55 protein-coding genes (2 of these 55 cut by a window edge) are annotated in these 56,398 nt (G+C 60.7%); 35 read left to right on the forward strand and 20 right to left on the reverse strand.

The window, feature by feature from the left end; genetic code table 11:
• Nucleotides 1-53, forward strand: the end of a protein-coding gene (locus tag CFB10_RS11455; RefSeq protein ID WP_026363679.1) for a LysR substrate-binding domain-containing protein. The gene continues 865 nt to the left of window position 1, outside the view; the window shows 53 of its 918 coding nt (coding positions 866-918); its start codon lies beyond the left edge, outside the window; its stop codon occupies nt 51-53.
• A gap of 210 nt (nt 54-263) precedes the next feature.
• On the opposite strand, the gene CFB10_RS11460 is transcribed toward CFB10_RS11455, so the two are convergent.
• From CFB10_RS11460 to CFB10_RS11480, 5 genes are read right to left on the reverse strand one after another with little or no spacing between them, the layout of a single operon-like run.
• On the reverse strand, nt 264-638 hold the full coding sequence (locus tag CFB10_RS11460; RefSeq protein ID WP_020010523.1) for a DUF305 domain-containing protein: 375 nt from the start codon (nt 636-638) through the stop codon (nt 264-266).
• A gap of 57 nt (nt 639-695) precedes the next feature.
• Nucleotides 696-1,088, reverse strand: coding sequence for a hypothetical protein (locus tag CFB10_RS11465; protein ID WP_141097712.1), 393 nt, complete (start codon nt 1,086-1,088; stop codon nt 696-698).
• A 41-nt stretch (nt 1,089-1,129) separates the two neighbouring features.
• Nucleotides 1,130-1,894, reverse strand: a complete 765-nt coding sequence (locus CFB10_RS11470; RefSeq protein ID WP_020010525.1) for a hypothetical protein — start codon at nt 1,892-1,894, stop codon at nt 1,130-1,132.
• A gap of 6 nt (nt 1,895-1,900) precedes the next feature.
• Nucleotides 1,901-2,170, reverse strand: coding sequence for a type II toxin-antitoxin system RelE/ParE family toxin (locus CFB10_RS11475; RefSeq protein ID WP_003503189.1), 270 nt, complete (start codon nt 2,168-2,170; stop codon nt 1,901-1,903).
• Entirely contained in the window at nt 2,154-2,387 is a 234-nt protein-coding gene (locus CFB10_RS11480) for a DUF6290 family protein (RefSeq protein ID WP_003503188.1), read from the reverse strand. Before CFB10_RS11480 ends, CFB10_RS11475 begins: the two co-directional genes overlap by 17 nt.
• Before the next feature lie 157 nt (nt 2,388-2,544).
• Here CFB10_RS11480 and hisS point away from each other — a divergent pair, with 157 nt between their 5' ends.
• The 4 genes from hisS to hisG are packed head-to-tail and all read left to right on the forward strand — an operon-like array spanning nt 2,545 to nt 6,274.
• Nucleotides 2,545-4,068 carry a histidine--tRNA ligase gene (hisS, locus tag CFB10_RS11485; protein ID WP_026363680.1) on the forward strand — a complete coding sequence of 508 codons (1,524 nt, stop codon included), beginning with the start codon at nt 2,545-2,547 and terminating at the stop codon, nt 4,066-4,068.
• Between the two features lie 4 nt (nt 4,069-4,072).
• Entirely contained in the window at nt 4,073-4,441 is a 369-nt protein-coding gene (locus CFB10_RS11490; RefSeq protein WP_020010527.1) for a VOC family protein, read from the forward strand.
• A gap of 16 nt (nt 4,442-4,457) precedes the next feature.
• On the forward strand, nt 4,458-5,585 hold the full coding sequence (locus CFB10_RS11495) for an ATP phosphoribosyltransferase regulatory subunit (RefSeq protein ID WP_020010528.1): 1,128 nt from the start codon (nt 4,458-4,460) through the stop codon (nt 5,583-5,585).
• A complete protein-coding gene (gene hisG / locus CFB10_RS11500) occupies nt 5,582-6,274 on the forward strand; it encodes an ATP phosphoribosyltransferase (RefSeq protein WP_020010529.1) in 693 nt (230 codons plus the stop codon). Before CFB10_RS11495 ends, hisG begins: the two co-directional genes overlap by 4 nt.
• A 65-nt stretch (nt 6,275-6,339) precedes the next feature.
• Here hisG and CFB10_RS11505 read toward each other — a convergent pair whose 3' ends face one another.
• From CFB10_RS11505 to groES, 4 genes are all read right to left on the reverse strand, one after another.
• Complete coding sequence (locus CFB10_RS11505; protein WP_020010530.1) at nt 6,340-6,786, reverse strand: DoxX family protein; 447 nt, start codon at nt 6,784-6,786, stop codon at nt 6,340-6,342.
• Nucleotides 6,787-6,942: 156 nt separating this feature from the next.
• A complete protein-coding gene (locus CFB10_RS11510; protein ID WP_020010531.1) occupies nt 6,943-7,377 on the reverse strand; it encodes a hypothetical protein in 435 nt (144 codons plus the stop codon).
• An 849-nt stretch (nt 7,378-8,226) separates the two neighbouring features.
• Nucleotides 8,227-9,861 carry a chaperonin GroEL gene (gene groL / locus CFB10_RS11515; protein WP_020010532.1) on the reverse strand — a complete coding sequence of 545 codons (1,635 nt, stop codon included), beginning with the start codon at nt 9,859-9,861 and terminating at the stop codon, nt 8,227-8,229.
• A gap of 74 nt (nt 9,862-9,935) precedes the next feature.
• Complete coding sequence (gene groES, locus CFB10_RS11520) at nt 9,936-10,232, reverse strand: co-chaperone GroES (RefSeq protein WP_003494080.1); 297 nt, start codon at nt 10,230-10,232, stop codon at nt 9,936-9,938.
• A gap of 369 nt (nt 10,233-10,601) precedes the next feature.
• Here groES and CFB10_RS11525 point away from each other — a divergent pair, with 369 nt between their 5' ends.
• The 4 genes from CFB10_RS11525 (at nt 10,602) to CFB10_RS11540 (ending at nt 16,444) form a co-directional block, all read left to right on the forward strand.
• Complete coding sequence (locus tag CFB10_RS11525) at nt 10,602-11,450, forward strand: TIGR01459 family HAD-type hydrolase (RefSeq protein ID WP_020010534.1); 849 nt, start codon at nt 10,602-10,604, stop codon at nt 11,448-11,450.
• 47 nt (nt 11,451-11,497) lie between these two features.
• Nucleotides 11,498-12,478: a bifunctional riboflavin kinase/FAD synthetase gene (locus tag CFB10_RS11530; protein ID WP_020010535.1), complete on the forward strand. Its 981-nt coding sequence runs from the start codon at nt 11,498-11,500 to the stop codon at nt 12,476-12,478.
• A gap of 281 nt (nt 12,479-12,759) precedes the next feature.
• Complete coding sequence (gene ileS, locus CFB10_RS11535; RefSeq protein ID WP_020010536.1) at nt 12,760-15,663, forward strand: isoleucine--tRNA ligase; 2,904 nt, start codon at nt 12,760-12,762, stop codon at nt 15,661-15,663.
• A 142-nt stretch (nt 15,664-15,805) separates the two neighbouring features.
• A complete protein-coding gene (locus tag CFB10_RS11540) occupies nt 15,806-16,444 on the forward strand; it encodes a hypothetical protein (protein WP_003494085.1) in 639 nt (212 codons plus the stop codon).
• Between the two features lie 52 nt (nt 16,445-16,496).
• Here the strand turns inward: CFB10_RS11540 and CFB10_RS11545 are convergent, their stop codons facing one another.
• A complete protein-coding gene (locus tag CFB10_RS11545; protein ID WP_020010537.1) occupies nt 16,497-16,955 on the reverse strand; it encodes a nucleoside deaminase in 459 nt (152 codons plus the stop codon).
• A 71-nt stretch (nt 16,956-17,026) separates the two neighbouring features.
• Here CFB10_RS11545 and CFB10_RS11550 point away from each other — a divergent pair, with 71 nt between their 5' ends.
• The 3 genes from CFB10_RS11550 (at nt 17,027) to CFB10_RS11560 (ending at nt 20,637) form a co-directional block, all read left to right on the forward strand.
• Nucleotides 17,027-18,985 (forward strand): pseudouridine synthase, encoded by a 1,959-nt coding sequence (locus CFB10_RS11550; RefSeq protein WP_020010538.1) that lies wholly within the window; start codon nt 17,027-17,029, stop codon nt 18,983-18,985.
• Entirely contained in the window at nt 18,966-19,523 is a 558-nt protein-coding gene (gene rsmD, locus CFB10_RS11555; protein WP_003503166.1) for a 16S rRNA (guanine(966)-N(2))-methyltransferase RsmD, read from the forward strand. The genes CFB10_RS11550 and rsmD overlap by 20 nt, the downstream gene beginning before the upstream one ends.
• Before the next feature lie 187 nt (nt 19,524-19,710).
• Nucleotides 19,711-20,637: a patatin-like phospholipase family protein gene (locus tag CFB10_RS11560; RefSeq protein WP_020010539.1), complete on the forward strand. Its 927-nt coding sequence runs from the start codon at nt 19,711-19,713 to the stop codon at nt 20,635-20,637.
• Between the two features lie 202 nt (nt 20,638-20,839).
• On the opposite strand, the gene CFB10_RS11565 is transcribed toward CFB10_RS11560, so the two are convergent.
• Complete coding sequence (locus CFB10_RS11565; protein ID WP_020010540.1) at nt 20,840-22,669, reverse strand: monovalent cation:proton antiporter-2 (CPA2) family protein; 1,830 nt, start codon at nt 22,667-22,669, stop codon at nt 20,840-20,842.
• 116 nt (nt 22,670-22,785) lie between these two features.
• Between CFB10_RS11565 and CFB10_RS11570 the strand changes: the two genes are divergently transcribed.
• The 6 genes from CFB10_RS11570 (at nt 22,786) to lpxK (ending at nt 28,797) form a co-directional block, all read left to right on the forward strand.
• Nucleotides 22,786-24,132, forward strand: a complete 1,347-nt coding sequence (locus CFB10_RS11570) for a TldD/PmbA family protein (RefSeq protein WP_026363681.1) — start codon at nt 22,786-22,788, stop codon at nt 24,130-24,132.
• A 93-nt stretch (nt 24,133-24,225) separates the two neighbouring features.
• Nucleotides 24,226-25,032 (forward strand): 3'(2'),5'-bisphosphate nucleotidase CysQ, encoded by an 807-nt coding sequence (locus CFB10_RS11575; RefSeq protein WP_020010542.1) that lies wholly within the window; start codon nt 24,226-24,228, stop codon nt 25,030-25,032.
• Between the two features lie 61 nt (nt 25,033-25,093).
• Nucleotides 25,094-25,333: a DUF4170 domain-containing protein gene (locus tag CFB10_RS11580; RefSeq protein WP_003503155.1), complete on the forward strand. Its 240-nt coding sequence runs from the start codon at nt 25,094-25,096 to the stop codon at nt 25,331-25,333.
• Nucleotides 25,334-25,548: 215 nt separating this feature from the next.
• A complete protein-coding gene (gene waaA, locus CFB10_RS11585; RefSeq protein WP_020010543.1) occupies nt 25,549-26,871 on the forward strand; it encodes a lipid IV(A) 3-deoxy-D-manno-octulosonic acid transferase in 1,323 nt (440 codons plus the stop codon).
• Nucleotides 26,865-27,602, forward strand: coding sequence for an HAD family hydrolase (locus CFB10_RS11590; protein WP_020010544.1), 738 nt, complete (start codon nt 26,865-26,867; stop codon nt 27,600-27,602). The genes waaA and CFB10_RS11590 overlap by 7 nt, the downstream gene beginning before the upstream one ends.
• A 148-nt stretch (nt 27,603-27,750) precedes the next feature.
• On the forward strand, nt 27,751-28,797 hold the full coding sequence (lpxK, locus tag CFB10_RS11595) for a tetraacyldisaccharide 4'-kinase (RefSeq protein WP_020010545.1): 1,047 nt from the start codon (nt 27,751-27,753) through the stop codon (nt 28,795-28,797).
• Between the two features lie 230 nt (nt 28,798-29,027).
• On the opposite strand, the gene CFB10_RS11605 is transcribed toward lpxK, so the two are convergent.
• Nucleotides 29,028-29,249 (reverse strand): DUF2093 domain-containing protein, encoded by a 222-nt coding sequence (locus CFB10_RS11605; protein WP_020010546.1) that lies wholly within the window; start codon nt 29,247-29,249, stop codon nt 29,028-29,030.
• 151 nt (nt 29,250-29,400) lie between these two features.
• The gene (mutL, locus tag CFB10_RS11610) at nt 29,401-31,233 is read right to left on the reverse strand and encodes a DNA mismatch repair endonuclease MutL (protein WP_026363682.1); all 1,833 of its coding nucleotides are present in this window, start codon (nt 31,231-31,233) and stop codon (nt 29,401-29,403) included.
• Between the two features lie 410 nt (nt 31,234-31,643).
• On the opposite strand from mutL, the gene CFB10_RS11615 reads away from it, so the two are divergent.
• Both CFB10_RS11615 and CFB10_RS11620 read left to right on the forward strand, forming a co-directional pair.
• A complete protein-coding gene (locus tag CFB10_RS11615) occupies nt 31,644-33,263 on the forward strand; it encodes a response regulator (RefSeq protein ID WP_020010548.1) in 1,620 nt (539 codons plus the stop codon).
• An 86-nt stretch (nt 33,264-33,349) separates the two neighbouring features.
• A complete protein-coding gene (locus CFB10_RS11620; protein WP_003503140.1) occupies nt 33,350-34,702 on the forward strand; it encodes a bifunctional diguanylate cyclase/phosphodiesterase in 1,353 nt (450 codons plus the stop codon).
• Between the two features lie 105 nt (nt 34,703-34,807).
• Here the strand turns inward: CFB10_RS11620 and CFB10_RS11625 are convergent, their stop codons facing one another.
• Genes CFB10_RS11625 through CFB10_RS11640 form a run of 4 tightly spaced genes read right to left on the reverse strand, consistent with a single transcriptional unit; the run spans nt 34,808 to nt 38,040 of the window.
• On the reverse strand, nt 34,808-35,695 hold the full coding sequence (locus CFB10_RS11625; RefSeq protein WP_020010549.1) for an SMP-30/gluconolactonase/LRE family protein: 888 nt from the start codon (nt 35,693-35,695) through the stop codon (nt 34,808-34,810).
• Nucleotides 35,696-35,699: 4 nt separating this feature from the next.
• Nucleotides 35,700-36,329 (reverse strand): 2-dehydro-3-deoxy-6-phosphogalactonate aldolase, encoded by a 630-nt coding sequence (locus CFB10_RS11630; protein ID WP_020010550.1) that lies wholly within the window; start codon nt 36,327-36,329, stop codon nt 35,700-35,702.
• Between the two features lie 14 nt (nt 36,330-36,343).
• Complete coding sequence (locus CFB10_RS11635) at nt 36,344-37,258, reverse strand: 2-dehydro-3-deoxygalactonokinase (RefSeq protein WP_020010551.1); 915 nt, start codon at nt 37,256-37,258, stop codon at nt 36,344-36,346.
• Complete coding sequence (locus tag CFB10_RS11640) at nt 37,258-38,040, reverse strand: SDR family NAD(P)-dependent oxidoreductase (RefSeq protein WP_020010552.1); 783 nt, start codon at nt 38,038-38,040, stop codon at nt 37,258-37,260. Before CFB10_RS11640 ends, CFB10_RS11635 begins: the two co-directional genes overlap by 1 nt.
• A gap of 72 nt (nt 38,041-38,112) precedes the next feature.
• Here CFB10_RS11640 and CFB10_RS11645 point away from each other — a divergent pair, with 72 nt between their 5' ends.
• The 14 genes from CFB10_RS11645 to chrA all read left to right on the forward strand — a co-directional run bounded on the left by CFB10_RS11645 (nt 38,113) and on the right by chrA (nt 52,746).
• Nucleotides 38,113-38,982 carry an IclR family transcriptional regulator gene (locus tag CFB10_RS11645; RefSeq protein WP_020010553.1) on the forward strand — a complete coding sequence of 290 codons (870 nt, stop codon included), beginning with the start codon at nt 38,113-38,115 and terminating at the stop codon, nt 38,980-38,982.
• A 213-nt stretch (nt 38,983-39,195) separates the two neighbouring features.
• Nucleotides 39,196-39,936: an autoinducer binding domain-containing protein gene (locus tag CFB10_RS11650; protein WP_020010554.1), complete on the forward strand. Its 741-nt coding sequence runs from the start codon at nt 39,196-39,198 to the stop codon at nt 39,934-39,936.
• 78 nt (nt 39,937-40,014) lie between these two features.
• Complete coding sequence (locus tag CFB10_RS11655; protein ID WP_026363685.1) at nt 40,015-41,238, forward strand: CmpA/NrtA family ABC transporter substrate-binding protein; 1,224 nt, start codon at nt 40,015-40,017, stop codon at nt 41,236-41,238.
• A gap of 120 nt (nt 41,239-41,358) precedes the next feature.
• A complete protein-coding gene (locus tag CFB10_RS11660; RefSeq protein WP_020010556.1) occupies nt 41,359-42,489 on the forward strand; it encodes an Mrp/NBP35 family ATP-binding protein in 1,131 nt (376 codons plus the stop codon).
• A 336-nt stretch (nt 42,490-42,825) separates the two neighbouring features.
• Complete coding sequence (locus tag CFB10_RS11665; protein WP_003503125.1) at nt 42,826-43,803, forward strand: magnesium transporter CorA family protein; 978 nt, start codon at nt 42,826-42,828, stop codon at nt 43,801-43,803.
• Nucleotides 43,804-43,818: 15 nt separating this feature from the next.
• Complete coding sequence (locus CFB10_RS11670; protein ID WP_020010557.1) at nt 43,819-45,738, forward strand: potassium transporter Kup; 1,920 nt, start codon at nt 43,819-43,821, stop codon at nt 45,736-45,738.
• A 281-nt stretch (nt 45,739-46,019) separates the two neighbouring features.
• On the forward strand, nt 46,020-47,183 hold the full coding sequence (locus tag CFB10_RS11675) for a cell wall hydrolase (RefSeq protein WP_020010558.1): 1,164 nt from the start codon (nt 46,020-46,022) through the stop codon (nt 47,181-47,183).
• 270 nt (nt 47,184-47,453) lie between these two features.
• Entirely contained in the window at nt 47,454-47,819 is a 366-nt protein-coding gene (locus CFB10_RS11680) for an AtpZ/AtpI family protein (protein ID WP_020010559.1), read from the forward strand.
• 60 nt (nt 47,820-47,879) lie between these two features.
• The gene (locus CFB10_RS11685) at nt 47,880-48,629 is read left to right on the forward strand and encodes a F0F1 ATP synthase subunit A (protein ID WP_026363686.1); all 750 of its coding nucleotides are present in this window, start codon (nt 47,880-47,882) and stop codon (nt 48,627-48,629) included.
• Nucleotides 48,630-48,701: 72 nt separating this feature from the next.
• Nucleotides 48,702-48,929, forward strand: a complete 228-nt coding sequence (locus CFB10_RS11690) for a F0F1 ATP synthase subunit C (protein WP_003494147.1) — start codon at nt 48,702-48,704, stop codon at nt 48,927-48,929.
• 81 nt (nt 48,930-49,010) lie between these two features.
• On the forward strand, nt 49,011-49,652 hold the full coding sequence (locus tag CFB10_RS11695; RefSeq protein WP_020010561.1) for a F0F1 ATP synthase subunit B: 642 nt from the start codon (nt 49,011-49,013) through the stop codon (nt 49,650-49,652).
• A 1-nt stretch (nt 49,653) separates the two neighbouring features.
• Nucleotides 49,654-50,139 carry a F0F1 ATP synthase subunit B gene (locus CFB10_RS11700; RefSeq protein WP_020010562.1) on the forward strand — a complete coding sequence of 162 codons (486 nt, stop codon included), beginning with the start codon at nt 49,654-49,656 and terminating at the stop codon, nt 50,137-50,139.
• A 392-nt stretch (nt 50,140-50,531) separates the two neighbouring features.
• Nucleotides 50,532-51,344, forward strand: a complete 813-nt coding sequence (locus CFB10_RS11705) for a sulfurtransferase/chromate resistance protein (protein WP_020010563.1) — start codon at nt 50,532-50,534, stop codon at nt 51,342-51,344.
• 4 nt (nt 51,345-51,348) lie between these two features.
• On the forward strand, nt 51,349-52,746 hold the full coding sequence (gene chrA, locus CFB10_RS11710) for a chromate efflux transporter (RefSeq protein ID WP_020010564.1): 1,398 nt from the start codon (nt 51,349-51,351) through the stop codon (nt 52,744-52,746).
• Between the two features lie 56 nt (nt 52,747-52,802).
• Here chrA and CFB10_RS11715 read toward each other — a convergent pair whose 3' ends face one another.
• Nucleotides 52,803-53,456 carry a ribonuclease HII gene (locus tag CFB10_RS11715; protein ID WP_020010565.1) on the reverse strand — a complete coding sequence of 218 codons (654 nt, stop codon included), beginning with the start codon at nt 53,454-53,456 and terminating at the stop codon, nt 52,803-52,805.
• A gap of 450 nt (nt 53,457-53,906) precedes the next feature.
• Complete coding sequence (locus CFB10_RS11720) at nt 53,907-55,064, reverse strand: PA0069 family radical SAM protein (protein WP_026363688.1); 1,158 nt, start codon at nt 55,062-55,064, stop codon at nt 53,907-53,909.
• Nucleotides 55,065-55,353: 289 nt separating this feature from the next.
• Here CFB10_RS11720 and CFB10_RS11725 point away from each other — a divergent pair, with 289 nt between their 5' ends.
• Nucleotides 55,354-55,872 (forward strand): glycosyl transferase, encoded by a 519-nt coding sequence (locus CFB10_RS11725; protein ID WP_026363689.1) that lies wholly within the window; start codon nt 55,354-55,356, stop codon nt 55,870-55,872.
• 10 nt (nt 55,873-55,882) lie between these two features.
• On the opposite strand, the gene CFB10_RS11730 is transcribed toward CFB10_RS11725, so the two are convergent.
• A protein-coding gene (locus tag CFB10_RS11730) for an FAD-binding oxidoreductase (RefSeq protein WP_026363690.1) crosses the window boundary here: on the reverse strand, nt 55,883-56,398 show its 3' end. It continues 918 nt past the right edge of the window; only the last 516 of its 1,434 coding nucleotides appear in the window; the start codon falls outside the window, past its right edge; it ends in the stop codon at nt 55,883-55,885.

Raw genomic sequence — 56,398 nt, forward strand, 5'->3', positions numbered from 1 at the left:
GCCTCAGCCGGGCGGCGTCGGAGGATTACAAGGCCGGCCTTGCGGGATTGTAGCAGAGTGGCGAGTGGGACCGTTGGCATGGGAAGGCCGCCGCCTGCTTCTTCTCCCCGCGGGGGAGAAGTCCGCGGCAGCGGGATGAGGGGGCGACGGTCGAAATATTCGGAGAGCTTGCCCCCTCATCCGGCCCTTCGGGCCACCTTCTCCCCGGCGGGGAGAAGAAAAGGGGAACACCGCAACCGGCGTTCCCCATTCGTCAGCATCAATCACTTGCCTTTGGACTCCAGCCAGGCCTTCATCATGGCGATCTCGCCTTCCTGCGCCTTGATCACCTCTTCGGCCAGCTTGCGGATTTCCGGGTCCTTGCCGTATTCCAGCTGGACCTTGGCCATATCGATCGCGCCCTGATGATGCGGGATCATGCCGCGCACGAAATCGACATCGGCATCACCGCTATAATCGATGGCCATATCGCCATGCATTTTCTTGCTGGCTTCCATGAAGGCCTTGGTGGAAGCGCTGTCGCTCATCGTGCCTTTTGACATGTCATGTCCGGCATGGCCGCCCGCATCCTGTGCAAAAACGGGCATGGCGAGAGAGGCTGCGAAAGCGATGGCGAGCGTCATGGTCTTGATAGACATGGATTATCCTTCCTGTGTCTGACGGATTTTTCGATGGTGGTCTGAAAAAATCTGCGGTCAGGCGCGGGGAGGCGGCAGCGGCGGGGCGAAAGCCTTGCCGTCGAAGGCAATGCCGCGTTGCGGCTTCGGATAGGCAAACGTCATGCGTCCGCTATCGGCGAAGATGGTTCGTGGAACCACGATCAGGCAGGCGGCGCAGGAACCGGGATGGGCGGCATTGTCACCATGCGGACAGCAAACGCCCGTTTTCGCTTTATGGGCCGCATTCTCCGCGTGTTTTTGAGAGCCGTGGTCCCGATCATCTGCATGATGCGAATGGGCATCGTCGTGTTTCATCGGCGATTGTGAGGAAGCCGCCATGCCCGTCGGCATGCTCATCGCCATCTGCGCCGGCATTGCGCCGTAAAGCAGGCAGGCAAGGAACATCAATGTGCGGACCACCTGGGACATGGTGTGAATTTACCGCTGGAATTATGGAATAAGCATGACGATCAGGTCAGTTCACGCGCGATGACGTGATGCACGATGCGGTAATCCCTGCTTTCCTCGCCAAACGGGGCAAGCGGCCATTCCCATGCGGCGGCGGGGGCAGGAGGAACGATGCCATGCAGCAGGTCTTCGTGCTGGTGCAGGTTGCCGTCTTTGCCGATGACGTCGAAGGAGGTGTCGGTTATCAGGCAGGCCTTGCAGGGCAGGCCAGCCAGCGCTTCCAGATGGGTGTGAATGAGCTTCGGCAGAAGATCGTCCGGGGCATCTGCGATCTTTTCCCGCTCCAGCCGGTGGCGTGCGCCGGTGCCGATCTGTGACAAGAGATTGGCCGATATCACGAGATCGAGATAGGGCACCCGCCGCAGGAAATCGAGCGGTTCCGCCTGCCGGCCGGCGAGAACATCGTCAAAACCGGAAAGATCGCGGTTGGCGATGCGGACATTCTTTTTGGCATTGAGGCGCAGCTTCGCCTGCACGCTGGCGAGATGCACCAGATCGACCAGAACGACCGTATCGAACATCGCCACCAGCGCATCATAGGGCACATCGCGCAACAGGCCCGAGCCCAGCACGACCGCCGTTCGCCGCTGCTTCAGCTTTCTGGCCGATTGCAGCACGAATTGCCGGCTGTTGTTTTCATGCTCCGCCCAGGCTTTGGCGCAGCGGTTGGCGCGCGCCCAGAGGTTGACGGAATAGCGTATATGCGGCCGGAATTCTTTCGGCGTGACCGCGCGTGTGGCGGCATATTGCAGGGCTTCGAGGATCATGAATGCCTATCGGTAAATTTCACGGCGATGGCCGATTTCGACCACCAGCACGACGAGCTTGTGATCCTGTATATCGCAGATGATGCGGTAATCGCCCACCCGGTAGCGCCAGAAATTTCCGAGTTCGGAGCCTTGCAGGGCGGCGCCGGTCCTTCGAGGGTTGCCATCTCTGGCAATGCGGTCCGTCAGAAAAGAAACGATGCGATTGGCATCGCTTTTCGTCAAAGCGCCCAGTTGCTTGACGGCAGCGCGCTGAAACTCAATTTTCCAGATCAAGATCACGCATCACTTCTTCCAGAGTATAGGTGCGTTCTTTATTGGCGATGCGCTGCCGCGTCGCTTCCTCCGCAAGATAGAGATCTTCCATATCCTCGATATGTTTCTCGATCGCCTCGCGGATGTAATAGGCGGATGTGCGGCCGGTGCGCTCGGACAGCGCTTTCAGCCGCTCATAGGTCTCATCAGGCAGGCGTATGGCCGTTTGTTTGCTCATGGGTCGCGTCCTTCTCGATCCGGATTGGGATACATGTATCCCATATAGCACCGCTTGGCTGCAACGGCCAGCAAAACCGGAGCCTTTGCGGCTTGCCGCACCGGGCTTCATCCTCTAATACACCGGCTTGATTTCAGGAAAATATCGGATCGGCATCATGAGCGAAAAAGCAAAAAAGCCTCAGAAACTGAAAGCCCGCCTGCCGCGCGGCTTCGTGGATCGAACGGCTGCCGATATTCATGCCGTGAATGAGATGATCGAGAAGATCCGTAAGGTCTATGAGCTCTACGGCTTCGATCCGGTGGAAACCCCGCTGTTCGAATATACCGATGCGCTCGGCAAATTCCTGCCCGATAGCGACCGTCCGAACGAAGGCGTGTTTTCGCTGCAGGATGACGACGATCAGTGGATGAGCCTGCGCTACGATCTGACCGCGCCGCTCGCCCGTCATGTCGCGGAAAACTTCAACGAAATCCAGCTGCCATACCGCACCTATCGCGCTGGCTACGTGTTCCGCAATGAAAAGCCCGGCCCCGGCCGCTTCCGGCAGTTCATGCAGTTCGATGCCGATACGGTGGGCGCCGCCGGCGTGCAGGCCGATGCCGAAATGTGCATGATGATGGCCGATACGCTGGAAGCGCTCGGCATCAAGCGCGGCGATTACGTCATTCGCGTCAACAACCGCAAGGTGCTTGATGGCGTCATGGAAGCCATCGGCCTCGGCGGCGAGGAAAATGCCGGCCGTCGTCTGAACGTGCTGCGCGCCATAGACAAGCTCGACAAGTTCGGCCCTGAAGGCGTGAAGCTGTTGCTCGGTCCCGGTCGCAAGGACGAGTCCGGTGATTTCACCAAGGGCGCGGGCCTTGGCGAGGAGCAGATTGAAAAGGTCCTGTTTTTCGTCGGTATCAAGGACTATGCGGCAAGCGCCGATGATCTCGCAAAACTGGTTGCGGGCACGTCGAAAGGCGCGGAAGGCGTTGATGAACTGAACATCATCGGCGCTCTGGTCTCCGGTGCCGGTTACGATGCGACGCGCATCAAGATCGACCCCTCCGTCGTTCGCGGCCTCGAATATTATACCGGCCCGGTCTATGAGGCCGAGCTGTCCTTCGATGTCACCAATGAAAAGGGCGAAAAGGTCGTGTTCGGCTCCGTCGGCGGCGGCGGCCGTTATGATGGTCTCGTTTCGCGCTTCATGGGCCAGCCGGTGCCGGCGACGGGTTTCTCCATCGGCGTTTCGCGCCTGATGACCGCGTTGAAGAACCTCGGCAAGCTCGGTCAGGTCAAGCCGCTCGCTCCCGTTCTCATCACCGTCATGGATGGCGATGTGGAGAGCATGGGCCGTTACCAGCGCTTCACGCAGGCGCTGCGCGCCGAAGGCATCCGCGCTGAAATGTATCAGGGCAACTGGAAGAAATTCGGCAACCAGCTGAAATATGCCGACCGTCTCGGCTCCCCCATCGCCATCATCCAGGGCGGTGACGAGCGCGCCGAAGGCGTGGTCCAGATCAAGGATCTGATCGAAGGCAAGCGCCTTTCCGGTGAGATCGAGGACAATGCCAGCTGGCGCGAGGCGCGTGTGGCGCAGGTCAGCGTGCCGGAGGCCGAGCTGGTGGCGAAGGTCCGCGAGATTCTGGAGCATCAGGCAGAGGACGTTCGCCGCGCCGCCGAAGGGCGCTGAAGCCATGGCGATCCTTGCGCTCGACCATGTTCAACTGGCGATGCCGGCGGGCCGCGAAGATGAGGCGCGTGCCTTTTATGGCGGCCTGCTCGGCTTTGCGGAGGAGATCAAGCCCGCCAATCTGGCCGCGCGCGGCGGGTGCTGGTTCAGCCGGGGTTCGATAAAACTGCATCTCGGCGTCGAGCAGGATTTCCGCCCGGCGCGCAAAGCCCATCCGGCCTTTCTGGTCGATGATATGGCAACCTTGCGAAAAACACTTGAAACAGCAGGCCGCCATGTGGTTGAGGATGAGCCGCTCGAAGGGTATCACCGGTTTTATGTCCATGATCCCTTCGGAAACCGCATCGAGATGATGCAGCCGCTCGAACCGTGACGAAAAGTACCGTTCCATGCCCCTGATCGACATGCCGGAATTTTCCGGAGAGCTATTGGAAGAATTCGCCGCGCGCCGCACCAGCCGCGTGAACACGCCCGTCATCCAGCCCGCCGAACCGTTTCTGGACATGGCGGGTGAGGATTTGCGCCGCCGTATCTTCATGACGGAGAGCGAGACGGGGACGAGCCTTTGCCTTCGCCCCGAATTTACCATCCCGGTTTGCCTGCGCCATATCGAAACGGCGACCGGCACGCCGAAGCGTTATTCCTATCTGGGCGAAGTCTTCCGTCAGCGCCGCGAAGGTGCCAACGAGTTTTATCAGGCCGGCATCGAGGATCTCGGCGATACCGATATCGCCGCTGCCGACGCCCGCGCCGTCATCGATGCGACCGGTATTTTGCAGCGCCTGCTGCCGGGCCGGGCGCTTGCCGTCACGCTGGGCGATCAGCAGGTGTTCGAGGCGGTGGTTGCCGCCCTTGGCCTGCCGCTTGGCTGGCAGAAGCGGCTGGTGCAGGCCTTCGGCGATATGGCGCAGCTCGACGCGCTGCTGGAAAGCCTCGTGCATCCCAAGCCGATGACCGGCCTCGACGCTCGGGTCGCCGGCCTTTTGGCGACGGGCGACGAGGCGGTGCTGGTCGATTATCTCGATACGGTGATGCAGGAAACTGGCTATTCCACCAATGCCAGCCGCTCGCCGCAGGAAATCGCCCGCCGTCTGCGGGAGAAGCTGGCGCTCGCGGCCACGCGGCTGCCGGACGAAAGCTTTGCGCTGCTCAAGCAGTTCCTGGCCCTGAAGGCACCCCTGCCGCAGGCCTCGCAGGTCCTTGCCGATTTTGCCGCAAAGGCGAAGCTGAAACTGGATGGTGCGCTTTCCGCTTTCGACAAACGTGTCGCAGCCCTTGCCAACGCCGGTGTCGATCTTGAAACCGTCACCTATGGCGCGGCCTTCGGCCGTCCGCTCGATTATTATACCGGCCTTGTTTTCGAGGTAGTGGAAGCGGGCGGAGACAGCGTTCTGGCCGGTGGCGGCCGTTTCGACCGGCTGCTGACCCTGCTCGGCGCACAGGAAAAAATACCGGCTGTGGGTTTTTCGCTCTGGCTGGATCGCATCGAAGCGGTGCGGGGGAGCGACAAGCCATGATCACCATCGCATTGCCCTCCAAGGGCCGGATGAAGGAAGACGCCTCCGCCGTTCTGGAACGCGCCGGGCTGAAAGTCGCGGCTGTCGGCAATGACCGTTCCTATCGCGGCCGCATCGAAGGGCGCGACGATATCGAGATCGCCTATCTGTCGGCCTCCGAGATCGCCCGTGAGATCGGCGCCGGCACGGTGGATTTCGGCGTGACGGGAGAGGACCTAGTGCGCGAGGGGCTGACCAATGCCGATGCGCAGGTGGAATTTTGCGCCCGCCTCGGTTTCGGCCATGCCGACGTTGTGGTCGCCGTGCCGGAAATCTGGCTGGATGTGGACAGCATGGCCGATCTCGGCGATGTCGCTTCGGAATTCCGCGCCCGTCATGGCCGCAGGCTCGCCATCGCCACCAAATATTGGCGGCTGACGCAGCAGTTCTTTTCGCGCCAGCACGGCATCCAGCTTTACCGTATCGTCGAAAGCCTTGGCGCGACCGAAGGTGCGCCGGCGGCGGGGCAGGCGGATATCATCGTCGATATCACCTCAACGGGTTCGACGCTGAAAGCCAACCATCTGAAAATCCTCTCCGACGGCATCATCGTCCGCTCGGAAGCCTGCTTTGTCCGCGCCCGCAAGCCGGAGCACGAGGGTGATGCGAGAGTTGAGGAGATCGCCTCGCGCATAAGGGCGGCGGTCTGACGACGTAAGAACAAAAAAGCCGCCGGATCGCTCCGGCGGCTTTTTTGTTGGTCGATCTGTCTGGCTCAGGCGTGGGCCACAGCCGCGCCGCGCTTTGCGTCGATGGAGTAGGCGCCAGCGCCGAAGGCGGCAAGCAGGATGTAAGCGCCTGCAAGGGTGATGTTCTTCACCATCATGATGCCGTTCAGCGTGTTGATCCAGCCAAGAGCCGGCTCAGGCCAGCCGGGAACAGCAACGGTGCCGCTGTGGAACACCAGACCGGTGAAGACGCAGAAGACGGCAAGCGCCCAGGCGGCGATCCTGGTCTGGAAACCGGCGAGAATGGCAAGACCGGCAACGAGTTCGAACAGGCCTGCGACATAGGCAAGCGCGGTCGCGGCGGGCAGGCCGGCGCCGGTGATCATGCCGGCCGTGCCAGCCGGATCGACGAGCTTGCTGAAGCCCGAAGTGATGAAGATGAAGGAAAGCAGAATGCGGGCGATAAGAACGAGAACGTTCTGGCTGCTGGACATGGATATCTCCGGTAATTGATCGGCGTGTTGCCGGTTAAGCTGCAGGGCAATGTCTGGAGACATCAATGTCGGAAAATCACTCATCCATAAAGATGAACAACAGAAGACAAATTGTCTTCATTTTGTGAACGATGGATAGCGTCGCTGTGAAGGGCCTCAGGCGGCGAAGCGAATATCCTCAAGGCGCGGAAACAGGAAAAGCCCCGATATGCGTCCCTGCTGGCCGTCTTCGAAGCCGGAAGATTCCCCCATGCAGATGACCGGCTGCCGCATTGCCGGCAAAATGGAGAGGCCGGTTGAAAAACAGAAACGTGAGGGCGCGGTTGAGACCTGCTCGAAAAGTTCCAGCACGCGGGCGTGGTCAGCGCGGTCGTAACAGCGGACAAGGCTCAGCAAACCGCACTCACCCGGCGGCAGGCCGTGCATGAATGATGCGTGTTCGCCGAGCCGGATGACGCCGCTCGAAAGATCGCTGCTCCACTCCTCCGAAATGAAGAAATGCGACATGGTCCGGGGATCGGGCGCGGTCGTCACCGCCGTTGGCAGTGCATCGTTGCGTCTTGATATTTCAAACAAATCGCGCCCCCGCATGAACACGTGCCAGCGCCGCCATTTCTAGCGCCGCTGCCAGGTTGAACCTTTACCGCCACCCGCAGTCGAACGTGTTTGCCAAGCATCGAAACCCCTTCAATGCTCGCCGCCCAGTCGCGGAACCCTTACGGGGGCTGACTTATAGTTTATTTTCCCCTACCTACAACAACCAGCCAGTGAGAAAATCAAAAATATGATGTATTTCTTCTTCAAAATCGCGAGACTTGCGAAAAAGCACAACTAGATAGCGCACTTATAAGCCGGTCCGAGTGAAAATCAGGCCCGTATGGGGTGGTGATTCGCTCCTGACGCTGCCGCATTATTGCATGGGACGGCAAAAAATAGCCGGATAAAATCACGCCTGTTCCAAAACGGGACAATACACGAACCTTTCCGCTTTCGGCCTTCAGAATTATGCAACTTGTTGATTTCATAAGGCATCTGTCGCGAGAGCGCCGACGTCATCGTCGGTCCTGTCCCACTGCCGTCCGATCTAAATTCCGGACGGCCGGCAGCCTTTTTAAAGACAGTAGTGGAGGGTCAACATCCCCCTCGACGTCATCCTCGGCCCTGTGCCGAGGATCTAATCACGTCGAATAAAATCAATCGGTTGCAGATCCTCGGGACAGGCCCGAGGATGACGTCGGCGTGATTGGCTTTGGCAACGGCATACCCGAAAATAATAGAACCAATGACACATGACTTCTTCGAGAAATTTAAACCGGACAGCAGTGGCCTATCCCAAGGATGAGGCCGATAAGATGTGCCGCCTTCCGTCAATCGCGCAGGGACGGCAAAGAAAAAGGGCGGTCCGAAGACCGCCCTTTCTTATTCCAGTGACAGGACTGATTAGAAGTCCATGCCGCCCATGCCGCCGCCGGGCATCTGCGGCATTGCCGATTCCTTCTTCGGAAGTTCGGCGATCATGGCTTCGGTGGTGATCAGCAGCGAAGCAACCGAAGCTGCGTTCTGCAGAGCCGTGCGAACAACCTTGACCGGGTCGACGATGCCGAGCTGGATCAGGTCGCCATATTCGCCGGTCTGGGCGTTGTAGCCGTAGTTGTCTTCGTTCTTGTCGAGGATCTTGCCGACAACGATGGAAGCTTCGTCACCAGCGTTTTCTGCGATCTGGCGAACCAGAGCCTGCAGAGCCTTACGCACGATGTTGATGCCAGCTTCCTGGTCGTCGTTTGCACCCTTGGCGGTGATCTTCGTGGAGGAACGCAGCAGGGCAACGCCGCCGCCCGGTACGATACCTTCCTGAACAGCAGCGCGCGTCGCGTTGAGAGCGTCGTCGATGCGGTCCTTCTTTTCCTTCACTTCAACTTCCGTCGAACCGCCAACGCGGATAACGGCAACGCCGCCAGCGAGCTTGGCAAGACGTTCCTGCAGCTTTTCGCGGTCGTAGTCGGAAGTGGTTTCTTCGATCTGCGCCTTGATCTGGGCAACACGGCCTTCGATGTCGGACTTCTGGCCAGCACCATCAACGATCGTGGTGTTTTCCTTGGAGATCGAAACCTTCTTCGACTTGCCGAGCATGTCGAGGGTAACGCTTTCGAGCTTGATGCCGAGATCTTCGGAAATGACGGTACCACCGGTCAGGATGGCGATGTCTTCCAGCATGGCCTTGCGGCGGTCGCCGAAGCCAGGAGCCTTGACGGCAGCGATCTTGAGGCCGCCACGCAGCTTGTTGACGACGAGCGTTGCAAGGGCCTCGCCTTCGACGTCTTCAGCGATGATGACGAGCGGCTTGCCGGTCTGAACGACAGCTTCGAGAACAGGCAGCATGGCCTGGAGGTTCGAAAGCTTCTTTTCGTGCAGAAGGATGTAAGCGTCTTCGAGGTCCGCAACCATCTTTTCCGGGTTGGTCACGAAGTAGGGCGACAGGTAGCCGCGGTCGAACTGCATGCCTTCGACGACTTCGAGTTCGGTTTCAGCGGTCTTGGCTTCTTCAACGGTGATGACGCCTTCGTTGCCGACGCGCTGCATTGCTTCAGCAATGTCGAGACCGATCTGACGTTCGCCGTTTGCAGAGATCGTGCCGACCTGCGCAACTTCTTCCGAAGTGTTGATCTTCTTGGCCTTGGCCTGAAGGTCCTTGACGACTTCAGCAACGGCCAGATCGATGCCGCGCTTCAGGTCCATCGGGTTCATGCCGGCAGCAACTGCCTTTGCACCTTCGCGAACGATGGCCTGGGCCAGAACCGTTGCGGTGGTGGTGCCGTCACCGGCGATGTCGTTGGTCTTGGAGGCAACTTCGCGAACGAGCTGTGCGCCCATGTTCTCGAACTTGTCTTCCAGTTCGATTTCCTTGGCGACGGAAACGCCGTCCTTGGTGATGCGCGGAGCGCCGAAGGACTTGTCGATAACGACGTTACGACCCTTCGGGCCGAGGGTGACCTTCACTGCATCAGCGAGAATGTCGACGCCCTTGAGCATCTTTTCGCGCGCTGTGCGGCCGAATTTGACTTCTTTGGCTGCCATTTTCAAAACTCCTGGTTTCGAACGGCCGGACCGGGTCCGGCTTGAAATTTACGGAAACGATGGGTCCGGCGAAATCAGCCGATGATACCCATGATGTCGGCTTCCTTCATGATCAGAAGGTCTTCGCCGTCGAGCTTGACTTCAGTGCCCGACCACTTGCCGAACAGGACGCGATCGCCAACCTTGACGTCGAGAGCGACGACCTTGCCGGCCTCGTCACGTGCGCCGGAACCGACGGCGACGATTTCGCCTTCCTGCGGCTTTTCCTTGGCGGTATCGGGAATGATGATGCCGCCCTTGGTCTTTGCTTCGGATTCAACGCGACGAACGACGACGCGATCATGAAGCGGGCGGAAATTGGTGCTTGTCATTGCCTAATCCCTCGATCAAATGACTGCGCGAGCTTTTGGAACTCGCCTGATGGGTGTTAGCACTCTCCTTAATCGAGTGCCAGCGGAACCGAGATAAGGAGGGCTTCTGCCGGAGTCAAGAACGCCCTGTCTGAAAAATTTCCTGGCTTATGGTTATCAGCGTTCCATGACAGAAATTTCCCATGCGCGGATGCGCGCCACGGCGATATTCTTTTCGCGCGATGCGCGTTGCATCCATCTACGGGACATTTGTGTTCATGCTGCGTCAGGCGGGGCCGAAGACCGGTCACGCACCGCTTTTTTCCTTGCCATCGGCGTCCCGCTTTGCGATGTGACGCTCACCCCCTTCTCGCATCCGGAAAGCATCTCATGGCCCACCGCATTCTCACTCTCGGCGAAATCACTGATGGGTTCGACGTTATTCTTTCGGATGTCTGGGGCGTGCTGCACAATGGGGTGAGCGCCTTTCCGGATGCGGCGGTTGCGCTGCGGGAAGCGCGCAAGGCTGGCAAGACGGTGGTGCTCATCACCAATTCGCCGCGTCCCGCCCCCGGGGTCATCGCCCAGCTTCGTGTTCTCGGCGTGCCCGATGAGGCCTATGACCGTATCATCACCTCGGGCGACGTTACCCGTGGCCTGATCGCGGAAGGCCCGAAAAAAGTCTTCCTGCTCGGCCCGGAGCGGGACATGCCGCTGCTGGAAGGTCTCGATGTCGAATGTGTCGGCGAGGCGGAAACGGAATCCGTGGTCTGCACCGGCTTCTTCGATGACGAGACGGAGACGCCCGAGGACTATACCGAAATGCTCAAGCGCTTCATTGCCCGCAATGCGCCGATGATCTGCGCCAACCCCGATCTGGTTGTGGAACGCGGCGAGCGTATCATTCCCTGCGCCGGCGCCATGGCCGCCTATTACGAACAGCTCGGCGGTGAAGTCCGCATCGCCGGCAAACCGCATGCGCCGATCTACGAAGCCTGCCTTGCGGCTGCGAAAGAAGTGCGCGGCGCCTTCGCCAAGGACCGCGTGCTCGCCATCGGCGACGGCATGCCGACGGATGTGAAGGGCGCGATTGCGAGCGGTCTCAACCTTCTTTATATCAGCGGCGGCATTCACGCCGCCGAATATACGCTGAACGGCCAGACGGACGAGGCGCTTCTCAACGCCTATCTCAAGGGGCAGGGTGCTGCTCCCGGCTGGTGGATGCCCCGTCTCGCCTGAGGATATCTCGCCTGAGGAATAGCTGGCGCAGGAATGGATCGATTGCCATGACCGTCTTTCACCGCAATGAAAAAAAGGAGCCGCTGCCGGAAGCTCTTCGTGGCGGCGTCATCGCCATCGGCAATTTCGACGGCGTGCATCGCGGCCACCGGGCTGTGCTGGATCGTGCTCTGGAACTGGCGGAAGCGCGCGGGGTTCCCGCGCTGGTGCTGACCTTCGAGCCGCATCCCCGTTCCGTCTTCCGTCCCGACACGCCGGTCTTTCGCCTCACGCCCGCGCCTTTGAAGGCGCGCATCCTTGAGGCCATCGGTTTCCGCTCGGTCATCGAATATCCCTTCGATCGGGAATTTTCGCAGCGCTCGGCGGAGGAATTCGTCCAATCCATCCTGGTCGACTGGCTTCATGCCAGCGCCGTCGTCACCGGCTTCGATTTCCATTTCGGCAAGGGCCGCGAAGGCGGCCCGGCATTCCTGATGGCGGCCGGTAAACGCCATGGTTTTGACGTGACGCTGGTGGATGCGTTTCGCGACGAGGGTGCGGATGTCGTCTCCTCCAGCCGTATCCGCTCGCTTCTGTGCGAGGGTGATGTGGCGGGCGCTGCAGGCCTGCTCGGATACCGCTTCACGGTGGAAAGCGAGGTCATCGGCGGCCAGAAGCTGGGGCGCACGCTGGGTTATCCCACCGCCAACATGGCGCTCGCCCCGGAAACGGAACTGAAGGCCGGCATTTATGCCGTGCGCTTCCGCCGCCCAGATGGTTCTATCCACGATGGCGTGGCGAGCTTCGGTTATCGCCCGACCGTCACCGAAAACGGCGCGGCGCTGCTCGAAACATTCGTCTTCGATTTTTCCGGCGATCTCTACGGTGAGGTCTGTTCGGTTTCCTTCTTCGGGCACCTGCGCGATGAACTGAAATTCGATGGCCTCGATCCGCTCGTCGCCCAGATCAGGCGCGATGAAGAAGAGGCGAGAGCGATGTTATCGGGCGTGCGCCCGCTCAGCGCGTTGGATGCGAAGATTGCGTTTTGATCTGATGAGACCTGTCAGCCCATATTCCGGGCTATATTGCCGTCGCTTTTCTCTTCCTTTTTGCCGGAAAACCGCATAAACAACCGGCCATGTCCCAATACCGGTTGAAGTTTACAGTTCAGATTGGCCGAATTATTGGCCCGGCCTTCCGCCCGCTCTGACGAGCCGGAAGGTCCGGGATTTTGGCGCTTGTCATGGCATTTGTCATGGCGCTTTCCGTATTTGCCCCTCTTTGAAATTGAGACGGCGCGACCGACACGGCGCGCAACAACGGTACGATTATGAGCGACACCGCAGAAAAACTGGACTACTCCTCCACCCTCTATCTGCCGCAGACGGATTTTCCGATGCGCGCCGGCCTGCCGCAGAAGGAACCGGAAACGGTGAAGCGCTGGCAGGAGATGGGCCTCTACAAGCGCCTGCGCGCCTCCGCCGCCGGCCGCGAGAAATTCGTGCTGCATGACGGCCCGCCCTATGCCAACGGCAACATCCATATCGGCCATGCACTGAACAAGATCCTGAAGGACGTCATCACCCGCTCTTTCCAGATGCGCGGCTACGACGCCAATTACGTTCCGGGCTGGGATTGCCACGGCCTGCCGATCGAATGGAAGATCGAGGAAGCCTATCGCGCCAGGGGCAAGAACAAGGACGAGGTTCCGGTCAACGAATTCCGTAAGGAATGCCGTGACTTCGCGGCCGGCTGGATCAAGGTCCAGTCGGAAGAGTTCAAGCGTCTCGGCATCGAAGGCGACTTTGACAATCCCTACACGACGATGAACTTCCACGCCGAAGCCCGCATCGCCGGCGAACTGCTGAAGATCGCCCGCACCGGCCAGCTCTATCGCGGCTCCAAGCCCATCATGTGGTCGGTGGTCGAGCGCACGGCGCTGGCGGAAGCCGAAGTCGAATATGCCGATGTCGAGAGCGACATGATCTGGGTGAAGTTCCCGGTGAAGGACGCTGCGCCCGCGCTTGCCGGCGTCTCCGTCGTCATCTGGACGACCACGCCGTGGACCATCCCCGGCAACCGCGCCATCGCGTTTTCGTCGCGGGTCGAATACGGCCTTTTCGAAGTGGAAAGCGCGCAGAATGATTTCGGACCGCAGCCGGGTGAAAAGCTGATCTTCGCCAGGAAGCTCGCCGATGAGGCCGCCGCCAAGGCGAAGTTGACCTTTAAGCTCGTTCGCGATGTGACAAGCGAAGAACTGGCCGCCATCACCTGCGCCCATCCGCTGGCATCGCTCGGTTACGATTTCGCGGTTCCGCTGCTCGAAGGCGATCACGTTACCGACGATGCCGGTACGGGCTTCGTGCATACAGCGCCGAGCCATGGCCGCGAAGACTTTGACGTCTGGACCGCGCATCAGCGTGAGCTGGAAGCGCGCGGCGTGTCGCCGGCCATCCCGTTCCCGGTCGGCGACGACGGCTTCTACACCGAGGACGCCCCCGGTTTCGGCCCGTCCGCCGAAGGTGGCGCTGCCCGCGTCATGGACGACAACGGCAAGAAGGGCGATGCGAACGAGCGTGTCATCAAGGCGCTGATCGCGGAAAACAACCTGTTTGCCCGAGGCCGTCTGAAGCACAGCTATCCGCATAGCTGGCGCTCCAAAAAGCCGGTCATCTTCCGCAACACGCCGCAATGGTTCGTCTATATGGACAAGGAACTGGGCGACGGCACGACGCTGCGTTCGCGCTCGCTGAGCGCCATCGACGACACCCGCTTCGTCCCTGCCTCCGGCCAGAACCGCCTGCGCGCGATGATCGAAGGCCGGCCCGACTGGGTCCTGTCGCGCCAGCGCAGCTGGGGCGTGCCGATCGCCGTCTTCGCCGATGAGAAGGGTGAAGTCCTGATTGATGAGGCCGTCAACGCCCGCATCCTCGAGGCCTTCGAGGCCGAAGGTGCGGACGCCTGGTTCGCCGAAGGCGCCAAGGAGCGTTTCCTCGGCAATGACCACGACCATGCCCGTTGGCAGCAGGTCATGGACATTCTCGACGTCTGGTTCGACAGCGGCTGCACTCACACCTTCACGCTGGAAGACCGCCCGGACATGAAGTGGCCGGCGGATGTCTATCTGGAAGGTTCCGACCAGCATCGCGGCTGGTTCCATTCGTCGCTGCTAGAAAGCTGTGCGACGCGCGGCCGTGCGCCCTATAACGCCGTTGTCACCCATGGTTTCACCATGGATGAGAAGGGCGAAAAGATGTCCAAGTCCAAGGGCAACGTGGTCTCGCCGCAGGAAGTCATGAAGGACGCCGGCGCCGATATTCTGCGCCTGTGGGTCATGACGACGGATTACTGGGAAGACCAGCGTCTCGGCAAGGCCATCATCCAGACCAATGTCGATGCCTATCGCAAGCTGCGTAACACCATCCGCTGGATGCTCGGTACGCTCGCCCATTATAAGGGCGAAGAGATCGCCTATGACGATCTGCCGGAGCTGGAAAAGCTGGTGCTGCATCGCCTGTCCGATCTGGATAAGGTCGTGCGCGAGGGTTATGACGGCTTCGAGTTCAAGAAGATCGCCCGCGCGCTGGTGGATTTCGCCAATGTCGAGCTTTCGGCCTTCTATTTCGATATCCGCAAGGACACGCTTTATTGCGACGCGCCGTCGTCGCTGAAGCGCCGGGCGGCGCTGTCGGTCATCGCCAAGCTGTTTGACTGCCTCGTCTCGTGGCTCGCGCCCATGCTGCCCTTCACGACGGAAGAAGCGTGGCTTTCGCGTTATCCGGATGCTGAATCGGTGCATCTTGTCCAGTTCCCGGAAATCCCGGCGGAGTGGAAGAACGATGCGCTGGAAGCGAAGTGGGAGAAAATCCGCAAGGTCCGCACGGTCGTGACGGGCGCGCTGGAAGTCGAGCGCCGCGAAAAGCGCATCGGCTCCTCGCTTGAGGCAGCCCCTGTCGTGCACATTGCCGACGCTGACCTGCTGGCGGCGCTGGCCGGGCAGGATTTTGCCGAAATCTGCATCACTTCGGCCATTTCGGTGGTGGGTGATGAAGGCCCGGCCGATGGCTTCCGCCTGCCGGAAGTCGCAAAGGTCGTGGTCGAGCAGAAGCTGGCGGAGGGCGTAAAATGCGCTCGCTCCTGGCGCATCACCACCGATGTCGGTTCCGATCCGGACTATCCGGAGGTTTCCGCCCGCGATGCGGCCGCGCTGCGCGAGCTTGCAGCACTGGCATAATGAAAATGGCCGGATGAATTGCGCTTTGCCTCTTCATCCGGTACACCTGCCTGAAAATGGCCGGATTTGCACGGCAATGCGGGCTGCCGCCTGCCGAAAGACGATGTCTGGCGCAGTGGGACGGACGGCTGGAAGGGTTTCGATGAAGACGATGCAGGGTAATGCGCAGGGTTTGGGCATGTTTCGCACGGTTGCAGGCATCACGGCGATAGGCGTGTTGCTCGGCGCCTGCACGAGCCCGACCTACGGTACGGGCAAGACGGCGGCGGAACAGCTTGTCGACGACCTCGGCAACGCGACGTCGATCACCGGTGATCAGACCAAGCGTAACCTGAAATACAGCCCCCGCCCGGGCCTCGTCGTTCCTGCCCAGTCCCGCGCCGAACAATTGGCCGCGCCGCAGCAGAATATGGCGAACCGCGAAAACAACCCGCAATGGGTTGAATCGCCGGAAGAGACCCGCGAACGTCTGCGCGACGAGGCGGATGCCAACAAGAACAATCCGCACTACCGCTCGCCGCTGCTCGCCGGTAACGGCACTGCCGGCCAGATGACCGAAAGCCAGAAATGGGAAGCCTTCCGCAAGGCGAAGGCCGAAGCCCAGGGCGGCTCGGTCGTTAACGCCCAGCGCAAGTTCCTCACCGATCCGCCGGCCGAATATCGCAGCGTTCCGCAGGATCAGCTGACCGATCTTGGTGAGCCGGAGCAGAAGAAGGAAAAGCGCCGCAAGAAAGAAGCGGCTGTCGCCAACACCGGCAAGAGCTGGTGGAACCCCTTCTGATAAAATGACGGGCTGATGGTGGCCTGCGGGAAAGGTTTCTCCCGTCGGCTGCTCAATCGTCGAGACGTTTCTCGCGGAAAAATTGCCGCAGGATTTCCGCACTTTCGCTTTCCGCAAGTCCCGAATAAACATCCGGCGCATGGTGGCATGTCGGCTGGCTGAAGAAGCGCACACCACTATGCACCGCGCCGCCCTTGGGGTCTTCCGCGCCGTAATAAAGGCGGCGGATACGGGCGAACGAGATCGCCGCCGCGCACATGGTGCAGGGCTCAAGGGTTACATAGAGATCGGCGCCGGGCAGCCGTTCCTGCCCCAGCGCCTCGCAGGCCATGCGGATCACGGCGATTTCGGCGTGCGCCGTCACATCGTTCAATTCACGGGTGCGGTTGCCGGAACGGGCGATGACGCGGCCGTCCAGAACCAGTACGGCGCCGATCGGAACCTCCTGCCGCTCGCCGGCGGCACGGGCTTCCGCCAGCGCCAGTTCCATGAAATGCGTCCTTTCGGCCATTGCGTTTCAATTTCCTCTTAACCCTTGTGCTTGGACCTGATAGGACAGCCCAAACAACAGGCAAACAGCAAATGACTTTTAAAGACAAGCCGAAGCGTGACGGCGGCAAGACAATTAGCCGCGACAAGAAGCCGAAAGGCCCCGGCAAGCCCGCCGCAGAGCGCGAAAAGAAACCGACCGAGGTAAAGGCCGCCCCGGCGCCGGAAACCGTTGGCGGCTCCAAGCCCGAGCGCATTTCCAAGATCATGGCGCGCGCAGGCGTGGCCTCGCGCCGCGATGTCGAGCGCATGATCATGGAAGGCCGCGTATCGCTGAACGGCGTCAAGCTGGATACGCCTGTCGTCAACGCCACGCTGTCGGACAAGATCGAAGTCGACGGCATGCCGATTCGCGGTGCAGAGCGCACGCGCCTGTGGCTCTACCACAAGCCCGCCGGTCTGGTGACGACCAATTCCGACCCGGAAGGCCGCCCGACCGTTTTCGACAATCTGCCGAGCGAACTGCCGCGCGTTCTGTCCATCGGCCGCCTCGATATCAATACCGAAGGCCTGCTGCTGCTTACCAATGATGGCGGCCTTTCCCGCGTGCTGGAACTGCCGACCACCGGCTGGCTGCGCCGTTACCGCGTGCGCGCCCATGGCGAGGTCGATCAGGCGGCACTCGACAAGCTGAAGGAAGGCATTGCCGTCGATGGCGTGCTTTATGGCGCAATCGACGCGACGCTCGACCGCACCCAGGGTCACAACGTCTGGATCAGCATGGGCCTGCGTGAAGGCAAGAACCGCGAAATCAAGAACGTGCTCGGCGCGCTCGGTCTCGAGGTCAACCGGCTGATCCGCGTTTCCTATGGTCCGTTCCAGCTCGGTGATCTCGCTGAAGGCAAGGTGCTGGAAGTGCGCGGCCGGATGCTGCGCGACCAGCTCGGCCCGCGTCTGATCGAACAGGCCGGCGCCAATTTCGACGCGCCGATCTACAATGCGCCCGTTGAAGACGAGGAAGACAACACGCCGAAGCGGGCGGTGAAGTCCGAATGGGCAAAGAGCGATGCGCCGGAAGGCAAGCCGCGTTTCGACAAGGCTGCCGGCAAGCCGGAAGACCGCCGCGAAAAGGCGCTCGGACGGCTGGATACCAAGCGCGGCGACAAGCCGGCCGGCAAGTTCGGCTCCAAGCCCGCCGGGAAATTTGGCGCAAAGGGCCGCAGTGAGGACGATGGCGACGACCGCCGCCCACGCCAGCCTGCCGGCACCAGCCGCACGGCCAATGTCTGGATGGCGCCCGGTGCAAGGCCCACCCGTGACGGCAAGGAGCGCAAGTCTTCCGCCCGTGCGGAAGCCGAAAACCTCTTCAAGAAGCCTTCCGCCCAGGACGAGGCGCGCCGCAACGTCGTGCGGCATGCGGATGCCGAGGGCGAGTGGATCCGCTCAGATTCTCCCCGCGAAGAAGAAGCTGGTCGCGGACGCGGCGACCGTCCGCGCGGCGAAAAGAGCTTTGGCGATCGTGGTGGACGCGGCGGAAAGCCGTTCGGCGACCGGCCATTCCGCGACAGGCCGCGTGAAGAGGGTGATCGCCCGCGCAGCGACCGTCCACGCGGTGAAAAGAGCTTCGGTGACCGCCCGGCACGCGGCGGCAAACCTTTCGGCGACCGTCCGTTCCGTGACAAGCCGCGTGAAGAGGGTGATCGTCCGCGCAGCGACCGCCCACGCGGCGAAAAGAGTTTCGGCGATCGCACCGCCCGCGGTGAAAAACCTTTCGGCGACCGTCCGTTCCGCGACAGACCCCGTGAAGACGGTGAGCGCCCACGCGGCGAGCGCCCGGCGGGCGACAAGCCCCGGGGCGGCAAGCCGGGTGGCAAACCCGGATTTGGCAAACCGTCCTTCGGAAAATCGGGCGAGCGCGGCGAACGTTCGGGTTTCTCAGGCAAGAGCAAAGGCCCCGGTGGTCCCGGCGGCGGCAAGCCGGGCGGCAAAGGCCCGGGTGGCAAACCTTCTGGAGGCAGGGGAATGACACGTAATGCGGATCGTAGGCGGTGAGTTCCGCGGCCGGACACTGGCCGCGCCGAAATCGAATTCCATTCGTCCGACCATCGACAGGACGCGGGAAAGCCTCTTCAACATTTTAAGCCACGCCTATCCGGAAAGTCTGGACGGCACGCGCGTTCTGGACGTTTTTGCCGGAACGGGCGCGGTTGGTCTGGAGGCGCTTTCGCGCGGCTGTCGTGTGGCGCTCTTCGTCGAAAACGGCGTCGAGGGCAGGGGATTGCTCTGGGAAAATATCGATGCGCTGGGTCTGCATGGCCGCGCCCGCATTTTGCGGCGTGACGCCACCAAGCTCGGTGGTGTCAATAATATCGAGCCCTTCGATCTTCTCTTCGCCGACCCGCCCTATGGCCATGGCCATGGTGAGAAGGCTTTCTCGGCAGCCCATGGCGGCGGCTGGCTGACACCTGGCGCGCTCGCCATTCTGGAAGAGCGCGGCGATGTGGCGGTAAAGGTCGATCCGGTATTCAAGCCGCTCGAAAGCCGCATCTTCGGCGATACGAAAATGCATTTCTACCGCTACGAGCCCTAGAACCTTTCCAGGAAAAGTGGAGCCCGGTTTTCCGCCGGGAAATCCGACAGAACAAAGATTTAGAGTGTTTTCGCGATTTAAAGAAAAGCGAAAACGCTCCGATAGGAACACCTCCCGTCACGCCATGGTCTTGTCTTCTTTGCCGAATAGGCAGAGTCTTTGCCGCGGAAAGAATTTGGGTGTGCGCATGGAGCAGGGTGTAAACGAAAGCGTCACGATCGTCCGCGCCGGGGAAGAGGTTCTCCAAGGTGACAGTACGGGTGGCCACGAGCCGACATTCGGACTGGCGCTCGGCGGCGGCGGCGCGCGGGGCATCTGCCACATCAATGTCATCGAGGCGCTGGACGAACTCGGCATCCGGCCTGTCGCGATTTCCGGTTCTTCCATCGGCTCCATCATCGGCGCGGGCATGGCGGCCGGCATGACCGGCCGCGAAATCCGCGAATACACGCTTGAACTCATGGGACGAAAGGGTTCGGTCGCCAACCGGCTCTGGAGCCTCGGCCCGGCCTCGATGCGCCACGCGGTGGATGGTTTTCGCCTTGGGCAGTTCAACCTCGAACTCATTCTGCACGCGCTGATGCCGCAGGCTCTGCCGAAAGATTTCTCGGAGCTTGCCATTCCGCTCAAAGTGATAACCACGGACTATTACGCGCAGACCGAAGTGGTGGTGGAACGCGGGGAGATCATCCAGGCGCTGGCGGCGTCCGCCGCCATTCCGGCACTGTTCATGCCCGTTCGTATCGATGGCCGCATCATGATTGATGGCGGCATCTTCAACCCCGTGCCCTATGAACATCTGCTGGATCGGGCCGATATCGTCATCGGTGTCGATGTCGTCGGCGGCCCCGAAGGTGACGGCACCACCATGCCCAACCGGCTGGACAGCCTGTTCGGCGCCAGCCAGCTGATGATGCAGGCGGCAATCGCCCTGAAACTGAGGTTACGCCCGCCGCATATTTTCCTGCGCCCGCCGGTGCACCGTTTCGGGGTGCTGGATTTCCTGAAGTCGGAGGAAGTGCTGAACGCGTCGGCCAGCATCAAGGACGATCTGAAACGGCAGGTCGACATGCAGGTGGAACTGTTTCATCGCGGGCAGGGTGTGGAAGCTTGAGGGGTACTCCTTGCGTATTCACCATGGAGCGAGCGCAAGCCGCTTGTTTCTTCTCCCCGCCGGGGAGAAGGTCGCGGCAGCGGGATGCGGGGGCAAGGGCAGAGATATTCTGAGAGGTTGCCCCCTCATCTGACCCTTCGGGCCGTCTTCTCCCCGCCGGGGAGAAGAAACAAGCGGCGCTCTCCCGGCCAGTGCCTTTGAATCATAGCGAAACTTCCGTCTCGCTCTCCTCCGAACCCTCTTCCTCCTCCCACTTTTCCGCCTTGGTCTTCGGCTTCATCAGCGGTTCCGGCTTCACCTCGCGCACCGGCTTGTTGTGCAGCATCTGCCGGCCGGCGGCGAGGCCTTCGACGGCCTGAAGCTCCAGCCGCTGCTCGTCGCGTTCGCGAATGTCGTCGGCAATCGCCAGCGCCCTTTCGCCGTCCATATCCAGCCCTTCCAGAATGCGCCTGCCGAACAGCAGGCCGGATTCCAGCGTTTCGCGGATTTCGTATTCCACGCCCTTTTTCCTGAGGTCGAGGGAATGCACGCGGTCATAGGAGCGGGCATAGATGCGCACGCTTGGAAATTCCGACTGGATCATGTCGATGATACGGTCGGTGACCTCCTTTTTATGGGTGCAGACCGCCACGAGATCGGCCCGCTCGATGCCGGCGGCGATCAGCACGTCCTTGCGGGTGCCGTCACCGAAGAAGATGCGAAAGCCGAAACGGGCGGCCTGGCGCACGCGGTCGGCCGAGCTGTCGATGACGGTCACGTCGCGCCCGCCGGCCAGAAGAATCTGCGAGGCGATCTGGCCGAAACGGGAAAAGCCGATCATCAGCACATCCGCGCCCGCGCCGTCGAAATCCTCTTCCAGCTTGTCCTCTTCCGCGTCCTCCGCCGTCAGCCGCCGCGAAATCACGGCCAGAAGCGGTGTGAGCGCCATGGAAAGCGTGACAACGGCAACGAGGATCGAGGCGGTCGCCTGCGGAAACAGCCCGGAGGCAGCAGCCGTGGTGAAGAGCACGAAACCGAATTCGCCGCCCTGCGCCAGAAGCAGCGCAATCCGGCTTGATGCATAACGCGAGGAGCCGGCGATGCGGCAGAGGCCATAGATCAGGGCAGCCTTCACCGCCATCATCGCCGGCACGGCGATCAGAATGAGGACGATGTGCTCATAAACGATATGGATGTGCAGCGACATGCCGACGGCCATGAAGAACAGCGCCAGAAACAGGCCGCGAAACGGCTCGATATCGGCCTCCAGCTCGTGGCGATAGGAAGATTCCGACAGCATCAGCCCCGCAAGCAGCGCACCCATGCCCATGGAAAGCCCGACCATCTCCATGATGGCGGCAGCACCGATGACGACAAAAAGGGCGGCCGCGATCATCACTTCACGCGCACCCGTGCGGGCGATGATCTGGAACATCGGCGTGAGCAGGTAACGCCCGGCCAGCACCATGCCCGCCACAGCAACGACGGAGGCGACGAGATCGTATACCATCGAATCCGTCGGCACATCCGGGCGGTTGGAAAGAATGGTGACGAGGGCGAGAAGCGGCACGATGGCAAGGTCCTGAAACAGCAGGATAGAGAAGGACCGGTTGCCGTGCCGCGTGTTCATGTCGCCGTCATCGGAAAGGATTTGCAGCGCAAAGGCGGTGGAGGAAAGCGCAAGACCGAAACCCGCAACCACGCTTCCCCGCCAGTCGATCAGCCCCGCCCACCATGCAACGGCCGCCAGCACGCTGCCGGTCACCAGCACCTGTGCCAGCCCGAGGCCTAAAATATCGCGCCGCATCTGCCAGATGCGTGAAGGCTTGAGTTCAAGGCCGATGATGAAGAGCAGGAAAACGACGCCCAGTTCCGAGACGTTGAAGATGTCCTTCGCATCCGTGACCAGATGCAGGAACGGGCCGATGATGATGCCGGCGACCAGATAACCGAGCACGGTGCCAAGCCCGAGCTTGCGGAAAACGGAGGCCGCAATGACCGCGCCGGCCAGAAGCAGCAATGGTTCGGAAAAGAGAGCGTCGTGCTCGGTCATGCGGGCGGACTTTCGAATAGGGTGGCGACAAAACCGTCCGAATGGAGAAAGCGGCGTTTCGCCCTTGATGCGGGGTTGCTGGCACAATAAATGGAACAGGAATGAAAGGCCAACTCATGTCCTCAGAAATAGATTCTTCCAAACTTCTCGATCGCGCCAGCGAACTTGTCGATCTTGCCCGTGCCGCCGGCGCGGATGAGGCGGATGCCGTTGTCGTCCGCTCCCGCTCGCAGTCGGTCGGCGTGCGGCTCGGCAAGGTGGAAAGCACCGAATCCTCCGAAAGTGACGATTTTTCCCTGCGCGTCTTCGTTGGCCGCCGGGTGGCGAGCGTTTCGGCCAATCCCGGCTTTGACCTGAAGACGCTGGCGGAACGGGCCGTCGCCATGGCCAAGGTCTCGCCGGAAGATCCCTTTGCCTGCCTGGCGGACAAGGAGCGGCTTGCGACGTCCTACGACGATCTCGAGCTTTTCGATGCGACCGAAGTCTCGGCCGATCAGCTGCGTGAGGCAGCCCTTGCGTCGGAAGAGGCAGCGCTTGCGGTCAAGGGCGTCAGCAATTCCTCCGGCGCCGGCGCATCAAGCGGCATGGGCGGCCTGGTGCTTGCTACGTCACATGGTTTTTCCGGCAGCTATATGGGCAGCCGTTTCAGCCGCTCCGTCAGCGTCATCGCCGGCGAAGGCACCAAGATGGAGCGCGACTACGATTTCGACAGCCGCCTCTATTATGCCGATCTCGATGCGGCCGAGGAAATCGGTCGCCGCGCCGGTGAAAAAGTGGTGCGGCGTGTCGGCCCGCGTCAGGTCGATACCGGCAGCAACATCACGGTGGTTTTCGATCCACGCATCGCCCGCGGTTTCGTCGGCGCGATCGCCGGCGCGATCAACGGTGCTTCGGTCGCCCGCAAGACCAGCTTCCTGCGCGATAAAATGGGTCAGCAGGTTCTGAAAAAGGGTCTTTATCTCACCGACGACCCGCAGATCGTGCGCGGCCCGTCCTCGCGTCCCTTCGATGGCGAGGGTGTTCGCGGCGAGAAGATGACGATGATCGAGGACGGGGTGCTGAAGCACTGGTTCCTCTCCACCTCGGCGGCGCGCGAACTTGGCCTTGAAACCAACGGTCGCGGCGTGCGCGGCGGCACGGCGGTTTCGCCGGCTTCTACCAATCTCGCGCTGGAGCCGGGCGATCTCTCGCCGGAGGACTTGCTGAGGCAGGTCGGAACCGGCTTTTACGTCACCGAGCTGATCGGCCACGGCGCCAACATGATCACGGGTGAGTATAGCTGCGGCGCCAGCGGTTTCTGGATCGAGAATGGCGAAAAGACCTTCGCGGTTTCCGAGGTCACCATCGCCTCAAACCTGAAGGACATGTTCATGCGGGTCACGCCGGCCAATGATATTGACCGCAAATACGGCGTCGCGGCCCCGACGCTTGCCATTGAAGGCATGACGATCGCGGGCAAGTGAGGCGGCCTGCGGGTTGTTTTCGCCGGCGCTTTATGTGCAAGTGCGAAGAGAAAAACGGGCGCGCCGTTTGAGGCGCGCGGAAAAGACGGCAAAATGAACGATATGGCTGAGGCCCGCTGGGCCTCCGATCTGAGGCTGGTCCTTGAAGCCGCCCGCAAGGCGGGCGAGACGGCCCTCGGTTTCTTCCGCAAGGATCCCGAGGTCTGGTGGAAAAATGGCGGGCTTTCGCCGGTCAGCGCGGCCGACTACGCCGCCAATGAAATCCTCGAAACCATCCTGCGCTCCGCCCGGCCGGATTATGGCTGGCTTTCCGAAGAGACGGATGACGATACCGACAGGCTGTCCCGTTCCACCGTCTTCGTCGTTGACCCCATTGACGGCACCCGCGCCTTCATCGGCGGGCGGGATACATGGTGCGTCAGCGTTGCGGTGGTGCATGAGGGCCGGCCGGTGGTCGCGGCGCTCGTCGCACCGGCGCTTGCCGAGGAGTTTACCGCATTTGAAGGCGGTGAAGCTCTGAAGAACGGGTCGCCCGTTTTTGCCGCGCGCGAAAATGCCGGCATCTTCCATCTGGCGGCGCCCGAAGACGTGATCACGCATCTGCCGGAAGGGGTGCGGGGCGGCGTCAAGCGCATTCCGCACGTGCCCTCTCTCGCCTACAGGCTGGCGATGGTGGCGGATGGCCGCATTGATGGAACGCTGGTCAAGGCCAACTCGCACGAGTGGGATCTGGCCGCCGCTGACCTCATTCTGGAGAAGGCGGGCGGTCGTCTGGTCGGGCTTGATGGAAAACCTCTGATGTATAATCGCCGGCAGGTTAACCACCCCGCATTGTGCGCTGCAGCAGATTATGCGCTGCCTGCACTTTTGAAAGCGTTTTCACATCTGTCTGACAGTTGACGTTTGCCGGGAAATCCCGCAGATGAAGGCCTCTCTCAGCGTTTAAGAAAGAGACTAAGACATGACGGAATCTGGCAAACCGAAACAGCTGCTGCACCTCGTCTTCGGCGGCGAACTTGAAAACCTTCAGGATGTTCAGTTCCGGGATTTGAACGCGCTCGATATCGTCGGCATCTATCCGGACTATGCTTCCGCGCTGACCGCATGGAAGTCCAAGGCGCAAATGACTGTTGATAACGCCCATATGCGTTATTTTATCGTGCATATGCACCGTCTTCTCAATCCGGACGATAAAATTTGAGTCCTTTTGCCCTTGCGTTGTAATACTATTGGGTGAGAGCGAGCTTTCCCGTGATTCCTGCGCGAGCGGCGCAGGCCGGGAATGCCGGAGCGAGAAAATGTGATCGCGCTTTCGTTTCCGATGACAAAAAATGACGCAATTTGAGAAGAAGTAGGCGGCGATAACAACCAGAACAGGGGCAGGGCATTGCGCGGAATGATCAAGGGCAGAATGTCATGAGCAGCCGTCTCGCACGTTTCGCTCTTTCCGGTTACCGCATTGCCGGTATCGCCGCTTACCCGTTCGCCAAGCCCTATCTTTCCTATCGGGCAGCGAAGGGTAAAGAAGACAAGCGCCGCCGGCTCGAACGTTTCGGTTATGCGAGCGCCGAGCGCCCGCGCGGGCCGCTCGTCTGGTTCCATGCCGCAAGTGTCGGTGAAACGCTCGCCCTCATCCCGCTGATCCGTGAAATCCGCAAGCGCGATATCTTCGTGCTTCTGACCACCGGCACCGTCACGTCGGCCGAGTTGACCCGCACCCGGCTTGGCGATGACGTGATCCACCAATATGTGCCGCTCGACATCAAGATCGCGGTCAATCGCTTCCTCACCTATTGGGCGCCGGATGCCGCCATAACGGCGGAATCGGAAATCTGGCCGGTGACGATGATGGAGCTGGAGCGCCGGCACATTCCGCAGATCCGTGTCAATGCGCGTCTCTCCGACCGTTCCTTTGACCGCTGGAAAGCCCGGCATGATATTGCGGAATCGCTGTTTTCCAAGCTGGCGCTGGTGGTTGCGCAGTCCGATCTCGATGCCGAACGTTTCCGCGATCTCGGCTCATGGCCGGTGGTGATTTCGGGCAATCTCAAGGGCGATACCGACCCGCCGCCCTGTGACGAGGCGCTTTTGGAGCACTATCGCAAGCAGGTCGGCAATCGCAAGACATGGGCCGCCATCTCCACCTTCGACGGCGAGGAGAAGGCTGCCGCCACCGTTCATGCGGCGATCAAGTCGCGCAACGGCCAACTGACCATCATCGTGCCGCGCCATCCCGAGCGCGGCGATGATGTGGAAGCCATGCTGAAAGGCATGGGGCTTACCGTGGCGCGTCGCAGCCGCAATGACGTGATCACGCCGGAAACCGATATTTTCCTTGGCGATTCCATCGGTGAAATGGGGCTTTACCTGCGGCTGACCGAACTTGCCTTCGTCGGCCGGTCACTGACGGCCGAAGGCGGGCAGAACCCGCTGGAGCCGGCGATGCTCGGCTGCGCCGTCCTGTCAGGCGCGCATGTGCAGAATTTCCGCGAAGCCTATCAGAAGCTGATCCGCGCCGGCGGCGGGCGTATCATCCGCGATGTCGAGATGTTGGCCAAGGCGGTGCATTACCTCTTGGTCAATGACAATGAGCGTTACAAGATGATCGATGCCGGCAACCGGGTCATTCAGGATATGCGCGGCGCTCTTTCTTCCACCGTCAAGGCGCTGGAGCCCTATATCAACCCGCTCACCGTTTCCGCCAAGCTGCAACCGCGGAGCGCCATCGGTTCATGGTAGCGGATATCGAACTCAACGCGGCGCAATCGATCGCCGCAGTCCTTTTCGACAAGGACGGAACGCTTTTAGGCTATGACGCCAGCTGGGGACCGGTGAACCGCGAACTTGCGGCCATCGCGGCCAATGGCGATCCCGTTCTCGCTGACCGGCTTCTCTCCGCATGCGGCATGGACCCCGTTACCGGTCATGTGGTGCCGGACAGCCTGCTGGCCGCCGGCAACACGGCGGAAATCGCCGCCGGTCTGGTTGCCGCCGGCTCGCCCTGCGATGTCGGGGAGCTGACGGCGCGCCTCGACCGGTTGTTTACCGAGGCTGCGGATAAATCCGTGCCTGTGACCGATCTCAAGGCATTTTTCGCAAGGCTGAAGGCGCGGGGCTACAAGCTCGGCATCGCCTCCAGCGACAATGAAAACTCCATCCGCCAGACCGCCATCCGCTTCGGTTTCGAAAACGACGTCGATTTCGTCGCGGGATACGACAGCGGTTACGGCACCAAGCCGCAGCCCGGCATGGTGCTGGGCTTCTGCGAGGCGATCGGCTTTCCACCCGAACGCGTGGCTGTTGTCGGCGACAATAACCACGATCTGCATATGGCGAAAAATGCCGGTGCCGGTCTGCGGATCGCCGTTCTGACCGGAACAGGCTCGCGCGAAAGCCTTGGCGCGGATGCCGATTATTGTTTCGATGACATTACCGCACTCGAAGCGCTTTTGCCGGAACGGGCTCTCTGAACCCGGTGGGGTTTTCGCCGGGTCCGGTGTCGCCCCGTGGAACCGTCTAATCCATTTTTGCAATTTACGGTTTTTTCTGGCAAACAACCTCCTGACATGTGACAGGCGAACGGAATGCCGTGGGCGACGCGGCCGGGAGCGGGAATAGATGGTTTCTGAAGCGCCGCCGTTCTGGTGGCAGAAAGCGGGCTGGCAGGCGTGGCTCCTGTCACCTTTCTCGCTTCTTTACGGCAAGGTTGCCGGCCGGCGGATGCGAACGGCAAAAAGGGCAAGCGTTTCCGTTCCGGTCATCTGCATCGGCAACTTCACCGTGGGCGGCGCTGGCAAGACGCCGACGGCGATGGCAATTGCGAGAGCCGCCGTCGCAAAAGGCCTGAAACCCGGATTTCTCAGCCGCGGTTATGGCGGCACGCTTGACGTTACCACCCTTGTCGATCCCGGACAGCACCGCTCCGCCGATGTCGGCGACGAGCCGCTGCTTCTGGCGCGCGAGGCGATCACGGTCATTTCCCGCAAACGGGTGGAAGGTGCGCACCGGCTGGTGAAGGAAGGCGTCGATCTCATCATCATGGATGATGGTTTCCAGAGCGCGCGCCTGACGCTGGATTATGCGCTTGTTGTCATCGATACGATGCGCGGCATCGGCAACGGTCATCTCGTGCCGGGCGGTCCGGTAAGAGCGCCGCTTGCCGAACAGATGCGGCACATGACCGGACTCCTGAAGGTCGGCAACGGCCATGCGGCCGACGCGCTGGTCAGGCAGGCGGCAAAGGCTGCCAAACCCGTCTTCGTTGCGGCGATCACGCCGCAGGAGCCGCAGGATTTCAGGGGAAGGCGCGTGCTGGCCTATGCGGGCATCGCCGATCCGGCCAAGTTTTATCGAACCGTCGAGGCACTGGGCGGCGACATCGTGCTGCAGCGCTCTTTCCCGGATCACCATCACTTCAGCGATGACGAGATCGCCGATCTTCTGCAGGACGCCGGTAAGCAAAATTTGCAGCTGGTTACGACGGCCAAGGATGCGGTGCGGCTCAACGGCCACCACGGCCGGGCGGAAGAATTATTGTGGAACAGCCTGGTGATCGAAATCGACATGGTGTTCGACGACCCCAACGCCGCCGCGACGATCATCGATACGGCGGTGGGAAACTGCCGCGCGCGTTTGCTGCGGGAAAATGCACGGACGTCGATTTAAGCTTTTTCCGAATGTAAGCCGCCCGCCACCTTACCTCTCCCCATTCCTGTGCTTGTCACAGGAATCCAGCCGACACGCGTCTGCGTGGCGGGAAGAGCCTTGTCAGCCCAAGGACTTGGGCTGGCTGGACCCCTGTGACGAGCACAGGGATGATGGTGGAGAGTTGAGCAGTCTCAGCGTGAAAAGAAGCGTTCTCACGCATGGCTCTTTATGGGCGTGCTTCCGCGCCCTTATGCGGGCAAATTACCAGCCTTCTTTTCGGCCTCCAGCGAAGCCGCCGCATCCACATAGGCTTCCTGCCTCGCTACGCTCCAGTAGCGCAGCTCATCAACCGGGATTGTCTTGCCTGTCGTGGCGCAGATGACATGCGAGCCGGTCTGGACGATGCGGAAGTCACCGTCGAGATATTCGATGACGGCGAGGCGGTTGCCGCCTCCTTCAAATCTGTTCATCCGTTTTCGTCTCCTGCTCTGTCCTGTCAGGGCACCCAGTCCGAAACGGCGTAGCGTTTTCCTGAACAATGCGGATGCTCCAGTATCCTGAATTTATATAGGCCGGCGCGGCGCAAGGCCAGCCCCGCCTGCTTGCGGCTGGATGAAGGCGTCAGCTGCGGCCGAAGAGCCGTTCTATATCGGAAAGTTTCAGTTCGATATAGGTCGGACGGCCATGATTGCACTGGCCCGAGCCCGGCGTGTTTTCCATCTGCCGCAGAAGCGCGTTCATCTCTTCCGGCCGCATGCGCCGGCCGGAGCGCACCGAGCCGTGGCAGGCCATGGTGGCCGCGACATATTCCAGCTTGTTGGCAAGCGTGGAGGCGGCGTCCCATTCGGCGATCTCGTCGGCGAGCTGACGCACCAGCCCCTGCACATTGACTTCGCCCAGCATGGCGGGCGTTTCCCGGACGGCGACCGCGCCCGGTCCGAAACGTTCGATGACGAGCCCCAGCGCATCGAACCCGGCGGCGTGATCCATCAACCGGTCGCAATCCTCTTCCGGCAAATCGATGATTTCAGGGATGAGCAGCACCTGCGACGGCGGACGCCGGGAATGCAGGGCATTGCGCATTTCCTCGAACACCAGCCGCTCATGCGCGGCATGCTGGTCGACGATGACAAGGCCGTTTTCCGTCTGCGCGATGATGTAGTTCTCGTGCAGCTGCGCCCGCGCAGCTCCGAGCGGGTAAAGCACGGGTTCCGGCGAGGGGCTCGCGGCGGTCTCGTAAATCTCCCGAGGCTCGGTCCGCGCCGTCGGCATGGTGATATCGGAAAAGCGCGACTGCACCGCCTCGGCAAATTGCATGTCCCCGGAAACCGCAAGCGGTCGCGAAGGCGAGGTGGCGGCGGACCATGGCGCGGCGGCTGCCATGGAAGGCGAGGGTCGAAGGCCGGAGGGGCTGTAGCCGGGGCGGAAGGCGTTCATCATCTGGCTCGCACCCGTCGTTGCGGCCCTGTCGCCGTCGCGCGTCAGCGCCTGCCGGATCGCGCCGACAATCAGCCCGCGAATGAGGCCGGGATCGCGAAAACGCACGTCGGATTTCGCCGGATGCACGTTCACATCCACAAAGGCGGGGTCGAGCGTGATGGACAGCACCGCGACCGGATACCGCCCATGCGGCACGGTTTCGGCATAAGCGCCGCGAATGGCGGATAAAAGCAGTTTGTCCTGCACCGGGCGGCCGTTGACGAAGACATATTGATGCGCCGAGTTGCCGCGATTGAAGGTCGGAACACCGGCAAAACCGGAGAGCGTCACGTCCTCGCGCCCGGCATCGATCTCGATGGCGTTGTCCTTGAACTCGGCGCCCAGAATCTGCGCCATGCGGGCCAGATGATCATCGCCGGTCGAAGGAATTTCGAGCGTCGAACGGTCCGTGCCTGATAACACGAAACGGATATGCGGGAAGGCGATCGCCATGCGCTTGACGACTTCGGTGATCGCGGCCGCCTCGGCCCGTTCCGTCTTCAGGAATTTCAGCCGCGCTGGGGTGGCGAAAAACAGGTCGCGCACCTCGACGATTGTACCGGCATTCGAGGCGGCGGGCCGGACATCGGACACCTTGCCGCCGGTGACGGATATCACCGAACCCTGTTCAGCGCCCTGTTGCCGGCTGGTAATCGTCAGCTTGGCGACGGAGCCGATGGAGGGCAGCGCCTCGCCGCGAAACCCGAGCGTGCGGATATCATCCAGCGTATCGGAAATTTTCGAGGTGCAGTGACGCCTGACCGCAAGCTCCAGATCGGCAGGTGACATGCCGGAACCGTTATCGGTAATCCGCACCAGTCCCTTGCCGCCGCCCGCCGTGGCGATCTCGATCCGGGTCGCGCCCGCGTCGATGGCGTTTTCCACCAGTTCCTTCGTGGCGCTCGAGGGTCTTTCGATGACCTCACCGGCGGCGATCTGGTTGATAAGGGTTTCTGAAAGCTGCTTGATGGCCATGATTGTCATTTTCGCGGATTCGCTACGGCTTCGAAAGCAAAAAACTCGGGCTACGGAAATTTGCACATGTTTTACGGTCCCTTGGGCATTTGATCATTTCCGTCAACATGGCGCTAAGCGTTAATCCGCCTTTAATCGGCCTTGATTATGGTGAGGCGGCTTGAAATGACCGCAGGAACGGGGGCCGCCTTCGCCGGGTGGCGTGTGACGTCGACTATGGGTGAGCGTCATCTTCCCCTCAAGACTGCTTCAAGTTGCAAACCCTGATGTCTCTTTTGCGGAATTTTTCGTTTCATCCCGGCATTTGCCCTGGACGATTCCACTAGAAACATAAGCCTGACCCCTGAAAAACAGGCGGGAGTTTGCAGTTGAGTGATTTGGCGTCCTCTGGCGCGGGCGTTCATACGGTGATGCTTGATGCCCTTTGCGACGCGCTTGGCGCGGCGATCGTCGTTTACGACCGTAATGATCACATTATTTTCGCAAGCCGGAAACTCCTCAGCTTTTTCCCGCTGGAAGAGGCCGTCATCGGCCCGGGCGCGCGGCTGCGGGACTATCTGAGCGCACTATATGATTGTTATCTGCTTGAGGCGGAAAGCCTTTCCGCCAATGCCCGCCCGCTCGGCCGGGAGGAATGGATCGGCGAGCGGCTGGCGCTGCACTGGAAGGAAAGATCGGAAAAAACCGAACGGCTGAAGGGAGAGCGCTTCCTGCGCTTCGTCATGAACCGCCTGCCGTCCGGCCTCGGCATCAGCGTGGTTGCCGATATTTCCGAACAGAAGAAACGTGAAGAGCAATGGCGCATCGATCTCGAGCGCGTGCAGCTCATCGAGGATATTCTCGACAATCTGCCATTTCCCGTCTTCGTCAAGGATCGGAACATGGCCTATGCCGCTGTCAACAAATCCGCCTGCGCCCTTGTTGAGACAAGTCCCGAGAGCATTCTTGGCCGGACCGTTTTCGATCTCCACTCGCGCAAGGTTGCCGGACGGATCGATATCGCCGATCGTATGGTGCTGGATAGCGGCACGCCGACTGTCATCCCCGAAAGGGTGCGGCGTCTTAGTGGCGAAGAGGTGCTGACCATCACCCGCAAGCAGCGTGTGGGCAGGCCCGGCCGGTATTTCCTGGTGACGACGATGGAGGACGTGACCGCTCTTGCCACCATCGATGCCAATGGCATGCCCGTCATTCCCTCGCTCGAACATGTTCCTTTCGTGGCCTCCATCTATGGCAAGGACGAGGAAACGGACAATCGCGGCGGGGTTTTAAAGAGCAAGGCGGTGCTGGTCGTCTCTGAAAACGGGCGTTTTGCGGAAGCCGCCGGTCGTCTTTTGACCGCGGGTGGCATGGACCATGCAGCGGTGACGAGCGAGGACGAGCAGCGTGCATTCATCGATGTTGCTGCTTCCGCCGGTGTGAGCATCGATGTGGTCGTTGTCGACGCCCAGATGAGCGTTGCGTGCCTCGATATTGCCGCCGCGCATGATCTGCCCGTCGTTACCATCGAGGAAGAGGAGATAGACGCTTCCCTGCTGCATTATCTTGCCGCCGGGTTGAAATCCTCCCCGAAGGAGAAAGCCGCTGACGAGGACTGGGAGATCATGACGGAGGATCTGCCTGAAATACTCAAGACCGGCGGCGTCTGCGAGATACTTCTCGTCGAGGACAACAGGGTCAACCAGATCGTCTTTTCGCAGATACTCGAAGGCCTGGGGCTTTCCTGGCGGCTCGCCACCTCGGGCGAGGAGGCGCTGCGCCTCTTCGCCGAACAGCCGCCTTCCGCCGTCCTGCTCGACACGACGCTGGGCGATATCGACGGCTTCGAGGTCGCCCGACGCATGCGCGGCCTGGGCGGCGAGAAACACATTCCCATCGTCGGCGTCATCACCCACGCATTCGAGGGCGATCTCGACAAGTGCCAAGCCTCCGGCATGGACGACATGCTGCTGAAACCCGTCAGCCCTGACATGGTCGAGGCGGTTTTCCTGCGGCTTTTCGGCAAGGACGCCCTGCGGCTGCAGGCCTGAAATAGCCATTGCCGGGAGGCTATGGCTTTTTTAATACTTGCCCTGCATTGTGAGCGCGGTCGACACAGGATTCACGAGATGCAGGAATGAAACGGGCAGAGCCGCAATCGTTGCAGGTCAGCCAGAACGAGTTGCAGGCGATGGCCTACAGCGACCCGCTGACGGGGCTCGGCAACCGCTACCGTCTGCGGGACAAGATTCGCATGCTTGCCAGCGAGCGCTCCAGCGATCCCGCTCCCTTCACGGTCGGCATTGCCAATATAGACGGCTTCAAACCCATCAACGATCTTTTCGGCGTGCAGGCGGGCGATGAAATCCTCTGCCAGGTCGCGCACCGGCTGAAGGCCTGCATTCCCGATGGCGCGGTCGTGACGCGTCATGACGGTGACGAATTCGCCTTCGTGCTGCCGCTGGTGTTCGAGCGCACCGGAGCGGAGCGCATCGGTAACATGATCAAGGACGTGCTTTCCGCCCCTTATGATCTCGGCGACCGCAACGTCCGGCTTTCTTCCTCCTTCGGTTTCGCCATCTATCCCTTCGCCGGCGATGAATTCGAGGATTTGCTGAAAAGCGCCGAGACGGCGCTCTACCGGTCCAAGAGACGTGGCCGCGGCCAGATCACGGTTTATTCGCGCGAGATCGCGCAGGAGATGAAGCGCGCCACGCAGCTGGAACAGGCGCTCAGAAACGCCATCATTACAGATGCCATCGATGTGCATTTCCAGCCCATCGTCAGGCTGGAAGAGGCGAAGGTCATCGGTTTCGAGGCGCTGGCTCGCTGGAACGATCCGGACCTCGGTTTCGTATCGCCCGCCGTTTTTGTGCCGCTCGCCGAAGAGCGCGGTTTCATCGATGCGCTGTCGGAAGCGCTGCTTAGAAAGGCGGCGGAAGCGGCCCTGTTCTGGCCGCGTGAACTCTTTCTGTCCTTCAATCTCTCTTCCGCGCAATTGATGGACCCCAGCACGGCGGACAATATTCTGTCCATCCTCTCGCGTGTCGGCCTCGATCCGCATCGGCTGGAGCTTGAAATCACCGAAACGGCCGTCATGACGTCTGCCGATACCGCGCAGCGCATCATCAGCGAGTTGCAGAGCGCCGGCGTTCGCATTTCGCTTGACGATTTCGGAACCGGCCAGTCCAGCCTCGGCCGCCTGCGGGATTTCACCTTCGACAAGGTGAAGATCGACCGCGCCTTCGTGTCGCGCATCAGCAGCGACCGCCCTTCCGAACATATCATCAAGGCCATCGTCGCCATGTGCGAAGGGCTCGATCTTGAAGTTGTGGCCGAGGGAATAGAAGAACGGGCGGAAGAGGAAAAGCTGCGTGCGCTCGGCTGCGCCATGGGGCAGGGGTACTTCTACGGCCGCCCCGCTGATGCTGCGGCGACCCAGCGATATCTGCACGAGAATTATCGCGAGATATTGTCGGATATTTCCTGAGACAGAGCGGTCTGGCCGCGGCTGCAAGGCGGCGGACGCAATCTCCAACTTCCCTCATTCCTGTGACAAGCACAGGAATGAGGAGAGTGCGGTGTGTGCCGCGTCTCAGAGCCTGTAAAGCGGCTCGAACCGGCCCTTGACCTCAACCCCAAGCTCGAACGTCAACCCATGCTGCGGATTGGCGGCAAGGGCGTCGTCATCAAGATGTTCGCGCGCCGAGGTGACGAGAAGGCGCGATGCGTCGGGGCCGATGAAGGCCGGGCAGGTCGTCTGTTTGCCGGGTACTTCATATCGGGCGATGTGGTTGCCGTCCGTATCGTAACGATCCACCGCACCCTCGCCCCAGCGGGCGTTCCAGATATGTCCTTCGGCATCGCAGACGGATCCGTCCACGCCGCCTTTGACGCCAGTGGAATCGATGAAGACTTCCGCCTTGCCGGAGGGCAGGCCGGTCCCGGCGTCAAGCGGCACCCGCATCAGTTTGTTCACCTTGGTATCGACGTAATATCCCGTCGCGCCATCGGGCGAGAAGCAGATCGAATTCGGAATGCTGATCTCGGCAAATAGCTTCGTCACGGTGCCTTTGGAAACATGGTAGATGCTGCCCGCGCCGATTTCCGCCTTGCGGCCCATGGTGCCGATCCACAGCGCGCCGGACGGGTGCATGCGCCCGTCATTGGAGCGGTTGCCGGGCAGGTCCTTTTCCAGCTCGGCATGCAGGGTCAGCACGCCGGTGGCCGTATCACGCAGGAAAAGCCCGTCATCGGAGGCGATCAGCTGCCTGCTGTCGCTGACCTTGGCGAGCGCGCTGCCCATGAAGGGCAGGGCGTGCACGGTCTTGCGGCCGGAGGCGAGATGCAGCTCGTGCAGTTCCCGCTCGAGAATATTGAACCACCAGGCGGTGCCGGTCGCAGGGTCGAAGGTCGGGCCTTCGCCGAGCAGCATCGGCGTCTCGTCCAGAACACGTCCGGCAAAGGGAAAAACAGTCGCCAAGCTCTTATCCTCCGATGGCTGCGTCATAGGCTGAAAGTGTGACAGTGGCGCGTTCGCGCACCTCCGCCGCCGTCATGCCCGGCTTGTAAAGGCTGGTTCCGAGACCGAAAGCGGTAATGCCGGCCGAGGTATATTCGGCGAAATTCCTGTCCGAGACGCCGCCGACGGCGGCAATGACCAGATCCTTCGGCAGGATCGTCCTGATGGCATTGATGCCCGCGGGGCCGATGATGCTGGCGGGGAAAAATTTAAGCCCGGTCGCCCCGGCCTTCGCGGCCACCAGCGCTTCGGTGGGGGTCAGAACACCCGGCATCGTCACCATGCCCTTGACGCGGGCGGCGACGATCACATCGGCATCGGCATTGGGGCTCACCATCAGCTTGCCGCCGGCCGCATCCAGCGAGGCGACGTCTTCCACGCTGAGAACTGTGCCCGCGCCGATCAGGCAATCGGCGGGCGCCATCTTGGCGGCGATCTCGATCGAGCGGAACGGATCGGGCGAATTGAGCGGAATCTCAATGGCGCGGAAGCCGGTCTCGATCAACGCGCCGACAACGCCTTCGGTTTCCTCGGGCTTCAGACCGCGCAGGATGGCGATCAGCGGATATTTGATGGAAGGGAAGGGAATACGCATGATGTCTCTTTATCCTATGGCCAGATGGCACTTGCAGCGGCGAGCAATCCGCGCCGCACGGCCTCGTCGGCGTCGATGACCGTATATTGAATATCAAGGGCTGCGAAGGCGCCCTCGTAAAGCGCGCCGAGCGCACCGGAGCCGATCAGCACCACGGGCGTCTCCCGCCGCGCGGTGGAATGCGCACCAGCGATTTCCAGCCCGATCATGATGCCGGACAGCTTGGCCTTGGCGTCGGTGGCGGTAAGCCCGTGCAGCAATTGCCCGGAGCGCAGGGTGAAAAGGCGATTGGTCGCGAGCGCGGGATGGGCGTAAATATCGCGCACCGCCGCCGTGAAAGCCTCATGTGCGCCGGTGAAGGCTTCGGCCTCGGCCACCGCATGGGAAAGTATCGTCTGCTTCGAGACGACTTCGAAGAGTTCACCGGTCATGAAAGTGGCAAAGCCCGTCACGCCGCCATCCTTGACGGTCACCCATTTGGAATGGGTGCCGGGCATGCAGACGAGTTTTTCACCGGCGTCCGAAGAAGCGAGAGCGCCGAGCAATTGCGTTTCCTCGCCGCGCATCACGTCGGGCGCGTTTTTATCCCGCTGCGCCAGCCCCGGCAGAATGCGTACATCCCGCACCTGGCCCGGCACGCGAACCGCGCCATCGAGAACCGCCGAAAGCGATGCCGGCACGTCGATATAACCCGCTTCGACCCAGCCTTGCCGCGCGCCCGCCATGCCGCAGACGAGAACCGGCAAATCTTCCGGCGCGCCGATGGCGTCCAGATGCGATTGCAATACGTCGGCAAAACCGGTCCGCATGGCGGTGGTCATGCCTTCCGCGCTTCGGCGCTCCGCCAGCACCGCGCCCGATCGGCTCATGAGCCAGAGCCGGAAACTGGTCGTACCCCAGTCGACGGCGATGAAAGCGGGTTCAGACATTATAGAAGGCCTCCGTCTACGATTATGGATTGCGCCGTGATGGCGCTTGATGCCGATGATGCGAGAAACAGGCACGGACCCGCCAGGTCGGCGGCGACGAGCGTGCGTTTCAGGCATTGCCGCGCCGTGGTGGCGGTAATGTTCTCATCCGTCAGCCATAGCTCCTTCTGCCGCTCCGTCACGATCATGCCGGGCAGCAGCGTGTTGACGCGGATGTTTTCCGGCCCCAGCCGGCCGGCGAGGCTTTTCGTCAGCCCGATGATGCCGGCCTTGGCCGCCGCATAGGAGGGCAGCTCGCCCATGTTGAGCAGAAACGAGATGGACGAAAAATTGACGATGGACGCGTCCTTCGCCTGCCGGAGATAGGGCAGGGCTGCCTGAACCGAGAAGAACATCTGCTTGAGATTGACCGCCTGATTGGCGTCCCAATAGGCTTCGGTCACCGTTTCTATATCATGACGATCGTCCCAGGCGGCGTTGTTGACCAGCACCCTGATGCCGCCGGTGGCCAAGGACGCCGCCTCCACCGTCTTTCCGATCGCCGCGATATCGCGAAGGTCGGTTTTGAAGAAGTGGACCGGATGCTGCGCCGTTGTCGCAAGCCGCTTTACGAGCGCCAAGCTAGGCTCTTCGGCAATGTCGATGAACGAAACCTTCGCTCCCTGCATCGCGAAGGCTTCCACCAGCGATGCCCCTATGCCGGAACCGCCGCCGGTTACAAGCACGCCCGCATCCTTTAGGTCCGGAAATTGGGCTTGCGTCATTGGCGTCATCTCGTCCATTGAAAGGCTTGATTGTTCCATTATTTGGAACTAGATTTTACTAAATGGAATTATTCTCTTGGCGTCACGCTTATGTCAAGGCAGATGACGGTGGATGTTGCCATGCCCGACAATAAAAAACCCAATGGGCAAAAGCCTGAAACGGTTCCGATGCCGCAACGGAAAGCCGGAGTTGAGACGGGCACGCTTGGCAAGGCTGTCTCGCTGCTGGAACTGATCGCCTTTGCCGACAAGCCGATGCGCTTTACCGATGTGGTCGAAGCCTGCGGCCAGCCGCGCGGCACGGTTCACCGCCAGCTCGCCCATCTCGTCGCCGAAGGCCTTGTCGATCACGCTGCCGATCAGACCTATGCCGTGGGGCTGAGGCTGCTGCAACTGGCCGCGAAAGCCTGGAGCGGCAACGACCTGCGCAGCATCGCGGCCCCACATCTGGCAGCGTTGCAGGAAATGACGCAGGAATCCGTACATCTCGCCGTGTTGAACGGCAGGCAGGTGACCTATCTCGACAAGATGGAGGGGCAGCACACATTGCGCATGCATTCGCAGGTCGGCAAAACCTCACCGGTCTATTGCACGGGGGTGGGCAAGGCGGCGCTGTCGTTGTTATCAGCTGATGATCTGGCGGAACTGGCTGCGGAACTGGATTTTCACCACTTCACGAAAAATACGATCACGACCCCGGAAGCACTGATGGCTGATGTGGCGACCATTCGCGACAATGGCTACGGTTTCGACCTTCAGGAGCACGAGATCGGAATTCACTGCGTTGCCGCGCCGGTCCGGGCGCCCGGGCGCAATTTTCGCGCGGCGATTTCCGTCACCGGTCCGGCCTATCGTGTGGATGTGGAACAGCTTCGCAAATGGGCCCCTCTGGTGCGCGAGACCGCCGATAGAATTTCCGATGATCTTGCCTGCAGATTATCCCCGGTTGCGGATGGTTGAGGAAAACACGGGGGGCGCAGATCGGGGGATTTTCCCTGATGGAAGCGCGGGGACACGTCCATTCAGATGCATTTGACATTATTTTCGACTATTCTGAATTAAGTTTTCAACTTTTGTTTGCATGAATCATTTTGGTGAGTAACATCCGCAACAATTTCCGGGCAAAGGCGGGCCTTTGCGGCGGCATTTTCTCATTCTCGAAGAACAGCTTTGATGCAGAAAACAGAGACGGCCGCCGTTCAGTCGATTGGTGTTGATTGCGTTCGCGAGATCGCCGATCTCAACACGCAATTCGATATATTCCGGTTTCTGAAGCGGCTGACGGAGGCCTGGGAATTCAGGGCTTTCATGGTGCTCGACCTGTCCTCGGAAGTGGCGAGCGAACTGTCGCAATATACTGTCATCACCAGCTGGCCGGCCGAGCTTTTGCAGCGCTACGATGAAGAGGGCATGCTGCAGACCAGCCTGGTGATGGCGCAGTTAAAAAAATCGACCGTCCCCTTTTCCGTCTCGATGGATTTTCTGGCCAGAGGCGAGGGAGAAACCGCCAAGAAAACCGTGATCAACCTTTTCGAACGTTTCGAGATGATCAATTCGGTATGGTTTCCCGTTCACGACATCACCATGCGACGCGGCGCGGTCTCGTTTTCAGGCAACAAGGCAGCTCTGCCCGCCAGCCGGCTTGCCGAGCTCTTCTACATTTCCAGCCATGTCTTTGCCCGGCTATCTGAAATACGACGCCTCGATCTCAGGGTTCCCGAAACTTTGAGCGAGCGGGAGATCGACTGTCTGAACTGGACCGCCGCCGGCAAGACCAGCGCTGAAATTGCGGAAATCATGATGCTGTCGGAACATACCATCAATCATTACCTGAACCGCGCGACGAAAAAACTCGACACGGTCAACCGCACCCAGGCTGTCGCCAAAGCGCTGCGGGTTGGCCTGATAAAATAGCGAAACCGTAATTTTATCATTGTGATAAAGCGCTTCCTGGGCGATCCTCCTTTCGAATCACCGGAAAGGAGAAATCGTTTGCCGGAACGGCATAGGGTAAAAGCGGGATTTTCTCCGACTATCGACTGCGCCGTGCTGATAGCCGCTGCCGAAAAAGGCTTTGCTGCCGATGAGGGCATAGAACTCGAACTTTTCCGAAAACAGTCCGCGCGCGCCGTGCTTGCGGCGCTTGGCGAGGATGGCGTTCATGTCGCGCATCTGCCTGCTCCGGTTCCCGTTGGTTCCGCTGTTGGCCTGGATGACCTGCCGGCCGATATTGTCGGCGTTTTCACACTCTCCCTTGGCGGATCGGCAACGACCGTTTCACACGGATTTTACGACGAACTTTATCGCGAAGGACTGAAGCTGCCGGATCCGGCGGCTTTTGGGCGGGCCATGGCCCGTGTCTGCGCCGCACGCCGGGCGGCAGGTGGAACCCCGCCGGTCTTTGCGGTCGAGGATATTGTCTCCACGCCATTTTACGCCCTGCGTTATCTGCTCGGAAGCTGCGGCGTGCTGCTCGGCCGGGACATGGAAATCGTCGAAGCCCTGCCGAAGGCGATGCCATCGCTGCTGGAAAGCGGCAAGGTCGATGCGCTCTGTACCGCCGAACCGGCGGGCAGCGCCGTGGTGCTGGGCGGCGCCGGCCGTATCGTCACCACGGGCGCGCTGATCTGGCACAATGCGCCGGAAAAGATACTGGCCGTGAAGACGCGCTGGGCAGAGGAAAACGCCGCCCTTCTGGAAGGGCTGCTGCGGGCGCTTTATCGCGCCGGCGAATGGTGCGCCAACGCCGCCAACATAGAGGAATTGGCCGGCATCCTCGCCGCGCCTCAATATCTGGATGAGAACGGCGAATTCCTGCTGCCGGCGCTGACGGGCTATATTTCCACCTCGCAGCGGGACATGCAGCGCTTTCAGGAGTTTTTCGTGACGAGCGCCAAGGCCGCCAATTTCCCTTGGCAGAGCCAGGCGCTGTGGTTCTTCAGCCAGATGTTGCGCTGGGGCGAGGTTTCCGCCGATTACCGGCTCGATGCCGCCGTGGTGGAGGCCGCCCGCAACGCCTACCGGCCGGACATTTTCCGCAAGGCCATGAAGCCGCTTTTCGTGCCGGTGCCGGGTGCCAATCTGAAACTCGAAGGCACGTTGCGCGAGCCTGTTCATGTCGGCGCGTCGCGCACGGGTCTGGTGCTCGGGCCCGACTGTTTTTTCGACGGCCATGTTTTCGATCCGGAAACGCTGGCGATGGACGACGAAATCTGAAACGGCAGCGTTAAATCGTCGCGAATGCCTGACTGGCGCGCTTTGGCATTGGCGAAGCGCTCCGGCTTGTCTATGGATGGCACGCAATACCCCGGTCGGACGATGTAGCGGAGCAGGAATATGGCAGAGGTCAGCAAGAGCCAGGTGGAAAAGGCGCTGGAAGCGGTGATCTATCCCGGCAGCGGTAAGAGCATCATCGCACTCGGCATGGTCTCGGAAATCTTCATCGCCGATGCGAAGGCCTATTTTTCGATCACCGTACCGGCCGACAAGGCTGCGGAGATGGAGCCGCTGCGGCTTTCCGCGGAACAGGCGGCCAAAAGCGTTGAGGGCATCGTCGGCGCGGTCGTCGCGCTGACGGCCGATCGCAAGCCCGGCCAGCAGCAACCGGCGCCGGCGCGCCCCGCTGCGGCACCCGGCCGGCCGGCCACACAGCCCGGCTCGTCAAAGGTGGGCGTACCGGGCGTGCGGGCCATCATCGCCGTGGCCTCGGGCAAGGGCGGGGTGGGCAAATCCACGACCGCGGTCAATCTGGCGCTCGGTCTCCAGTCGCTCGGCCTCAAGGTGGGCATGCTCGATGCCGATATTTACGGCCCTTCGCTGCCGCGATTGCTGAAAATTTCCGGCCGTCCGCAGCAGCAGGAGGACCGCATCATCCTTCCCATGGAAAATTATGGGCTGAAGGTCATGTCCATGGGCTTTCTGGTGGATGAGGAAGCGGCGATGATCTGGCGCGGGCCGATGGTGCAGTCGGCATTGATGCAGATGCTGCGCGAAGTCGCCTGGGGCGAACTGGATGTGCTGGTGCTGGACATGCCGCCCGGCACGGGCGATGCCCAGCTCACCATCGCCCAGCAGGTGCCGCTCGCCGGCGCGGTCATCGTCTCCACGCCGCAGGATCTGGCGCTGATCGATGCGCGCAAGGGCATCACCATGTTCCGCAAGGTGGAGGTGCCGCTGCTCGGCGTCATCGAGAATATGAGCTATTTCATCGCGCCCGATACCGGTGCGCGCTACGATATTTTCGGCCATGGCGGCGCGAAGGCGGAAGCGGAGCGGATCGGCGTGCCTTTCCTCGGCGAAGTGCCGCTCACCATCTCCATCCGCGAAATGTCGGATGCCGGAACGCCTGTTGTCGCCGCCGAGCCTGATGGCCCGCAGGCTGCAATCTACCGCGATATCGCGAAAAAAGTCTGGGCGCGCATTGGTGCGAGCGAGCAAAAAGCCGCGCCAAGGATCGTTTTCGAATAACGCGTCAATTACAGGCGCAAAACGGGCAGCAGTCTGCCCGTTTTGAATAGTCATTTGAAAACAAAAGATTAACCGAAAGTATCTGGTAGCATTTCCGGATTTGAACTCCAGAGATGCTTCGCCTGCAATGCTGTCGCGAAAAAATATTGCTTGATTGCATCTCGCTTTGGGCGCATACGCCTGCGCCGTTTGGCTCTTGGTCCATCGGGCTGGCGAGATTGTGAAATCCCGCCTGGTCCGGCGCTCCCTGAAGTGTCGTCCAAAGGTTTGCCGACGGCAAACAGGATATGTTAAGCAGCATTGCGGCAAGCCCGCGATGTGGAGCGGAGAAGCGGATTGATAAAAGCCTATCGCGCCAATTGCGAGGCGATCAGCCTGTCGGCAGTCGACGGCTCCGGACCGATTCCCGACGACATCGTCTGGATCGATCTCGTCAATCCAGACAGGGCGGAAGAGCAGCATGTGGAAAAGCTGCTGGGCGTGGAACTGCCGACGCGCGAAGACCTGAAGGATATCGAGCCTTCTAGTCGTCTCTATATGGAAGACGCCAATGTCTTCATGACCGCGTCCCTGGTGTGGAAGGCGGATTCGGATGATCCGCGCCTCACCGATGTCGCCTTCGTTCTGGTTGGCAAGCGTCTGGTGACAATCCGTTATGCCGAGCCGAAATCATTCCACCTTTTCATTGCCGCCATTACCCGCGCGCCGCACGAAATGCGCAGCGGCACGGCGCTGCTTTTGAAACTGCTCGAAACAATCGTCGACCGCACGGCGGAAATTCTCGAAAACTCGGTCACTGGCATCGATAATCTCGCCGCCGACATTCTCGGCAGCCAGGCCCGTTCCAAACGCAAGGCGCCGCGCTATCTCGAAGACCGCCTGACCAATATCGCCGCCTATCACCGGCTGATCTCGAAGGTCCGCGTCAGCCTCGCATCGCTGGCGCGGCTGCAGACCTTCCTCTCCTCCAGCGATCAGGCTCGCGAGGACAAGGGAGCGAGGGAACAGGGCAAGTCGATCGGGCGCGATATTCAGTCGCTGAACGAACATGCCTCCTTCGTTTCCGGCAATCTGACCTTCCTGCTTGACGCCTCGCTCGGCATCATCAACATCGAGCAGAACGGCATCATCAAGATATTCTCGATTGCCTCGGTGGTGTTTTTGCCGCCCACGCTGGTGGCCTCGGTTTACGGAATGAACTTTCAACTCATGCCGGAGTTGAACTGGACGTTCGGTTATCCCCTGGCGCTTGTTATCATGCTGATGTCCGCAATCATCCCGTTTCTCTTTTTTCGTTGGAAGGGCTGGCTCTGAGGAGCCAGGATCATCATGTCCCAGATCGTTGACAAGGACGTTGCCGAGAAACCGGATGCCGATGACGAGCACAAGAACAAGGGGCTTTATGCCGCGATCCTTGGTTCGATCGGCGTCGTCTATGGCGATATCGGCACCAGCCCGCTTTACGCCTTTCGCGAAGCCCTGCGGCCCATCGCCTATGACGGGGTGACGCAGGAAGAAGTCATCGGCCTGACATCGCTGATGATCTGGTCTTTGACGATCATCGTCACCTTCAAATACATCACGCTGCTGCTGCGCGCCGACAATGACGGTGAAGGCGGCACGCTTTCGCTGCTGGCGCTGCTGATGAAGACGGCGGGCACCCACCGCAGCGTTCTCATCGTGCTCGGTCTCATCGGTGCGGCGCTGTTTCTCGGCGATGCCATGATCACCCCCGCACTATCGGTTCTTTCGGCAGTGGAAGGCCTGAAACTCGTCACGCCGGAGATGGACGAGTTCATCATTCCGATTTCCGTCGGCATTCTTATTGGCCTTTTCGCCATCCAGTCTCACGGCACGGGCACGGTGGCGAAGTTCTTCGGGCCGATCACCGCGGTCTGGTTCATCGTCATGGGCCTTGCAGGCCTCGTTCACATCGCCGATGATTTCAGCATTCTCTTTGCCTTCAACCCGTGGCATGCCGTCGAGTTTCTGGCGAATGAAGGCTTCTACGGCATTGTCGTGCTCGGCGCGGTCTTCCTGACGATAACAGGAGCGGAAGCGCTTTACGCCGATCTCGGCCATTTCGGCCGTCGTCCCATCCAGTGGGCGTGGTTCTGTCTGGTTTTCCCGGCATTGACGCTGAATTATCTGGGGCAGGGCGCGCTGGTGCTGAAAGACCCGGCGGCGATGTCCAACCCCTTCTATCTGATGTTCCCGCAATGGGCGATCCTGCCGGCCGTCATTCTGGCGACCGCCGCCACCATCATCGCCAGCCAGGCGGTCATAACAGGCGCGTTTTCGCTGGTGCGCCAGGCGATCCATCTCGGCTACCTGCCGCGCATGGAAATCCTCTTCACCTCGGAAACCAATACCGGGCAGATCTACCTGCCGGCCGTCAACACCATCCTGCTGTTCGGCGTCGTCGCGCTGGTGCTCACCTTCAAGAGTTCGGATGCGCTGGCCACCGCCTACGGTATTTCCGTCACCGGCGCGATGGTCGTCACCAGCCTGATGTTCTTCGAATTCGTGCGCAAGCGCTGGCAATGGTCGGTCTGGCTCGCGGTTGCGGTGCTGGCCCCGCTCTTGACGCTGGAACTGATTTTCCTCGGCGCGAACCTGCTGAAGATTCACGATGGCGGTTATGTGCCGGTGCTGCTGGCCATCGCCTTCACCATCATCATGACCACCTGGCAGCGCGGCTCGAAAATCCTCTTCGCCAAGACCCGCCGCGGCGATGTGCCGCTGAAAGCTTTCGTTGCTTCGGTGGAAAAGGAAAGCGCCCATGCGCCGGTGCGTGTGCCCGGCACCGCGATTTTCCTGACCGGCGATCCGGAGGCAGCACCAGCGGCATTGCTGCACAATCTCAAGCATAACCACGTCCTGCACGACAAGAATGTCATCCTGACGATCCGCACCGAGGACCAGCCGCGCGTTCACCCCGAGGATCGTTACACGCTGACGAAACTGAGTGATCGTTTCGCCGTGGTCGAACTGCATTTCGGCTTCATGGAAACCCAGAACGTCACCCAGGCGCTCGGCTATCTGCGCCGTACGGGTTACAAGTTCGATATCATGTCCACCTCGTTTTATCTCGGCCGCCGCAAGCTGGTGCCGGATCCGAAATCGGGCATGCCGGGCTGGCAGAACCGCCTGTTCATCGCGCTTGCCGAAACCGCCGCCGATCCCTCCGACTACTTCCGCTTGCCCGCCAACCGCGTGGTGGAACTGGGTTCGCATGTCGTCGTCTGATGACGGGAGCACGCCTCTCGGCAATCTGAGACGCTCCTTCCTTGCGTCATTCCGGTTCAAGGCCGGAATGACGGCGGTGGGGATGCCGTGCATAAAGCTGGGCGCGGTATTATGGAATCTGAAGCAACGCGATACGCATTAGAATATGTTCACACATTAACGTGAAAGCGCGTCCGGGCGCGGCGTTAACCAAGCATCAAGGTTAATAAGAGATTCTCGAACACCTGTAGCAAATATGGTTGTCGGTGTTCGGAGTGCTGGTTTTGCGTTCGAAAAGAGTAATGCGTCGTCGGTCCCCCGTCTCCCTTCAGGGGTGGGCGTCAAAATGGACCTCGCCCGTCGTCTTCGGCCTTGCCGCCTGGCTCGTTTTTCCATCCCTCGCCGCCCGTGCGGATCTGGCCTCGCTTCTGGCCGGGCTGGACAAAGGCGGGGAGCAATGGCGCATGGTGCTGACGGCATCTCCGGCAGGCTCCGTTCATAATGCCTCGCTGACTTTCGATGATGCCGCCGGGGAGGCCGCATTGCATGGCGGCGGCATGACCCTGCCCAATGGCAGCAAGGTCGCCTTTGTCACCAACAAGAAGGGCGAGGCAACGACGCCGGACAGCGAGCGTGTGAACCGCGCCGCCAAGAAGGGCCGCATCGTCGCAACCGAAATCATGCAGCCGCCCAAGGCCTTCACCGCCGGTTCCGTCCTGCAGCGCACCAGCATGCTGGATATCGAGCCGCTGAAACGCAAGGACCGCACGGCTTTCGTCAAGCCGAAGCGCGGCAAGGACGTGGAACTCGCCTCCTTCTATTTCCGTCGGGAAGAAAAGAAGGCGGACAAAAGCGTCTCGCCGATGCTTGCCGAACTCATCACCAACAGGACGCCGGATATTCTTGCCACGGCTTATGCGCCGGCCGAACCGGATTTTGCTCGCGAGTCGCCCTTCGACGCCATCCTCAAAAAGCCCGAGGCCGGTCGTTTCGTGCCGCAGATCGGCCAGGGCGATCACGCCTGGGCAGCCACCCCGCTGCCGGCCGCCGTGTTTTCCGCAGCCGAACAGCAATGCCTGGCATCCGGCATCTATTTCGAGGCGCGCGGAGAATCGGTGAAGGGACAGGCGGCGGTGGCGCAGGTCATCCTCAACCGCGTGCGCAACCCCGCTTATCCGAAAACCATCTGCGGCGTCGTTTATCAGAACAAGGACTGGCGCAACCGCTGCCAGTTTTCTTTCGCCTGCGACAATATCAAGGACCGGGTGAATTCCGAACGCCACTGGAAGATGGCGCGTGAGGTGGCCATGGCCACCACCGCCGGCAAAATCTGGTTGAACGAAGTGGGCTCCGCCACCCATTATCACGCCGTTTATGTGCGCCCCGCTTGGGGCAAGTCCATGAAGAAGGTCGGCAGGATCGGCCTGCACGTCTTTTACCGTACCTATGGTGGCGGCTGGAGCTGATACCACCGCCAATTTGTCGCATTTTGCGTGTCAAAAATGCCGATTCCCTGGGGAAACATCGCCGCTAAACCGCGATTTGATGTCAAGCTATTGTTTTTGCATGATTAATTTGTGCCAAAACAACCGCTCGCAGTGCCTTGACTAGAGAAGCCCCTAAAACTATGTTGCGCGCGACTTCAGAGCGGGCTGGAACAGGCTTAATCCGTCACCGTTTACAACTCCAAAGGGTTCTGGCATGGCTGGAACGGAGAAAATGGGTGGGATTTTAAGATGACTGGCAACCGTGACGATAGTCTGGACGAGCGTCGCAAGCGCCTTGCCGAAGAACTGGCAAAGGTGAAGGCGGAGGATGAGGCGGAAGTGAGGGCGGAGACCAACGCCGCGGAAAACCGGAAAGGTTTTGCGATGGCGGTCAAGCTCTCATCGGAGTTCATTTCGGCCATCGTGGTCGGCGCTATGCTGGGTTATCTTCTGGACTATTTTGCCGGCACGACGCCGTGGGGGATGATCGTTCTTCTTCTTCTCGGTTTCTGCGCAGGCGTATTGAATGTGTTGCGCTCGACCGGCGCGGTGGCCAAGCCGCCGCTGCTGGAAAAGGCGGACAGACAGGACGAGGGTGGAAAAGACGGCGTTTAAGCTGTTTTTTCTTGCAGTTGAGATGCCGCGACAGGCGGCGACAGGTAAAGAGGGCAGCCGGTGGCAAACGATCCGACCCATCAGTTCTTGGTGCAGCCGATCATTCCGATCGAAATTGGCGGCGTCGATTTTTCCTTCACCAATGCGTCGCTCTTCATGGTCGCGACCGTGGCTGCCGCTTCCGGTTTCCTTTATTTCGCAACGTCGAACCGCGGTCTGATCCCGACCCGCATGCAGTCCGTTGCTGAAATGTCCTATGAATTCATCGCCTCCATGCTGCGCGAAGGCGCCGGCAAGAAGGGCATGGTGTTCTTCCCCTTCGTCTTTTCGCTGTTCATGTTCGTGCTGACGGCAAACCTTCTCGGCATGTTCCCGTATTTCTTCACGGTCACCAGCCAGATCATCGTTACCTTCGCGCTCGCCTGCCTCGTCATCGGCACGGTCATCGTTTACGGTTTCTACAAGCACGGTCTTCATTTCTTCGGCATCTTCGCCCCCTCGGGCGTACCGAAAGCGCTTTTGCCGCTTGTGGCGTCGATTGAAATGATCTCGTTCCTGTCGCGTCCGATCAGCCTTTCCGTTCGTCTCTTCGCGAACATGCTGGCCGGCCACATCACGCTCAAGGTTTTCGCAGGCTTCGTCGCCTCCATGAGCGCGCTTGGCGCGCTCGGCGTCGGCGGCGCTGTCCTGCCTCTCATCATGACGGTCGCCATGACCGCTCTCGAATTTCTCGTTGCCTTCCTGCAGGCTTATGTCTTCGCGGTACTGACTTGCATGTACCTGAACGACGCCGTGCATGGTGGTCACTGAGAAGTAAAGTCGCTGACCCCGGCAACGGGCGTCAAAAACAGCCGCAACAACCTATATCTCAAGGAGTCTCACATGGAAGCGGAAGCAGCAAAGTACATCGGCGCAGGTCTCGCATGCCTCGGCATGGCTGGTACGTCCCTCGCACTCGGCCGTATCTTCGGTGATTACCTGTCCGGCGCACTGCGCAACCCCTCTGCTGCCGACAGCCAGTTCGGCCGTCTGGTATTCGGCTTCGCCGTTACGGAAGCTCTGGGCATCTTCTCGCTGCTCGTTGCTCTCCTTCTCCTGTTCGCTGTCTAATACCGGCATCAGGTCTGGATCACGGCTCGCGCTGATGGCGTGCCGTGATCCTTCGCATTTGCAGTCCCCCTGGAGGTGAGCATGTTCGTGACCGAGGCTTATGCCCAGTCAGCACCGACCGTAGGTGAAACGCATACGGAAACTCCGGCTGTCGGCCAGCCGCAACCGGAAGCCACGCACACGGAAACCGGTGTGGCGCACGGCGCTGAACACGGCGCTTCCGGCGTATTCCCGCCGTTCGACCAGTCTACTTATGCATCGCAGGTTCTCTGGCTGGCGATTACGTTCGGCCTTTTCTACCTGCTCATGCAGAAGGTCATCGTTCCGCGCGTCGGCGGCATTCTCGAAAACCGTCATGGACGCATCGCACAGGATCTCGATGAAGCGGCACGCCTGAAAAGCGAAGCTGACGCTGCCGTTGAAACCTATGAAAAAGAACTCGCGGCAGCCCGCGCCAAGGCAAGCTCTATCGGCGCCGCGGCACGTGACGCCGCTAAAACGAAGGCCGATGCCGATCGCGCCGCCATCGAGGCCGGACTTGCTGAAAAGCTTGCCGCCGCCGAAAAGCGCATTGCCGGTATCAAGGAACAGGCTTTCGCCGATGTCGGCGCCATTGCCGAGGAAACCGCGACCGCGATCGTTGACCAGCTGGTCGGCGCCAAGGTCAAGGATACCGACGTCAAGGCCGCCATTGCAGCCGCTTCGACTGTGAAGGGAGCCTGATATGGCGTTTGATGCATCATTTTTCGCGCTCGTCGGTCTTGTTCTCTTCTTCGTCCTGATCGCCTATCTCAAGGTTCCGGGCATGCTCTCCAAGTCTCTGGACGAGCGCGCGCAGAACATTCAGGACGAGTTGGCCGAAGCCAAGCGTCTGCGCGAAGAGGCCCAGCACCTGCTGGCCGAATATCAGCGCAAGCGCAAGGAAGCCGAAGCCGAAGCCGCCGGCATCGTTGCCGCCGCCGAGCGTGAAGCCGCAGCGCTCACCGAAGAAGCCAAGCAGAAGACGGAAGAATTCGTCGCCCGCCGTACGGCTTTGTCGGAACAGAAGATCAAGCAGGCCGAAGAAGACGCCATCGGCGCCGTCCGCGCCGCCGCAGTCGATATCGCCATTGCCGCTTCCGAGAAGCTGCTAGCCGAAAAGACCACGGCTGCCACTAAGGCCAAGCTTTTCACCGCCACGATTGGCGAAGTGAAGTCTAAGCTGAACTGAGATTTATCTCGGACTGATAAGAACCCCTCCGGCGAGAGCTGTGAGGGGTTTTTTGTTGTCAAATCTGGTTGGAGTTATAGCGCCAAAGGTGGGTGATCGACCCGCTTTGGCCAAAGTCTTCTTAATGGCGGATATCGGATTGCTCTTCCGCTTTGCACCAACAGCGGACATGCTGTGCATTTTCTGACGCAACCAACTTATCGTCGGGAAGGCTTATTCGATAGCGAGGCACAGAAGCGCCATTTGCTGGTGTGGTCCGATAGGACGCCCGGTCACCTGCTTGACATATTCCAATTCCGGTGCGAATTTTTACCTATGGGGTAGCGATCGCCCCATGAGGCCACGGCCGAAGAATCGCGTCCTTTGAACCCGAAAAAACGGAGGGACGCGCGATGCCGTCATTTCTTGAAATCACACCCGAAAAGCTCAATCGCATTATCGGCACGCCCAACGCGCCGACGATTATCGACGTCCGCACTGACGAGGACTTTGCTGCTGATCCCCGCCTCATACCGGGAGCGATTCGGCGCGATTACCGCCAAGTGATGGACTGGGCCGAAGGGCTTACCGGGCCATTGGTCGTCCTCTGTCAGAAAGGCCAGAAGCTCGGTCACGGTGTTGCCGCTCACCTTCGTGCGGTTGGCAGTGCCGCCGAGGTTCTCGAAGGCGGCTTCGAAGCCTGGCGTGCGTCGAAAGCGGCCCTGGTCCCCGACGATAGGCTGCCGCCCCGCGACAGCCGTGGCCGGACGGTCTGGGTAACCCGCTCGCGTCCGAAAATCGACCGCATCGCCTGCCCGTGGCTGATCCGGCGCTTCGTCGATCCTTCGGCGGTCTTCCTGTTTGTAGCGGCGGCGGAAGTATCAGCGGTCGCCGATCGCTTCAACGCCACGCCCTTCGACATTGAAGAGGTTTACTGGAGCCACCGTGGCGAGCTTTGCACCTTCGACGTCATGGTCGAGGAATTCGGCCTTGCGACGGAGCCCATGCTCCGCCTCGCGACAATCGTCCGGGGAGCAGATACGTCCAGACCCGACCTCGCCCCCGAAGTGCCGGGACTGCTTGCCGCCTCACTCGGCTTATCCCGGATGTTCAACGACGACCTCGAACAACTCGCGGCCGGCATGACGCTTTACGATGCGTTTTACAGATGGTGCCGTGATGCAACCGAGGAGACCCACAACTGGCCCAACCCGAGGAAGGTATGAGACCATGACCGACCTTGCAAAGACCAGTGTCCGCCTGGATGCGGGCGAAGACGACATCGTTCCGCTTTCCGAAGCCGTGAAGGTATGGGCGCGCGTGGCAGCGCTCAGCTTCGGCGGCCCAGCAGGCCAGATAGCAGTGATGCACCGCATCGTCGTTGACGAGAAGCGCTGGGTGGGTGAGCACCGTTTCCTGCATGCCCTCAACTACTGCATGCTGCTGCCGGGGCCGGAGGCTCACCAGCTTGCCATCTATATCGGCTGGCTGCTGAACAAGACCAGGGGCGGCATGATCGCCGGCCTGCTGTTCGTCCTGCCGGGGTTTCTATCCATCCTGGCGCTCAGTTACATCTACGTTATCTTCGGCGACGTCACCGCGATCGAGGGCATGTTCTTCGGGCTGAAATGCGCGGTCCTCGCCGTTGTCGTTCAGGCGGTCTTTCGGATCGGCAGCAGGGCGCTGAAAAACAATGTGATGGTCGCCATGGCGGCCGCCGCCTTCGTCGCGATCTTCTTCCTTCACATGCCCTTTCCACTGATCATCCTCGCGGCCGCAATCATCGGCTGCTTCGGGGGGCGGACAGGGCTTCACGCTTTCAAGGCAAACGGCGGACACAAGTCGGGATCGGGCAAGATACTCGAAGACAGGGATTCCATCCTCGGCGAGGACATTCCCCTTCACGCCAGGCCCAACCTTGCCTGGTCGCTCAAAACCTCTGGCACTCTTGCAGCGCTCTGGCTCATTCCCGTCACAACGTTGATCCTGGTGCTCGGTTGGGACAATGTGTTCTCGAAGATGGGTCTGTTCTTTAGCCAGATGGCCGTCGTCACCTTCGGCGGCGCCTATGCCGTGCTCGCCTACGTCGCTCAGGCTGCGGTGGAAAACTATGGATGGCTTCGTCCGGGAGAAATGCTCGATGGTCTCGGTATGGCCGAGACGACGCCCGGTCCTCTCATTATGGTAACGCAGTTCGTCGGCTTTCTCGCGGGCTATCGCGATCCGGGGGCGTTGTCGCCGCTGGCGGCGGCAACTCTCGGAGCGCTCCTGACGACCTGGGTAACCTTCCTGCCGAGTTTCCTTTGGATATTCGCTGGCGCGCCCTTCATCGAGAAGATGCGCGGTAACGCGGCGCTTGGCGGGGCGATGTCGGCCATCACTGCGGCCGTCGTCGGGGTGATCCTCAACCTGGCGGTCTTGTTTGGACTTCACGTGCTGTTCGAGGAAGTCCGACCCGTGGCCCTCGGCCCGCTGGCATTGGATGTCCCAGTCTTCTCATCACTCCTGCTGCCGTCGCTCGCCCTGACATTGCTCGCGGCATTCGCCATTTTCCGGCTCAAGCTGTCCGTGATAGTCACGCTGGCCCTGTCTGCAGCGCTTGGGATTGCCTGGCGGTCGATAGTTTGAAACCCGGGGTCCGCTTTGGCCTATCGCGGAAGTGATTGCCGGACCTTCATTCACGATCAGTCCCGCTTCAGCGGCCGAAAGCTCATCCTGTGCAACGGGCAGGGGCCGTGGCTTTCGATGGCGCGCAGGTGGGCGGGCGTACCGTAGCCGGCATGGCCTTCGAAGCCGTAGGATGTGTGCACCACACCGGCGCGTTCCATCATCCGGTCGCGCGTCACCTTGGCGATGATCGAGGCTGCGGCGATGGAGAGGGAGCGGGAATCGCCCTTGATGACGGCCTTGGCTTCGCAGGTGATACCCGGCGGCCGGTCGCGGCCGTCGGCGAGAACGAGGGCAGGGGAGATTTCGAGACCGAGCACGGCGCGGCGCATGGCGTCCAGGCTGGCGCGCAGGATATTCATGCTGTCGATCAGGCCGGGGCCGGAGGAGGCGACGGATACGATCGAGGTTTCCATGATCTGTACGAACAGGCTTTCCCGCTTCTGCTTGGTCAGCTTCTTGGAATCGTCCATCCCCTTGGGAATATTGTCCGGATCGAGAATGACGGCTGCCGCAACCACCGGCCCGGCCAAAGGCCCCCGGCCGGCCTCATCCGTGCCGGCGACGGGCCAGAGGCCCTTCTTTTTCGCTTCCAGCTCGAAGGAAAAATCCGGGCCGGTATCGGCAAGATCAAAAAGAGCAGGAGAATCGGGTGTGGCGGTGCGTTTCATGCGGCGAAACTTGCACACACACCCGATCTCCTGCAAGCCCCCGGAAGCGGGCGATGACAGACACGGTGAGCCGGGGTCAAGGGGCGTGGCTCACCCGTGCCCTTTAGGTCGTCATGACCTTTGATCCTCCAACGGGGCAGCGGAGGAAAAACGATCGCACGCGAGGCGGCGGCTCCGGGGGCGATGTCCGGCGGGCCAGGGAAAACCCGCCGGGCATTTCGTCGAGAGCAACAAGATGAGAAGGTTGCTCCTTATTGTTTTGAATTCCGTTTATTATAGGCTCACAGAGCCTCCGACTGTCGGCGAGTTATCCTTCATGCTCGACGTCATCCTCGGGCTTGACCCGAGGATCCACTATCGCGCTCGGTTTAGATCCTCGGCTCAAGCCCGAGGATGACGTCGAGTTCAGTTCGGGCATTCATCATCTCTGTCACTTTCAGCGTTTGCTTCTCAAAGCAGCGACAATTGCACGCCTGCACCGCCCGGAGGCACGAAGAGATCGTCACGCAGGTGGATGCCTCGGCGGATGAGGCCAAGCCGTTTCGTCGCCATCTCGAAACGCCTGCCGATCTGCCAGGCATAGGGGCCGGCGCCCTTCATGCGTTTTCCGAATTCCGCGTCATAATCCTTGCCGTCACGCATGGAGCGCACCAGCGACATGACATGGCGGTAACGGTCCGGATAGTTGCGCAGCAGCCAGTCGCGAAACAGCGGGCTCACCTCCAGCGGCAGGCGCAAAAGCACATAGGAAGCCTCGGTTGCGCCGGCGGTCTTGCCGGCCTCGAGAATGCGTTCGATCTCATGATCGTTGAGCGCCGGAATGACGGGCGCCATCATCACGGCTACGGGAATGCCGGCCTCGGTCAGCGCCTTGACGGCCTCCAGCCGCTTTTCAGGCGTGGCGGCGCGCGGCTCCATGTTGCGTGCGAGCTTGCGGTCCAGCGTGGTCACGGAAATGCCGACCTTGGCGAGACCCTTTTTGGCCATGGGCGCCAGAATGTCGATATCCCGCTTGATCAGCGCCGATTTGGTGACGATGGCGACGGGATGGTCGGCCTTGGCCAGCACTTCCAGTATCTGCCGCATGATGCGCCATTCGCGCTCGATCGGCTGATAAGGGTCGGTATTGGTCCCAATGGCGATCACCCTTGGCTTGTAGCCCGGTTTCGCCAGTTCCCTTTCCAGCAGCTTTGCCGCATCCGGTTTGGCGAAGAGCTTCGATTCGAAATCCAGACCGGCCGAAAGTCCCATATAGCTGTGTGTCGGCCTTGCGAAACAATAGATGCAGCCATGTTCGCAGCCGCGATAGGGATTGATGGAGCGATCGAACGGGATGTCGGGGGATTCATTCCGGGTGATGATGCTGCGCGGTTTTTCCACCTGCACCTCGGTGCGGAACTCCGGCATGTCTTCGAGCGTCTGCCAGCCATCATCGAAAACCTCGTGCTGCAAGGTCTCAAACCGCCCATCCGGATTGAGCCCGGCGCCACGGCCGCGACGACGGTCGATCTCGATGCGCAGGCCAGATGCATCGGCCAGCGCATTGGCAATGTCAGGCATATGGCTCGGCTGGAAGGCAGCCTGCCCAGAAAGCGTATGGTTTCTCATCTGGATGCTCCCAGGACGCCGCACGCCTTTCGAGGCACGCTCAACGCCCTAAACCGTTTCCGTTCGGGCAGGCGTTTAATCGCCTTCCGAATGATTAAATTCCTACATCAGGAATGAGAACATTACAAGAACAAAATTGCAGATTCAGCACGCGCGTCAGATTGGGGGCAGTGACCTCGATATGCTTGACCACATCCTGCGGCCGCGTGATTTTCGGCATAAGCAGCCACGGATTTTACCGCGATCAGCACAGTGGCAATTTATTGTGCGATGCGTTAGAGCTATGCAGATGTTGACAGTCATAATGGAATGCCGGGATCACGAACCGGAACTGGCGCATACGCTGTCTGCGCTTGTCACCGGGGCCGTGGAAGGGCTTGTAAGTGATGTTGTGATTCTTGATCACGGTTCGCGCGATGGGTCGTCGCGCGTCGCCGATGCCGCCGGTTGCCGTTTTTATGGGCAATGGGACATCGAGGATGTCGTGAAGTCCGCGCGCGGCGGCTGGCTGCTTCTGATCGAGCCCGGCGCGCGCCCGCAGGCGGGCTGGATCGACGAGATTCTCGAATATGTGGCGATCTGCGCACAGCCAGCCCGCTTTTCGCCGTCGCGATATCACCGGCGAAATGTCTTCAGCCGCGTTCTGCGCCGCGTTCCGCCATTGGAACACGGATATCTTCTGCCGAAGAAGCACGCCGTGTCGATTGCGAGATCGGGCATGAGCCTGACGCAATTTGTCGGCACGCAAAAACCGCGCCGGCTGAATGCGGAAATAGTGCCCGCCTGGGCGCTGCGCGCTTCGGCTTAAAGGGCGCGTCTTATCCGGCCAGAACCTTGCCAGGATTCATGATGCCGGCGGGGTCGAAAGCATGTTTGATGCGTCGCATCAGGTCCATTTCGATGCCGGGGCGGATGGCGGCCAGTTCATCGCGCTTCAATTGCCCGATGCCGTGTTCGGCCGAAATGGAGCCGCCGAGCGACAGCACGATGCCATGCACGATCTCGTTCATGTCCCGCCAGCGGCCGAGGAATTCGGCCTTGTCGGCGCCGACAGGCTGGGAAATATTGTAGTGGATGTTGCCGTCCCCCAGATGGCCGAAGGCGCAGACGCGCGCACCGGGGATGGCGGCGAGAACCGCCTTTTCCGCCGTGGCCATGAATTCCGGTATTTTCGAAACCGGAACTGAAACATCGTGCTTGATCGACCCGCCTTCGGGCTTCTGCGCATCCGACATGCTCTCACGCATATGCCAGAGCGCCTGCCGCTGCGCCTCCGATGCGGCGATCACGGCATCCTGAACCAGCCCGGCCTCAAAACCGCGCTCCAGCAGCGA

The sequence above is a fragment of the Agrobacterium sp. 719_389 genome (genome assembly GCF_900188475.1).
Classification (GTDB): Bacteria; Pseudomonadota; Alphaproteobacteria; order Rhizobiales; family Rhizobiaceae; genus Agrobacterium; species Agrobacterium radiobacter.

Coding starts and splice junctions, on each gene's coding strand:
- CFB10_RS11460 (WP_020010523.1), bottom strand. CDS start 638: ATGTCTATCAAGACCATGACGCTCGCCATCGCTTTCGCAGCCTCTCTC.
- CFB10_RS11465 (WP_141097712.1), bottom strand. CDS start 1,088: ATGTCCCAGGTGGTCCGCACATTGATGTTCCTTGCCTGCCTGCTTTAC.
- CFB10_RS11470 (WP_020010525.1), bottom strand. CDS start 1,894: ATGATCCTCGAAGCCCTGCAATATGCCGCCACACGCGCGGTCACGCCG.
- CFB10_RS11480 (WP_003503188.1), bottom strand. CDS start 2,387: ATGAGCAAACAAACGGCCATACGCCTGCCTGATGAGACCTATGAGCGG.
- hisS (WP_026363680.1), top strand. CDS start 2,545: ATGAGCGAAAAAGCAAAAAAGCCTCAGAAACTGAAAGCCCGCCTGCCG.
- CFB10_RS11490 (WP_020010527.1), top strand. CDS start 4,073: ATGGCGATCCTTGCGCTCGACCATGTTCAACTGGCGATGCCGGCGGGC.
- CFB10_RS11495 (WP_020010528.1), top strand. CDS start 4,458: ATGCCCCTGATCGACATGCCGGAATTTTCCGGAGAGCTATTGGAAGAA.
- hisG (WP_020010529.1), top strand. CDS start 5,582: ATGATCACCATCGCATTGCCCTCCAAGGGCCGGATGAAGGAAGACGCC.
- CFB10_RS11505 (WP_020010530.1), bottom strand. CDS start 6,786: ATGTCCAGCAGCCAGAACGTTCTCGTTCTTATCGCCCGCATTCTGCTT.
- CFB10_RS11510 (WP_020010531.1), bottom strand. CDS start 7,377: ATGCGGGGGCGCGATTTGTTTGAAATATCAAGACGCAACGATGCACTG.
- groL (WP_020010532.1), bottom strand. CDS start 9,861: ATGGCAGCCAAAGAAGTCAAATTCGGCCGCACAGCGCGCGAAAAGATG.
- groES (WP_003494080.1), bottom strand. CDS start 10,232: ATGACAAGCACCAATTTCCGCCCGCTTCATGATCGCGTCGTCGTTCGT.
- CFB10_RS11525 (WP_020010534.1), top strand. CDS start 10,602: ATGGCCCACCGCATTCTCACTCTCGGCGAAATCACTGATGGGTTCGAC.
- CFB10_RS11530 (WP_020010535.1), top strand. CDS start 11,498: ATGACCGTCTTTCACCGCAATGAAAAAAAGGAGCCGCTGCCGGAAGCT.
- ileS (WP_020010536.1), top strand. CDS start 12,760: ATGAGCGACACCGCAGAAAAACTGGACTACTCCTCCACCCTCTATCTG.
- CFB10_RS11540 (WP_003494085.1), top strand. CDS start 15,806: ATGAAGACGATGCAGGGTAATGCGCAGGGTTTGGGCATGTTTCGCACG.
- CFB10_RS11545 (WP_020010537.1), bottom strand. CDS start 16,955: ATGGCCGAAAGGACGCATTTCATGGAACTGGCGCTGGCGGAAGCCCGT.
- CFB10_RS11550 (WP_020010538.1), top strand. CDS start 17,027: ATGACTTTTAAAGACAAGCCGAAGCGTGACGGCGGCAAGACAATTAGC.
- rsmD (WP_003503166.1), top strand. CDS start 18,966: ATGCGGATCGTAGGCGGTGAGTTCCGCGGCCGGACACTGGCCGCGCCG.
- CFB10_RS11560 (WP_020010539.1), top strand. CDS start 19,711: ATGGAGCAGGGTGTAAACGAAAGCGTCACGATCGTCCGCGCCGGGGAA.
- CFB10_RS11565 (WP_020010540.1), bottom strand. CDS start 22,669: ATGACCGAGCACGACGCTCTCTTTTCCGAACCATTGCTGCTTCTGGCC.
- CFB10_RS11570 (WP_026363681.1), top strand. CDS start 22,786: ATGTCCTCAGAAATAGATTCTTCCAAACTTCTCGATCGCGCCAGCGAA.
- CFB10_RS11575 (WP_020010542.1), top strand. CDS start 24,226: ATGAACGATATGGCTGAGGCCCGCTGGGCCTCCGATCTGAGGCTGGTC.
- CFB10_RS11580 (WP_003503155.1), top strand. CDS start 25,094: ATGACGGAATCTGGCAAACCGAAACAGCTGCTGCACCTCGTCTTCGGC.
- waaA (WP_020010543.1), top strand. CDS start 25,549: ATGAGCAGCCGTCTCGCACGTTTCGCTCTTTCCGGTTACCGCATTGCC.
- CFB10_RS11590 (WP_020010544.1), top strand. CDS start 26,865: ATGGTAGCGGATATCGAACTCAACGCGGCGCAATCGATCGCCGCAGTC.
- lpxK (WP_020010545.1), top strand. CDS start 27,751: ATGGTTTCTGAAGCGCCGCCGTTCTGGTGGCAGAAAGCGGGCTGGCAG.
- CFB10_RS11605 (WP_020010546.1), bottom strand. CDS start 29,249: ATGAACAGATTTGAAGGAGGCGGCAACCGCCTCGCCGTCATCGAATAT.
- mutL (WP_026363682.1), bottom strand. CDS start 31,233: ATGGCCATCAAGCAGCTTTCAGAAACCCTTATCAACCAGATCGCCGCC.
- CFB10_RS11615 (WP_020010548.1), top strand. CDS start 31,644: ATGCTTGATGCCCTTTGCGACGCGCTTGGCGCGGCGATCGTCGTTTAC.
- CFB10_RS11620 (WP_003503140.1), top strand. CDS start 33,350: ATGAAACGGGCAGAGCCGCAATCGTTGCAGGTCAGCCAGAACGAGTTG.
- CFB10_RS11630 (WP_020010550.1), bottom strand. CDS start 36,329: ATGCGTATTCCCTTCCCTTCCATCAAATATCCGCTGATCGCCATCCTG.
- CFB10_RS11635 (WP_020010551.1), bottom strand. CDS start 37,258: ATGTCTGAACCCGCTTTCATCGCCGTCGACTGGGGTACGACCAGTTTC.
- CFB10_RS11640 (WP_020010552.1), bottom strand. CDS start 38,040: ATGGACGAGATGACGCCAATGACGCAAGCCCAATTTCCGGACCTAAAG.
- CFB10_RS11645 (WP_020010553.1), top strand. CDS start 38,113: ATGTCAAGGCAGATGACGGTGGATGTTGCCATGCCCGACAATAAAAAA.
- CFB10_RS11650 (WP_020010554.1), top strand. CDS start 39,196: ATGCAGAAAACAGAGACGGCCGCCGTTCAGTCGATTGGTGTTGATTGC.
- CFB10_RS11660 (WP_020010556.1), top strand. CDS start 41,359: ATGGCAGAGGTCAGCAAGAGCCAGGTGGAAAAGGCGCTGGAAGCGGTG.
- CFB10_RS11670 (WP_020010557.1), top strand. CDS start 43,819: ATGTCCCAGATCGTTGACAAGGACGTTGCCGAGAAACCGGATGCCGAT.
- CFB10_RS11675 (WP_020010558.1), top strand. CDS start 46,020: ATGCGTCGTCGGTCCCCCGTCTCCCTTCAGGGGTGGGCGTCAAAATGG.
- CFB10_RS11680 (WP_020010559.1), top strand. CDS start 47,454: ATGACTGGCAACCGTGACGATAGTCTGGACGAGCGTCGCAAGCGCCTT.
- CFB10_RS11690 (WP_003494147.1), top strand. CDS start 48,702: ATGGAAGCGGAAGCAGCAAAGTACATCGGCGCAGGTCTCGCATGCCTC.
- CFB10_RS11695 (WP_020010561.1), top strand. CDS start 49,011: ATGTTCGTGACCGAGGCTTATGCCCAGTCAGCACCGACCGTAGGTGAA.
- CFB10_RS11700 (WP_020010562.1), top strand. CDS start 49,654: ATGGCGTTTGATGCATCATTTTTCGCGCTCGTCGGTCTTGTTCTCTTC.
- CFB10_RS11705 (WP_020010563.1), top strand. CDS start 50,532: ATGCCGTCATTTCTTGAAATCACACCCGAAAAGCTCAATCGCATTATC.
- chrA (WP_020010564.1), top strand. CDS start 51,349: ATGACCGACCTTGCAAAGACCAGTGTCCGCCTGGATGCGGGCGAAGAC.
- CFB10_RS11715 (WP_020010565.1), bottom strand. CDS start 53,456: ATGAAACGCACCGCCACACCCGATTCTCCTGCTCTTTTTGATCTTGCC.
- CFB10_RS11720 (WP_026363688.1), bottom strand. CDS start 55,064: ATGAGAAACCATACGCTTTCTGGGCAGGCTGCCTTCCAGCCGAGCCAT.
- CFB10_RS11725 (WP_026363689.1), top strand. CDS start 55,354: ATGTTGACAGTCATAATGGAATGCCGGGATCACGAACCGGAACTGGCG.